The following is a 57,671-nucleotide window of genomic DNA, read 5'->3' on the forward strand; positions in this document are numbered from 1 at the left end:
CCAATGGCTAAAAGCTAATAGCTTAAAAAATTAACCTCAAAATATAAGATTTATGGCTCAGGAAGATGTTTTCAAAAAACTGGTAGCTCATTGTAAAGAATACGGATTCGTGTTTCAATCATCGGAAATTTATGATGGATTGAGTGCCGTATATGACTATGCGCAGCTGGGTGTTGAATTGAAAAACAATATTAAAAAATACTGGTGGGATTCAATGGTGAAACTGCACGAAAATGTAGTGGGTATCGATTCGGCTATTTTTATGCATCCTACTATTTGGAAAGCTTCGGGCCACGTTGATGCTTTTAACGATCCGTTGATTGACAATAAAGATTCGAAAAAACGTTACAGAGCTGATGTTTTAATTGAGGATTTGCTGGCCAAATTCGAAGGCAAAATGGACAAGGAAGTTGAGAAGGCTAAGAAGAAATTTGGTGAAAGTTTCGACGAAGCTCAATTTCGTGCAACCAACCCGCGGGTATTAGCAAACAAAGAAAAAATGGATGCTGTGCATGCCCGTTTTGTTGAGGCTTTGGATAAGAATGACTTGGACGAATTAAAACAGATCATTATTGACAATGAAATTGTTTGCCCGATTTCGGGATCAAAAAACTGGACTGATGTTCGTCAGTTCAACCTAATGTTCTCTACCGATATGGGTTCTACCGCCGACGGAAGCAGTAAAATTTACCTTCGTCCGGAAACTGCACAGGGTATTTTCGTGAACTACCTAAACGTTCAGAAAACCGGTCGTATGAAGATTCCTTTCGGAATTGCCCAAATTGGTAAAGCATTCCGTAACGAGATTGTTGCCCGTCAGTTTATTTTCCGTATGCGTGAATTCGAACAAATGGAGCTTCAGTTCTTTGTTCGTCCGGGTGAGGAAATGAAATGGTTCGATGCATGGAAAACAACCCGAATGAGCTGGCACAAGGCTCTTGGTTTTGGCGAAGAAAAATACCGTTTCCACGATCACGATAAATTGGCTCATTATGCCAATGCAGCTACCGATGTTGAATTTAAATTTCCATTCGGATTTAAAGAGGTAGAGGGAATTCACTCCCGTACCGATTTCGATTTAAGTCAGCATCAGGAATATTCAGGTAAGAAAATTCAGTATTTCGATCCTGAGTTGAACAAAAGCTATGTTCCTTACGTGGTTGAGACTTCGATTGGAGTTGACCGTATGTTCCTTCAGATTATGTCGGAAGCATACATCGAAGAAAAAATTGAGAAAGAAGATGGTAAGGTTGACGAGCGTGTGGTACTTAAATTGCCTCTTGCTTTGGCTCCGGTTAAGCTTTGTGTGATGCCTTTGGTGAAAAAAGACGGCCTTCCGGATAAAGCCCGTGAAATTATCAACGACCTAAAATTCGATTTCAACTGTCAGTACGACGAAAAAGATTCAATTGGTAAGCGTTACCGCCGTCAGGATGCCATTGGTACTCCTTTCTGTGTAACTGTTGACCATCAGTCGTTGGAAGACAATACAGTTACCATTCGTCATCGCGACAGCATGGAACAGGAACGTGTCGAGATCTCTAAACTGTTTGCTATTGTTGAGGATCACGTAAGCATGAAAAAATTGTTCAAACAATTGAAATAGAGAACTGAGATTTGAGCTTTTAGATCTGAGAAATGAGATGATTTGCAAGGTGTAAATTACAAACTCAGGATGAACGGAACGAATCAACTAAATAGAGATTTAAATGGCCATTCTTTTACAGAATGGCCATTTTATTATTTAAAACAAATCATCATATGACCACATCGCCAAAGAAATTCTATTTCTTTAAATATAACTTTATACCCATCCTAACATTCACATATACAAAATCATAAAGTCGATCATTCGGATTAATCTCCTCCTGATAAACAACATTACCTTCCACCCATTCCTCAATACTTACTTTCCTGTACGTCCTGCTTTTGTTAGTTCCGGTAATTTGAAGGGAAGCGAACGGAGCAATAGGACGCCGTCTGTTCTTCGATGGATTAGGCAACCATTCCAATTCAATTGAGCCACCATAAACAAAGGATGGTTCTAACTGATAGGTATCTGTTTTTCTTGCCCGAACATTGGAATCATTGCTTCTCAAAATTATACTTGATTCAGTATTCTTAGAACTAGTTATAACACCTCCAAGCATTGTTCCCTGACACTTTAAACGTCCAAAAATCGTTTTTTCATAACCAAATCCACCCAAGTAGCTGTAAACGTTAATATCATCAACATATGAACAATCAGAATAATTCTCACCATTATCAAATTCATAGTTATGTCCATCCCAACTCCCTTTCAAGCTTACAAATACTTTATTCCACACAAAATACCGCAAGTCAACAGATGCTGACCTAGTCAAAAATTCAAACTTGACATCCAGATTTTTATATTGAACAAATACCCCCAAAGTTACTGATTCCTGATTATATGAATAAATGTCTTCTACTTTATTATTTTGTAAAATCTCCTGAATTTTTACCTGAGAGCTTAATCCCCATTTCAGATCCGTTTCCTGTGCACTTGAAACAAGAGTGTGTACCAACAACAACAATATCATGGCACTAATCCTTTTATATTTATTTAGCATGATAATCAATTTATGGGATAAGGGTTACACGAAGTTGATCACTGAAGGTTTTATTGTTTTTTAGGGTCAAATCAACCTTAAAAGCAAGCGTGATGGTATCGCTTATCAAAGCCTCTGCTTTAGGAGCTAATTCAGTCTGATTGGTAAAATACAAATATGGTTCAGAAGATTTTGTAACACCTGCTTCAACATATTGTGCTATTGTTTGATACAAATCTTCAGTATAATAATGTTCTCCATCATCCATCAAAAAAAACCTGCTTACATCATCATTTTTTGCAATCCCGGCATACAATCCGTCACTAAGCACACTAACCTTTATATCAGTAATTTCACTTACCATTTGCGGATTAAGTCCATAATCCTGAGCATACTTATTGTCGGATTTCAGTTTCATCATTATAACAAATTTGTCAGCTGAAACCGTATCGCCACTATTTCTATAGTGATAATCATTCCTCAAAGACAGCTCAACCCCATCCACCTCATATTCCGGACCATAAGGTTCATTATCACCACCACTGCACGAGACACTTAATCCGTAAAGCAAAGTGATACCTACCAGTAAACTTCTCATTTTCATGTTTTAATAATTTGGTTTAGATTAATACCATGTCAATAACATACAACATAAAATATTATTGAAATATACTAAAAAAAACATATAAAATACGACATGGTCGATTAAACAATTTCTAAATTATTATACAAAACAAATCACAATACTTACGATTACCTTAGAGATTTTTTAACAATAGATTGTTAGACTTTAGATGAGACTGCACTATTGTTTTAAACAACCTTTTAAAATCAATTCTGTTAATAAATAAAATACCTATCCAAGTCCAAATTGCTTTTCTCTTTGTTGAGGAAACAATTGAAAAATATTAAGTGAAGCACGGAGCAAAATATTCCGTGCTTTTTGTATTTTAGGGGCGGAATTAAATAATTAAAATTAAAAAATATGAATTATGAATTGATTCACTCCTAATTCATAACTCCTAATTCATAATTACCATGAGCTTCAAGTCGATTATCAAGTCCCTTATTCCCTATTTATCAGCCATCATCATTTTCTTAATTATTGGATTTGCATTTTTCCAGCCTGTACTGGATGGAAAACAGCTAAGAAAAGGAGATACCATAAATGCTCTTGGCTACAAAAAGGAAATCTCTGATTTTAGAAAATCCACCGGGGAAGATCCTCTGTGGACTAACTCGATGTTTGGAGGAATGCCGGCCTATCAGATTACCGTTGAATACAAATCACAGTTCATGCAATTCTTTAAAGAAGCAATGGAATTGCACACTCCAAGTCCGGTACGATACCTAATGATCTATTTGATTGGATTCTATATTCTGCTTCTATCTCTGCGGGTAAATCCCTGGCTCTCCATCGGAGGTGCCATTGCCTATGCTTTTTCAACCTATTTCATTATAATTATTGGTGCCGGACATCTCTGGAAAGTAAATGCTTTGGCTTTTATTCCACCGGCCCTTGCGGGGATATTGCTCACCTTACGAGGCAAATACATCTTGGGCGGACTCCTCGCCTCCTTCTTTCTGATACTCGAACTGTATTCAAATCACATACAAATGACCTACTATTTTCTGATTACGGTTCTTTGTATTGTTGCCTTTGAATTTTACTATCGCTGGAAACAAAAAGAGCTAAAGCAGTTTTTTACTGCCATTGGTGTTTTAGCCATTGCATCCATTCTGGCTGTTGGCGTAAACAGTTCCAATCTTTTCAATTCATACCAATACGGCAAACAAACCATTCGTGGAAAATCGGAACTGACATTAGGCAATAAAGACAATAAAACCAATGGTTTGGATAAGGATTACGCCACTCAGTGGAGTTATGGTGTTCAGGAAACTTTAACCTTGCTGATTCCAAATGCAAAAGGTGGTGCCGGCTCTCCTCAGGAAGCAACTCAGCTGGTGAGCTACTTAAGTGGTGGACAAATTGAAAATGTAGCCAAATACTACGATATTGAACCAATAAAAGATCACCACTACTGGGGAAATCAGCCTTTTACAGCCGGCCCTGTATATGTTGGTGCAGTTATTCTGTTCTTATTCTTTTTAGGATTGATTATTGTTCCCGGACGTTTTAAATGGGGACTCTTAACTGCCACTATTTTAGCCATTATGCTGTCGTGGGGACATAATTTCCAATTCCTTACCGATCTGTTTTTAGATTACTTTCCTCTGTACAACAAATTTAGAGTGGTTTCGTCCATTCTGGTTGTTGTTGAGTTGTGCGTTCCAATTTTGGCAATTTTAGCCGTTAAAAAAGTATTAGATGAGCCTGAAATCCTGAAGAAAAAAGTAAAATTATTTTCTGTGAAGTCAAACGTATTGGTTTTGCCATTACTCCTAACTGCCGGAATTTCATTGCTTTTGTATTTGCTTCCAAATCTTTTTCTTGATTTTATTACTCAGGCTGAAACAAGTTATTTTGCCCAGATAAAGTCAGGAAACCCTAATGCGGTTACTTACATCAATCAAATTCAATCGGACATTTTTAATGCCAGGGTTTCTATGTTTAGAGCCGATGCACTGCGAACCATTCTTTTTGTTGCTTTAATTGCTGTTCTCCTTTTCGGATATGGTAAAAAATGGTTTCAGGCTAATATTTTAATTGCCGGTATAGTTGTTTTGATTCTGGTCGATTTATGGCCGGTTAACAAACGCTTTTTAAATGCAGACAGCTTTGTTCCTAAAAAAGAACTGAAAATTGCATTCAATCCCACTCAAGCCGATTTTGAGATTCTGCAATCTGAATTTTCGACCCGACCGGAACTGCACGCATTGGCTCAAAAAGCTCAGGAGGAATACAAAAAAGAGAACCGTAAAGCAAACAAACTGGAATTGGCTATTGTCCCTTTCACCGTTCTTAATCAGCACAGCAATTACAGGGTTTTAAACACCTCTGTTCAAACCTGGCAAAACGCAAGTACTTCCTACTACCACAAATCAATTGGAGGTTATCATGGAGCCAAATTACGACGTTACCAAGAGTTGATTGATCATCACATCACAAAAAACAACATGAAGGTGATCAACATGCTAAATACCAAATACATCATCACACCCGATAAAGAGAAAGGAAATCAGGCGCAATTAAATCCTGATGCCTTGGGAGAAGCATGGATTGTTCCCAACTACAAAATTGTTGCCAATGCCGATGAAGAAATCATGGCTTTAAATACCTTCGATCCTGCAAAAGAGGCTTTAGTTGACAAGCGCTTTGCTCCTCAACTGCATGGATTTACAAGTCAAGCAGATTCTTCCGCAAGTATTTCAATGGAAACCTATGCTCCCAACAAAATCACTTATCTGTTCCAGGCTAAAAGCGATCAATTGGTGGTTTTCTCAGATATTTATTACCAGCCGGGCTGGAATGCTTATGTTGATGGGAAACTTGCTCCGCACTTTAGAGCCAACTACATATTACGGGCTATGAAAGTTCCAGGAGGAAAACACCAAATTGTATTTAAATTTGAGCCAAAAGCAATGGCAGTTACCGAAAACATATCTGTTGCCAGCATGGTTTTATTCTTCCTGCTGCTAGCCGGAGGAATTGTATTTGGAATTAAAAATATCCGAAAAGAGACAATTTAAAATGAGCAGCAAGTATACACGAACCCAACAGTTTGTCAACTTCATGCAGAAAATTGTTTTTCTGCATATTGTCCTGTTTTTAATGCGTCGGTTTTATTTTCTATTGGAAAAATTCTTGAAAAAAAATAAGAATATTGCTTTATTTTTCCTTACGGAGGAATTTTATTATGACAATTCGAAATATCTTTTCGAATACATGCGAGAAAAAAAAGACTTTAGCAGCATTCTTTTTACAGCCAATAAAAATCTGTACAAAACAATAAATAATAAATTTCCTGAAGAAGTGGTTTACGCCTGGTCGTTAAAAGCTTTAAAACTATTTTTAAGAACCAAAAACGTTATTATTTCTTATGGCACCAGCGCTGCCGTATTTTTTCCCTACTACCTGCACGAAAAATGTAAAAACATCATCTATTTAGGACATGGAACCCCGGTAAAACAGATTGGCTATCAAACATCAGTATGGAATAAATTCGGAAAATCGTTTCAACTTCAGTCCTATTCCTACTTAACTGCTTGTTCAGATATTGAGTGCTTAATGCTGGCATCGGGTTTTAGAGTCAATTTAAATCGAATTTGGATTAGTGGAATGCCCAGATACGATTATTTACTAGGTGAAAACAATAAAAATCCTGATCTACTTCAGGAACATCCATATCTTAACAAAAAAGTTATTTTATACGCTCCTACCTGGAGAGATGGCGAACCAACTCGCTTTTTCCCTTTTGAAGATTACAGCACCGAGCAATTACAAAGCTTTTTAGATAAAAATGATGCTTATCTTCTTATTCGCGGGCATAAAGAATCGGTTAAACGAAAAAGCATAAAAAAAGATGCAGCTTTATTTTCGCTCGAAAGAGTAAAAAAAGCAGAACAGGATCTATTCCCGGATGTTACGCAGCTTTTGCCTTTTGTTGACATTTTAATTACTGATTATTCCTCAATTTTAGTTGATTTTTTGCTTTTGGACAAGCCAATGTGTTTTATCCCTTACGATTTGGAAGCCTACAGAAGCTATCAGGGTATTTTATTGGATTACGAGCGCAATACACCTGGTAAAAAATTTACTGATATGAAAGAGCTTACCAAGGGCTTGCAGGATTACATTGATGATTCAACAATTGATCAGGAATGGAGACATCGTGTTTGTAATACTTATCATCAATTTAAGGACCAAGAAAACTGTGAGCGAATTTATAAGAATATTGTAAGCCTTAATAAATGAAAATCATTATACGTAGAATAAGCATTGTTATTTATGCCATAATTGGTTGGTGTATCCTACTTCCATTAAGTTTTCTTATCCCGAAAAAGAAAAACTTAATCGCTTTTATTGGCGGTCGAAAACAAGGGCTTTTCCAAGGAAATATTAAGTTTCTGTATCAATACATGGAAAACAGAGATAAGAACTTATACTTTCTAACTTATAGTAAAGACGAATATCAGGAAATTAAAAAACAGTACAACAAAACAATCTACTACCCAAGTATTCAATCTATATTCATACTGTTACGCTGCAAAGTTGCGGTAGTAGATATTTATGAATGGATAAAAGATTTTCGTTATTTCTTACTATTTCGCGCACAAATCGTTCAACTTTGGCATGGAGTAGGTTTTAAAAGAATTCAACTCGACAGCCCTTCTTATATCGATGATCAGAAAAAGTTTTTCCCACGGTTAGAAGCAATACTATATGCATTATATCCTAAATACGACGTATTAATTTCCACATCAAAATTTTATACGGAACAACTCTTTAGCAGAGCCTTTAAATCCGACAAGATTGTTGAAACAGGATATCCAAGAAACGATGTGTTTTTTAGAGAAACAACAAGTGCTGACCTAATTCGGTGTGATAGTAAATCTTACAATAAAATACTCCTGTACAAAAAAGAAAATTACAAGCTTATTTTATACGCTCCAACTTACCGAGAAACTGGAGGTGATCCAATTGCAAGTGGTGCAATCAATCTTTCAGACTTAAATTTGTATGCAAAAAACAATCGGCTGCTATTCGTATTTAAATTTCATACCTATACCAATCTATCTGATCAACAAGAGGATTTGTCTAATATAATATGGTACGATAATGAATTGGATATTTATCCTGCCCTTAAATACATGGATTTACTGCTAACAGATTATTCGTCGATTTACATGGATTATCTTTTACTGAACAAACCAATATTGTATTACCCATACGATTACGAAAAATACATTACACAGGATCGGGCTATTCAATTTGATTATGAGTGGATAACCGCTGGTGAAATCTGTCATTCTCAAAAAGAACTTCTTATAATGATTACTAAGATTCTTCTGGAAGGTAAAGATGAGATGCAATTAAAAAGAGATGAGGTATGTGCTTTAGCTTTTACGTATAAAGATGGAAAAGCATCCGAACGAATATCTAATGAAATTCATAAAATCACCAACTGAGAAAAGCAATATTCTACCATTGATGTATAAATGCTTAAATAAATCGTAATTTCGCAGACATAACGAATAATAAAAGCATAACTAACGTTCGAATTAATTGGTAATTAGCCACAGTAAAGCATAAACAAACTAGCATTATTATAGCGTGGCTTTCATCCGAAAAATTAGGAATCAAATTAAAATAATGAAAAATATTGGTGTTATCTTAGCCGGAGGAAATGGATCTCGATTTGGTGGTGAATTACCAAAACAATTTATTAAAGTTGCCGGCAAAACAATCATTGAACACACACTTGATGTATTTCAGAAATGTGAAAGTATTGATGAAATTGCCATTGTTGTTAATTCAAATTTTCTAAACGAAATAGAAACCATTGTTAACAACAATCAATACAATAAAGTCAAAAAAATACTATTAGGAGGCAAAGAACGAAGTGATTCTAGTCTTGCCGCTATAAAAGCATACCAAGATGAAGAAAATGCTGATGAAATAAAGCTAATTTTTCATGATGCCGTTCGACCATTCATTAACAGAGCTATTATTAATGAAGTAATTCACAGTTTGCAAAAATACAATGCTATTGATGTAGCTATTAAAGCTACTGATACAATTATAGAAGTTTGTGATGAAGATCAGATTGTAAATGTTCCCAATAGAGATCAGTTGCGCCAAGGACAAACACCTCAAGCTTTTCGCTTGAAAACAATAAAGAGAGCCTATGAAAAAGCACTTTTAGATCCATTATTTAAAACAACTGACGATTGTGGTGTTGTATTAAAATATCTGCCAAAAGAGCCCATTTATGTAGTTGAAGGATCTGCAGAAAACATTAAAGTGACCTACGAGTTAGACATGTTTATTGCTGATAAATTATTTCAACTTAAGAATCAGGAATTTAAAATTTCAGAATTCGATATCGAAAATATTTCCAAAATAAAAAACAAGTGTATAGTTATATTTGGAGGTAGCTATGGCATTGGTAAAGACATATATAACATCTGCATAAAAGCTGGAGCCAAAGCCTTCTCTTTCAGCAGATCAGAAAATAATGTAAACGTTAAAAACAGTATTGATATTCGAAAAAGTCTTGAGGAGGTTCACCACAAGACAGGTAGAATTGATTACATCATAAACACTGCGGCTATATTAAATAAGGAAGCTTTAATAAATGTAGATCAGGAAACGATAGAAGAGATTATAGCTGTGAACTATTTAGGAATGGTAAATGTTGCCAAAGAAGGATTTAAATACCTTCGAGAAACCAATGGTCATTTACTACTATTTACTTCCAGTTCTTATACCCGAGGAAGAGCATCTTATAGTTTATATTCTTCGACAAAAGCTGCCGCTGTGAATTTCACACAAGCAATTGCGGAAGAATGGAAAAATTTTGACATTCGAGTTAATTGCATCAATCCGGAAAGAACAAAAACTCCCATGCGAATTAAAAACTTTGGCAACGAACCTTTGGGTAGTCTTCTAGAATCAGAGGATGTAGCAAAAATATCAATACAAACACTTTTATCTGATTTAACGGGTCAGGTAGTTTACATTAAAAAATAAAAACTGCTGCGAAATGAAATTCGGACTATTAGTATATTGGGATAAAGTCAGAAATATAGGAGATTATATACAAAGCTTGGCTGTTCGCCCATTTTTACCACAAGTAGATAGTTTTGTTAATAGAGAAAGCCTGTCTGCATTTTCTGGCGATGAGCATAAACTTATTTTAAATGGTTGGTACATTCACAATCCTTTAAACTGGCCACCAAGTAGTCGTATTAATCCTCTTATTATTTCATTTCATATCTCGCCAAAAAACAAAGACCTACTACTTAACAATAAGTCTGTAGAATATTATAAATTACATGAACCTATAGGTTGCAGAGATCTCGACACACTTAAATTATTGCAAGCCAAAGGAATTGATGCTTATTTTTCGGGTTGTATGACCCTTACACTGGATAAAAATCTGTACGTAGATGAAAATTATCAGGACAAAATCATTTTTAGTGATGTTTTGTATAATATGGCTAGATACAATCCTAATACAAGCGTAAAAACAATTATTCGTAGATTATTTCGGACTCCTAAAGTTATCTTTCAGGCTTGGAAAAAAAAGAGATTGATAAGCAAGCTGTTCCCTGATAAAATTCGAAAAGAAGCAAAATACGTTATTCAGGAACGAAGCTTAAAAAAATATACTCATGAAGAACGATTTGAAGTTGCTACAGACTTTTTAAAACAATTGGCTAATGCTAAATTAGTTGTTACTTCTCGTTTACATACTGCACTTCCTTGTTTAGCTTTTGGAACTCCTGTTATTTTTGTTGATGGACAGCTAGATAGTAAATTCGATTCAAGCAGATTAAGCAGCTACACCGAATCTATGTTGAATACTATAGGTATTGAAGAAATTCAAAAAAAATCGGCCTCCGAACTTCACGAAATCGTTAATCGATATGCTCAGGGCAATCCTGAAAAACATTTGAAATACAGAAATGATCTAATAAATAGTGTGCAAAAATTTATTCTTCAAGAATAACTGAGGTTAATTCAAAACAATCTGCTTTCGCAACAATTTATTAAAGCTTAACAGAAAACAAGGCATAAAAAACGACCTTTAAAAGGTCGTTTTTTTTATTTAAAAAATAATTAAATTTATTCCAGTGTTAATTTATAGATTTTACGATACGAATACCGTGACCTCTATAAGTAATCAGATTATCTGGATTATTATCATGACGATTTGCAACCCTACAAGACAAATCATTGCTTAAATAACCTGCCCCGCGGCCCACACGATTATCGCCTGAGATTGCACCTATTGGATTCGTCTGACTATCAACATCATAAACATCATACCAGTCAGCACACCATTCCCACACATTGCCACTCATGTCATAGATGCCTAGCTCATTAGCAAGCTTTTTCCCTACTGGATGAGCATATTCTTCTGAATTATATTGATTCCAAGCTACATCATCATAAATATTACTGCCACTATATTTATATCCATCGCTCAAATTCCCACCTCTGGCTGCGAATTCCCATTCTGCTTCATAAGGTAGACGTCCTCCTGCCCATTTACAATAAGCATTAGCTCCGTACCAAGTTATTCCAATAGCAGGACACTCAATTGTAGGAACATTTATTGAGCCCTTAAAATCAAACTTGCCATCAACAATTGAAAGAGGACAAAAACTTTCGTCCATATTTATATATGTTACATTTCCATATTCACTATCCACGTAGCTACCGTCACTATTACATTTAATATCATTCAAAAAACCAATAAATTGAGCTTGTGTAACTTCGTATTTACTAACTTGAAAACTGCTTACTGTTACAGTATGAATTGGTAATTCATCAGATTGTCCAATTCCGTTTTCATCACCCATTTGAAATGTACCACCTTCTACCGTGATATATTCGTGAGCTGGAATTGGTTCTTCTGAATCGTTCACCAAAATGATTTTTAATGGTTCATTATTGTCATTAATCTTATAATATTGCAAAGAATCGTGTGAAAAAGAATAAATATAGGTTTTATAACCTGGCTTAGCAATAGTCATGTTGTAAGTTGAAACATCATCTCTTATGCTAATAACATTAGTTATCGCACCAATATTACCATCATACAACACATTGCCTTCATTTTCTATAAGTATAGTTGCAGTGCTTAACTCCCAATTTTGAATTGTAGAATTATAAATAAATGCACTTAAAGAAAAATCAAAGTGTGGAACTACATCAAAACTTATAGTTGAATAACCAAAATCAGAAGGGATACTATTTCCTACACTTACAACCTCAGGTACCAGCTTTAAAACTTCATCTTTTTTTACTTCAAAATTAATAGAAAGTGGAGTTTTAACTAAATATGCTTTTTCAGAACCTGCAAGCGGAGCCACATAAACAACATTATTAGAATCATCCATTACTAAAAATTCAGTTAAAGCATATTCACCTACATTCAAACTAATCGGACTGGCAATATAGTAACCATTCATATTTAATAAACTTATGCTCTCTTTGTCATAAACAACAGTCCCATCTTTTTTTGTCATGCTTATTACAACAGACTTAATTACAACTTCAGATGTTTTTAAAGAAGATAACCCTATAGATTTAACGTTAGTGTCTGATAGATCAATAGAAATCTCTACCGTCCCAGTTTCATTACTATTATCAGAATCAGTTACAGAACATGAAAATATCGGAAAAATAATCATGACTATAAAAAACCATTTTATTAGCGTAAAAGTTTTCATATTATTTTTTTAAGGTGATTTTTTTGTAAAAATATTAAAAACATAATGAAATACTAATTAATTCAAACAAATTAGAATGATTACACATAATAATATGCGATATTTTAAATAATGTTTAAATGGTTGCTTTGATGAATTCAAATCACTTTGCGAAGTGGTTTATCTGGAAAGAACTCCACCTCTCTCGACTACCCAAATAATCGAGATTATTAAAGTGTAGTTTCATTCTTCAATAGATCGTTGGATTTTAGTGGTGAAATAATAGGCTGATTTACAGTAGCTTATTTTCGAATCTTTACACAGAAAGATCCATTAAGAATATAACCCTAACAATCAGATATTTACAAAAACTTAAGGCTCTTGTTTTGAATAAGGCTGAATTTTGTATCAAGGCTCTGTCAGAGTTGAATTTGAAGAAAACAACTCAATACTCAGCTACAGCCACTTAACGAGCTATTGATTCTTAAAAACACTGGAGCAGGATTTACTCAGTACATTTAATGAAAATGACGATTTTGTTGAAGCTATAACCCAAATTATCGGAAAATCATATTTAAATACAGATGATAACAGTTCTCAAAGAATTTTTAATTTCATTCAGGAACATTATCTTCATATCAATCAATCAATAAAGCAAAACTATGAAGAGAGTAATCACCTTTGGAACATTTGACCTTTTTCACATCGGACATTTACGGATTTTAGAACGTGCCAAAGCACAAGGTGATTATCTTATTGTTGGTATTTCAACCGATGCTTTAAACTATTCCAAAAAGCAGAAAAATCCAATCTACTCAGAAAAAGACCGAAAGCGAATTATTGAATCGCTTAAAGTGGTTGATGAAGTATTTTACGAAGAATCATTGGAACTAAAAGGGGATTACATCAAACAATTTAATGCTGATGTTTTAGTGATGGGAAACGACTGGGAAGGCCGTTTTGATGAATTCAAATCACTTTGCGAGGTGGTTTATCTGGAAAGAACGCCATCTATCTCAACTACCGAAATAATTGAGATCATTAAAGAGTAGTTTCATTAACTACTGATATCAAAAATAGAGAACGCTTACCTCCAGCCCAATTTTTCACGAACAAATTCGTTAAAATCATTCGAAATTTTTAGAAAAAATGTGAGCAGTAAATAAATACCTCCTACCAGAGTACTTCTTACAAGAATATCAAATACAAACCAATCCATTTTTGGCAGTAAATAACCTAAATAAAAAGACGTAACAGTAATCCCTAAAACAAATAGATATTTCCTGTTAATTGGTTGAAATCCGTAGGTTTTCCAAAGAAATATGTATTTCATCAGATTAAAGATAAGGCTGGCAGTAAGTGAGGCTGCCGCTGCACCAACAATTCCCCAAACTGGTATCATAATTAAATTAGTAACAACTACCAAAGCACCAAAAATAAGCATAAACAGTGTTTGTATCCGATATTTAGGCGAAGCTTGAATTACCACACCACTAATACCCGACAGCATCTGTATAACATGCGAAATCCCAATGAAAAACATTACATATTTTCCTGCAATGTATTTATCCGGAACTATCTCAAATACATTTTCAACGTTCACCCAGACTCCAATAAACAGCAAACAACCTGTCATAAATTGATGCAAACCGCTTTGCGAATAAACTTTCCCGATGGTTGCAAGATCATCGCGTTTCCAAGCCTCAGCAATTACGGTACTTGCTATCTTCTTTAATGTGCGTGAAGGCATTGAAATTAGCATTCCAAAATTTGCCATTGTTGCATAAATACCATTTGCACCTAAACCGATAAAACTTACGATCATTATTCTGTCGATATTAGCCGTTAACTTATCGCTTAAACCATTCAGAATTCCAAATAAGGAAACATTAACCATAGATTTTCGAAGTTTGGGTGTTACGAACTTCAGATTAGATGCAAAAGAAATCTGACCTCGCTTTAGAAGAAGCAGAAATAGTAAAACAGTTGGTAAACAAAAAGCCACTACATATAAAAATACGAACTGCGAAAACTCCAATATATCTTTCCAGAAAAGGAGAATGATACAAAAGTTGATAAGTTTAAATACAATATCCCGATAAATTGTTCCCGAAACGGCATCGTACATCACTCTATTGTATCCTTCGAATAAATTAAAAAAGAGTGTGAAAAATACCAGAGGAATCAAATAAATCAGGTAATTTAAGTAAAGTGGTGATTCGTTTGAATATAAACTGACAGCAACAGGATGCAAAAGAAAATAAGCAATCAAAGAAAGAATGAAGCCAATCATCCCAACCCAAAACAGAATGAACAAATATCCATTATGATTTCGATTTTCATTTCGAAAATAAGGGAACAATCTGGCTGTAACATTATTGAACCCGAAAGAAGAAAACTGCGTTGCAATTGTTGCAATTGCTACCAACCAATTCAACAAACCTATTTGGTCTGCTCCCAAAATCCTCGGAAACAAAATCCCAGTATTTATAAACCCTAAAATGGCTCCAAAATAGGAAACCACAGTTCCTTTAATGGTTTGTTGACGAATGATTCCCACCTTGCTTTTTTGTGTTAGGTTCTGATTTAATCACAAATTTAACAAAATTGATTTCTTGTGAAAGCATTTCAAATTCATATAAGTATGATATATTTTGATTGAAAAATTGTATTTTCGCATGTCATCCGGTCAAATCCGGATGAACATCTGATTAAATATATCGGGTAGAATTCTTTAATTTCATTTCAAATGGCATACAAAGAAAAAGGTACAAAACGAAGACTTCGCTCCTCTTACATCACTTCTGTAATTAGTATTTCACTGGTTTTATTCATGTTAGGATTAATGGGCTTACTAATTTTAAATGCCAATCAGATTTCCAATTACGTAAAAGAAAATATTGGAGTCACAGTGGTTTTAAAAGACAATATCAAAGAAGTTGAAATTCGTCGCTTACAAAAAATATTGGATGCCAGTGATTATGTGAAAGCTACAAAATATGTGGATAAAGAAACTGCTGCCAAAGAATTCGAGAAAGAGTTAGGCGAAGATTTTATCTCATTTTTAGGCTACAACCCACTTCGTGCCTCGATAGATGTAAAATTATATGCAGGATATGCAAATACAGATAGTATTGCGGTAATTGAAAAGCATTTATTAAAGCAATCGCAGGTTCAGGAAGTTGATTATCAAAAATCATTGGTGCATTTGGTAAACGAAAATGTGAAAAGAATCAGCTTAATCATATTAGCGTTTAGTGCTCTGCTTTTCACAATATCATTTACTCTAATCAACAACACCATACGCTTATCTATTTACTCTCAGCGCTTTATAATTAACACGATGCAATTGGTTGGTGCTACAAGAGGGTTTATACGCCGGCCATTTATGGCTAAAACCTTACTGCATGGCGTAATAGGAGCACTAATCGCCAACGCAATGCTTTCGGGTGTCATTTACTTGTCACAAAAAGAATTAAGTCAGGTAATCAATTTTAGTCATGTTGAAATGATTGGTGTCTTGTTCTTACTGATCTTATTAATCGGACTTTTCATTACCTGGATATCAACCTTATTTGCTGTAAACAAATACTTAAGGCTTGAGTCACGTTCGTTGTATTAAGAACCGTTAACGTGTTAAAAAATCATAACACGAGACACTTCAGGAACTTTAGGCACATTTACCTCTAGGCACTTTAATTAGTTTATTGTAAATTTGGCATCTAATTGTCAAAACCGACAAAATTTGAGAACATGAACAAACAAGATAAAAAACTGGATTTTGCTCTTTCAAAAGAAAACTACAAACTTATCGTTATTGGGTTTGTTATTATTATAGTAGGATTCTTACTCATGATGGGCGGAGGATCGGATGATCCAAACGTATTCGATGAAAGTATCTTTAGTTTTCGAAGAATTACTTTAGCTCCAATGGTAGTGTTATTTGGTTTCGCTTTCGAAATCTACGCCATCATGAAAAAGCCAAAAGAACAATAAATATCCCCTTTTATGTATTTTTTCGGTTAGTTAACTGAAAATTTTTCTTTTTAATAATATGAACTGGATTGAAGCCTTACTTTTAGGCTTACTGCAAGGATTAACTGAATTTTTGCCGGTAAGCAGCAGTGGTCATTTAGAAATTGGCAAAGCCTTGCTAGGCATTCATGCCGAAAATAATTTAGTATTTACAGTGGTTGTGCACGGTGCAACAGTTTTAAGTACCATAATTGTATTTCGAAAAGATATTTTGGAACTTTTAAAAGGTCTTTTTAGTTTTCAGTGGAATGAATCGACACAGTATATTGCTAAAATTGCTGTCTCTATGATTCCAATCGGAATTGTAGGCGTGTTTTTTAAAGATCAGGTGGAAGAAATTTTCAATACTGATAAAATCCTGCTGATAGTAGGCTTTATGCTTTTAGTAACGGCTGCGTTTCTTGCATTTACATACTATGCAAAACAAAAAGAAAAAGATATTTCATTCAAAGATGCCTTTATTATAGGTATTGCTCAAACAGTTGCTGTACTTCCCGGAATTTCGAGGTCGGGAGCAACCATTGCAACCGGACTGCTTTTAAAAAATAAAAAAGCTGAAGTAGCCAAATTCTCGTTTTTAATGGTTTTAGTTCCTATTATCGGTGAAAACATATTAAGTGTTTTTAAAGGAACATATACTTCACAAGGATCAGTAGAATTAATGCCGTTGCTAGTCGGTTTTATTGCCGCTTTCCTTTCCGGATTACTGGCTTGCAGCTGGATGATTAAATTGGTGAAAAGAGGGAAATTAATCTATTTTGCAATTTATTGCCTGATTATCGGACTAATTGCTATTTTTGCAGCCTAATTACAAAATAAGGCATTCCCGTTAAATCCGATTCTAAATGATTCAATTTGAAACCGATAATGATTTTCAAGAAGGCGCTTTACTTCTTTTTAATAAGCCTTACGAATGGACTTCGTTTGATTTAGTAAACAAGATAAAGCATAAAATCAAGCACAAGTTTCATTACAAAAAAGTAAAAGTCGGACATGCAGGAACACTTGATCCTTTAGCCACAGGATTGTTGATTGTTTGCGTTGGGAAATACACAAAAAAAATAGACAGCTATCAATCGCAGGTTAAAGAATACATTGCCACACTAAAATTAGGAGAAACCACTCCTTCTTTTGATTTGGAGACGGAAATTGATCAGATTTACCCTACCGAACACATCACTAAAGATCTGATTGATGACAGCTTAAAAAGTTTTATTGGCGAAATACAACAAAGACCACCTGACTATTCAGCAGTAAAAGTAAACGGGAAAAGAGCTTACGAATATGCCCGAAAAGGACAGGAAATTGAGATAAAAAAGAAAACGCTGGCAATTGATGAAATAGAAGTTCTTGAATTTGAAAAGGACATCTTAAAAATAAGAGTTGTTTGCAGTAAAGGAACTTACATAAGAGCTCTTGCCCGCGATATTGGCCAAAAACTCAATAGCGGTGCACATTTAACCGCTCTTGAAAGAACTAGAATCGGCGATTTTCATATCAACGATGCCCTTGAAATTGAAGATTTTATAAAATTCTTAGAAAATTTATAACTATCTTGCGGTCTTTTCGTAAAAGGGAAAGCTTTGCTATCGCCTATCAACAAAAATCCAATATAAAAGTCATTCAGCATTATGAAGTTATCGAAGTTTAAGTACAAATTACCAACCGAACTTATTGCTTTACATCCAGCCTACAATAGAGATGAATCTCGCTTATTGGTGCTTCACAAAGATACAGGTAAAATCGAGCATAAAATCTTCAAAGATCTTATTGATTATTTTGATAATGAAGACGTTATGGTTTTCAACAACACAAAAGTTTTTCCTGCTCGTTTGTATGGCAACAAAGAAAAAACAGGCGCTGAAATCGAAGTGTTTTTGCTAAGAGAATTAAATCGCGAGCAGAGATTATGGGATGTTTTAGTTGATCCTGCCCGTAAAATCAGAATCGGTAACAAATTGTATTTTGGCGATGATGATTTATTGGTTGCTGAGGTAATCGACAATACAACTTCAAGGGGAAGAACTCTTCGTTTCCTATACGATGGCCCTTACGAAGATTTTAAAAAGGCACTTTACGGATTAGGAGAAACTCCTCTTCCTAAATTTATAGACCGTGCAGTAGAACCTGAAGATGCAGAACGTTACCAAACGATTTTTGCAAAACATGAAGGAGCTGTTGCCGCACCTACTGCAGGTATGCACTTTAGCCGTGAGCTAATGAAGCGTCTGGAAATTAAAGGAGTTGATTTTGCAGAGGTTACTTTGCATGTTGGTTTGGGTAACTTCAGAACTGTAGATGTTGAAGATTTAACCAAACACAAAATGGATTCGGAACAAATCGAAATTAACGATTTGGCCGTAAAAAAGGTAAACAGTGGTAAGAAAAAGAAGAAAAACATCTGTGCTGTTGGTACAACTGTTGTTCGTACTTTAGAAACCTCAGTATCAACCCAGGGAACATTAAAACCATTCGAAGGGTGGACCAATAAATTTATTTTTCCTCCTTACGATTTCAGTGTTCCTAACAGCATGGTTACCAATTTCCATTTGCCGCTTTCAACTTTACTGATGATGGTTTGTGCATTTGGAGGATACGATAAAGTAATGGCTGCTTATCAGGAAGCAATCAAAGAAAAATATCGTTTTGGAACTTATGGTGACGCAATGTTGATTATCTAAGATCAAAATATATATCCAAAAGTAAAGCTGTTGAATTCAATTTCAACAGCTTTTTTTATCTCTAAACGACACATTAAAACGCGTCTTAAAACTTTTTCCCTTGGTTCCTGATCCTTATTCCTCTGAGTTCACCATCCAGCTCGAAAATACATCCAGATAATTCCAGTAAGAAAGGATTAGTTCTTCAGGCACATCCAGCTCGGGCAAAAGCTTTTGGTAGCACTGCATCCAAACCTGACGTGCTTCTCTTGTTATTTTAAAATTTGCATGCCTTTTAACCAACATGGGGGCTCCCCTGTTCTGATTAAAATACTCCGGTCCGCCTAAAACCTGAATAAAAAAATCGGATGAACGAAGTTTTGCCGCTTCAAACTCATCTTTATCCTGAGGAAACAAAGGACTAAACTTACTTTCTCTCAACATTTCATAATGATCGTCGACTAATTTTCGAATCCCGTCTTCACCCAGATATTTAAAAAAATCTTTATTTGGTCTGGTTACCTCGGGCCGTTCTCCAAAGGGATAATCTTTAATTTTCAATTCCATTGCAAGTCATTATTTAAGCAAATACTATATAAAATTATAAATATTCATTGGTTTTATTGCCTTCCATAATGGAAAAAAGACAAACCCATCTTATTTATTTTTTCCTTCGCGCACAATTCTGTAATTTTAATTATCAATAGAAAGATCCTTTACCTCTCTAAATTTACCTTATCAAGATGAAAATCAAATTTCACTTTAAACAACTATTTGCTAAGCATCTGCAAATAACAATTCAGCTCTCATGAAAAAAATAATTAACTTTTTTATTGCATTGGTTTTTCTAAGTACACCGGCCTTCTCTCAAGATTGCACCGTCTACATACCAAGCAATATTGGCACTGAGCTCCATTATGAGATGAAAAATGCCAAAGGAAAAACTGAAGGCGTGTACACTCAAAAAATGATATCAGTAAAGGAACGCGGCGGAGAAACAACATTCGAATTGCTGCAAACCTATATGGATCCTAAAGATTCAAACAAAATAATTACACAAGACACAATTAGTTTCCGATGTAAAGACAATGTTTTTTACATCGATATGGAAAAATACCTGAATCAGAAACAGATGGAAGGCTTTAAAGATATGGAGGTTAAAATTACTACGGATGATCTGATTTATCCTCCTAAACTTTATCCTGGCTTGGAATTAAACGATGGCTCGATATCGCTTGAAATTGGAGCAGGAATGATGAATATGAACATGACCACCAATATTGTGAATCGAAAAGTTGAGGTTCTTGAAGACGTAACAACTCCTGCCGGTACATTTACATGCTACAAAGTATCGGAAGATGTGAAAAGTAAAATGGGCATTGTAAATGTGCAACTGCACAACATTACCTGGATAGTAAAAGACATTGGAACCATCCGAAGTGAATCGTACAACAAAAAAGGAAAACTGAACAGCACTACGGAATTGATAAAAATTGTTCAATAAACTGGTAGAAATTAAAAGGAGAAATCCCCAAACAACTTGGCACTTTCTCCTTTCACCTTTATGCTTTTAGCTTATTTAATTCATAATGTTTCTTGGTTTTCCTTGTAACCACAAACGGATGTTTTCCATCACAATATCAATCCGCTTGCCGAACGATTCGTTGGTGGCGAATGCCAAATGAGGCAACATGATTAAGTTAGGAGCTGTAAACAGAATGTGTTCTTTATCCAAAGGCGGCTCTTTTTCGTAAACATCCACAGCAGCTCCTGCAATTTCACCATTTTCCAATGCTTCACAAAGAGCATCACTGTTAACAACCGGTCCGCGGGCTGTATTAATTAAAATGGCTGAAGGCTTCATTTGCTTGAATTCTTCTTTGCCAATAAATCCTTTGGTTTCATTTGTCAGCGGAACATGAAGTGAAACAACATCCGATTCTTTTAATAAAGTAGGCATATCAACAAATTCAACGCCTTCTACGGTCTTTTCACTTCGGTTGTATGCAATTAGTCTGCAGTTAAAAACTTTTGCAATCTCGGCCACCCTAAGGCCAATTGCGCCGGCTCCAACAATACCAATAGTCTTGCCGTTCAGTTCCGTTCCTAAAAAGCCGGCCCGGTCTCCACCAAAGCGGGTAATCGAATCGCCGGAAACAATCTTTCTGTACACCGATAAAATCATTCCAATGACTAATTCAGCAACCGATTCGGTTGAAAAACCTGCTGCATTGCTCACCAGAATATTTCTCTCCCGGCATATTTCCATATCTATATGATCGACACCGGTAAAAGCAACCGAAATCATTGAAAGATTAGGACAGGCATCCAAAAAAGCTTTTGTGATTGGGATATTACTGACAACAACAGCATCGGCACCTTCGGCACGCTTTATTAACTCCTGCTCATTCTCATTCCGATCGGTAAAAAAGATCAATTCGTGTCCAAGCGCTGCAAACTCCTGTTTTAACTGTTCATATTTACAAGCCGTAATTCCAATTGGTTCCAGTATAGAAAATTTCATCCGTTTATAATTTGTTTTTAAGTTGCTTCAAACCGAATATGATTTGAGTTAAGCAAAGTAAAAAAAACATACATCACTATCAATGCAATAGCATCTATTCTACAACATCAATACAAAAGTCTGTTTTGACGGGTAATAAGTTCGATTAAACGATTTTAATTTACAATCTCAGGTATTTTTTTCAACTTGTATTCACAATGGATCGCTAGATTTTAGATGTGAGATATTAGATTGATTTACAATATGCTTAATTTTTACACCTCTGCGTTGAGATATCTGCCAGCTAAATCACTCTGATTATCAGCCATAAAAAAAAATAACGAACACCTTATTCACAACAACTGATTTTCTCTTTCATCATGATCAATCAATCAGAACTTTATAACAAGATCCAAGACCAATTCATTATCACCTGGGAGAATTGTCCGGAGTATTTTCCTGGCACAGGAAAACGATTTTCCTATTTAGAAAAAAGGATATGGGAATTAAAATTCGATCGCTTTATGAAGTTTGTACAAAGCGAAGCTAATTTTCAACAGCCCAACAAATTGGAAATACTGCGAAAAACACAACTATTTTTCAAAGAAGCTTTATCGTACTCCCCCGATCAACTTGAACTCATATTTTCCGATGAAATGCTCCATGCCACGAAAGATTTCATTCAAAAAGCATGGCTTTTCGATCCGGATTTGGGGAATACTGAAATTTTTCAGGCATTACGAAATGTGTGGATCATGCTTGGCCTGCAATCATTTTTCGGAAAAGAAATCAAAATTACACCTTCGCTTTTGGCCTACAGCCTTTTGTATCCATATACCGACAATCTGATTGATGATGCAAGCATTAATAAGGAAGAAAAAATCAATTTTTGCCAACGATTTGCTTTGCGGTTGGAAGGAGAATCTGTAAAATCGGAATCCGGCACTGAACAGCAAATTTACGATTTAGTAGAAATGATCGAATCTGAGTTCGATCGGGAAAATTACCCTGAAGTATACCATAGTCTGCTTGCCATTCACAATGCCCAAATCCAAAGTCTTGCATTAGTGAGCCATAAACCTATGCTTTCTGAAGAAGAAACCTTCAAAATTTGTATCAACAAAGGTGCCAGCTCGGTAATTGCTGATGGTTATTTGGTGCTGGGCAATTTAGACGCAAAACAATTGCATTTTTTATATGAATACGGCGCTTTTCTTCAGATTTTAGACGATTTACAGGATGCCCGACAAGATTATCTGGATGGAGTTATGACTTGTTTTTCAAGAAAGTTACCTTACGGAAATTTGGACAAACTACTTTGTAAAACTTATTTTCTAGGCAAAACATTTCAGCAAAGCGTAACCAATTTATATCCTGACGAAATATCTTTTCAAGGTTTGATTAAAAAGAGTTTTGCTTTGTTGTTTTTAGTCTCAATTTTCGAAAATCAGGAAGATTTCAGTGATGATTTTATTCTGAAAATAGAAAAATATGCTCCTTTCCGTTTTTCCTTTCTTCGCAAACAAAAAACAGATTTGGAACCTTTTCGGGATTTAATGCTGCAAAAAATTGATGAATATCGACTAAGCGAGAGCAACGCTTAATCAAAAAAGACTTTCCATTTCGTAAAGCCCGTTTAGTCTTTAGCAGTTCCTAATTATGATATCTCTTCGTCTGGATTCTCCGATTTAACCTCTTCCAGAATAACATCCTCTGCCGTAAGTAAGGGAGAAGCTTCCAAATCTTCTATTTCGAGCATATTCACCAATACATCCAGCGACTTGCCGATCTGTTCCAGTTCTTCATCGGATATTTTCTTTAATTTCACGGCTAACCTTTGCTGCAGCAAATCGGGAGCTTCCTGTAAAAGATTATCACCCTTAGAGGTTAATGCAATCAAAGTCGTTCTTCGATCTCCAATTTTAGGCAATCGCGCCAGCATTCCCTTCTTTTCCAAACGACTTATTATACCTGTAATGGTGCTGGAATTAAGATTCAACTGATCTCTGATTGATTTCTGAGTCGCCTGATAGTTAGGAGAATTTTTAAGACATTCCAAGCATAGTATCTGCGGAATACTTACTCCGTGATCCTTTTGGATTTTCTTTGATTCTAAATTAATAGATCGAATAATCCTCCTGATTTTAACAATAATATTCTTATAGTCCATTCATTGTAAATCTAATCGACAAAACTCATTTTCAGGGCAAAAATAACTAATTTGTCTTTAATGCAAGCTTATTGAAGCGGGTATCTCCAATAATAATCAACGAACTGTAAACTCTTCAGATAATTGCTTAATCCATAGGGGAAGCTTATAGCACACAGGCTTTTTTGTTCGCAACGGTCTTCACTCTTTTTTCAATATATCTTGAGTTTAGAATCCTCAGTATTCCCATATAATCCATGTCAAACTCAATCAAATCACCCACTTTGTATTTATTTTTGTTATCATCCAGATCAATTACAATCATATCGGAACTTGCGCCTGAAATTTTTAAGCTTTTATCAACCAATTCGAGATGACTCACCTCAACATCAAGCAATCCTAAATCAACTATTGCCCTGTACGAAGTTTCTCCAATATTCGTTTTATCAATTTCATAACTGTCCCCTTCTAAATTTGTCCCAAATTCACCCATGGGAACAGTCGGTTTTTCAATCAATTCTATTATTTCTGAGTACAGGCGAAATACATCAGAATGCATTTTTTTGAATTTTGTATTGTTGTACACATCAGTTCCCAAAAATAAGGTTTCTCCAACCCTAAAATGATTGATTCCTTTTGGCAGTAAATTTTGAAAAATAAGTGGTATCGTAACCGACGAACCTCCTGAAACATAAGGAATTTGTTTGTTGAATTTTGCTTCAATCAATTGTTCGTATAAGCTCAGCTGAATTAACTTATCGTGATTTGGTAAAACACCGTACAAACAAGACAGATTTGCACCAATTCCGATCACCTGAATGTTATCCAGCCTAAAAACACTTTCATAAAAGGCAATAAAATCTTCGCCCAAAACGCCTTCGCGAAGTTCTCCCAACTCAATCATTATGATGATTTTGTGAGTTTTTTTCTGCTTTTTAGCTTCTTCTGACAAAAGCTTAATAGTCTCAAACTCTGTATTTACACTAATATCGGCATACTTCACCACACTCGAAATTGAGCGTTTTGCCGGAGGCTTAATGTAAATGGTTTCAATGTTGGGATTGATCGACTTGATCACTTTTAAGTTGGAAACCCGGGAATCACATATCTGAGTAAAATCGAATTTTAATAATTCGGTTAAAAATTCCTTATTTCCACACAACATTTTCGACACAATTGACCATTCAATTCCATTTTTTCTAAAAAGAGAATCGAGATAATCAAAGTTTGATTTTAATTTCTTAATATCTAAAGTTACAAAAGCCATAATTTCTAAGTTTTATTTGATTACCCTACGGGTTATACTTTCTGATAAATGTGCCAATATTTCATAGTTAAGTTCATCACTAATTTCACTAAAAGCGCTTACCTTTATTTCTGATTTGCCCTGCTTGCCAATCAATACCACTTTATCTCCTACTTCTACCTTTTTAAGATGAGTCACATCTACGATCATCATGTTCATGTTTACAACCCCAATTACACTGCATTGATGTCCACGAATTAGAACACGCCCTTTATTACTCAATGAACGACTGTAACCAAAAGAATATCCAACAGGAACCAAGGCTGTTGTAATTTTGGATTGAGCAAGATATGAAATCCCATAGCCCACAAATTCTCCGCTTTTAACTTCCTTAAGAGCCATTATCTGACTTTGCCAGCCAAGTATCCTATTTAATGGATCCACCCTATACTCCTGGTTATTAATATACTGCACAAACACTTCGGTACTCGACCAAAAACCATAAAGCATAATCCCCACTCTTACCAAATCCATTCTTGTTTCAGGATAAACAATACTTGCGGCCGAATTGGCGACATGTTTGTACTTTGGTGTCAAATTATTCGCTTCCAATTCACTTGCCATTTCCTGATATCTCTGCAACTGATTCTGTATCCTAAAATGATTAGAGACACTTTCGGCTCCAGCCAAATGGGTACAGAATCCTGTTAGCTCGATATACTCAATGTTTTCTTTCACAATAGCAATGGCAGCATTTAATTCTTCCCTGTTTAATCCTGAACGATTCATTCCGGTTTCAGTTTCGAGATGAATTTTGGCTTTTACACCCAACTCTTTGGCATACTTAACTGCCAATTGTAAACGCTCCATATTAAAAACAAAGAATTCTATTCCTTTTTCGATTGCATCTTTAATATCCTTTTCGCTCAACCAACCCATAACCATTATAGAGGCTGTTTTGGAAAGGCAATTGTAAACGCGAAGGGCTTCACTGTAATAAAATACAGAAAAATGATCGATGCCATATTTATTAAATACTGGAACAATTTGTTCGATCCCATGACCGTAGGCATTGGCTTTCACTACAGCTGATATTTTTACTTTATCACCAAGTTTCGATCGTAAAAATGAAATATTATTTTGGATTGATTTTTCACTTAGTGATATTATTGTATCGTCAATCATTACTGTAAAGTACTTTTATAAATAGAATAGAATAGATTTACTCCCGTCTCAATGATATCATCAGGAAAATTAAAATCGGGATTATGAAGTTGAGGCTGCTCAGTTCCAGCACCCAACCCAAAATAACAGGCATTGAACTTTTCGGTATAGTAACCAAAGTCTTCGGACCATTTATAGGGCGTTTTAATATGCTCCACATTCAAACCATTCTGTCTTGCCGCTTGTTCTACGATATCAACACAGCAATTATTATTCATTGTTGCAGGAAACACTTCGGTATAGCTAATTTCACAAGCTAGTTTTTCCGAGCTCGCAATTTCCTTCACTATTTTCTCACACAAAGAAGTTAGCAATCTTAAATCTTCATTTTCGAAAGCACGCAATGTAATTCTCATTTCGGCATACCCCGGAGAAGTTCCGAAAGATATCTCGCCCAATTGAATGTGGATGATAGTTAGTAGAATAAAATCGCTAAACAGCTTTTTATCTGCCTTTAGAACATGAAGTTTCTTAATTATTTGTGAGATGGCATCGGCAGGGCTAATGCCATCCTGAGGTTCGGCCGCATGAGATGTTTTTCCGGTAAGCTGAACAGTCATGCCTTTTGATCCGGAAGCAAAACTTCCCTTTTTAAGAACTATTTTATGTTTCTTAAGTCCAGGAATATTGTGCAGCGCAAACAGATAATCGGGCTCATTGTTTTTGAAATTCACATTTTCCAATACATCACATGCCCCCTGCTCCACTTCTTCGGCTGGCTGAAAAAGTAAAACTACTCTGCCTTTTTTCGGTCGATCATTCGATATTTTCTGAGCCAAACCGGCAACTATGGCCATGTGCCCATCGTGTCCACAAACATGAGATACTCCCTCATTTACTGAAGTATATTCATGTTCTAAAATTTCCTGAATAGGAAGTGCATCCAATTCGCATCTAAACATCACGGTTTTTCCCTGTTCTGCTCCTTGGAAAACAAATAATACACCTTTATCTCCAAGTCTGATTACCTCATCGGGCTTGTACTCATTTACAAAGTTTACAATCCTGTCTGTGGTCTGATATTCACGATTTGAAACTTCGGGATATTTATGTAATTCTCTTCGAAGTGCAATTATTTTCTCGTTCATATACTCAGATATTATAGAATGCTGTTCAATTAAAAATATCAATTGCATGAATAGGCATGCCTCTACTTTTTCAGTCGCATTTCAACATACTTGCTGCTAAATCCTACTTTTTCGTATAAAAATCGGGCTGGATTCTCTGGCTCAACATGCAAAGCAATATCACCATTACTAATTTTAATCACCTCTTTCATTAAGCCTTTACCTAAACCTTTTCCTCTTTGAGATTCATGTACAGCTATGTATACTAAAATATTCTCAGGAATATAACCTTCCATTCCGGTTCGGTTAATCACAACAGCACCAACTATTTCATCATTTTCCTTAGCAACTAAAACAAAACCGCCACCTGCCGGTTCATCCTTAACTGCATAAATAATTGCCTTTTCGATATCTTCCTTAGCATCTCCGTATTCATCTAAATGAGTATACAAAAAGCTCACAATAGCTTCTCTTTCTATACTATCAGGTTTTGAAATTGAAGTGTACGTTTTATAATTTACCATAAAAACTGTGTTTATATTAATTGTTAGGATTGAATCCGTTTACAACAATTTAAGTATGCTGTCTTCAAACCATAAAGCTTAAAACATTTTTAAGTCTTAAATTGTTTCTACACCACAAAAGTAGTTTAATAAATACAAAAAGCCAATAAAAGCACCCACTATCGTCATCCACACAGCAATAAAACACTCGTTGATTGATTTTTAGAAGATCCTTACAAAAAGGTGTTTTCTTCATTTTTGTAAATTAGTTGGATGTTATACATATTTGTTGTGTAGAACCTATTTAGATATTTTAAACAATTCTGCTAACCTGAAATTTAATGAGAATTTACCTTTAAAGCCCATTAAATACTTCCACAACCAAATATCAAATGAGCAAAAAACAACCTGTATGAAAATCAATAATTTCAGTAAAAAAGATATTTGATTGGAATAAATAATTCCAGTGGTTAGCTTTGTATGAAATTGATCCAATGGATCAAGAATTCAGAGAAAAAAGCAGTAAAGATATGTCAGAAAATTACAAGTTTTTCCAGAATAAAAAATGCGAGTATTTCCCTTGTCACAAAGTAGAAAACGAAGAAGAATTTAATTGTTTGTTTTGCTATTGCCCATTATACATGCTAAAAGATAAGTGTGGAGGTAATTTTAAATATACAAACGGGTTTAAAAATTGCTCTGATTGTACCCTACCACATACCAAAAACTCACATGAATATATGATGAGCAAAATGAGCGTCGTTTCTAAAATAGGAAGTGAACGGGAGTAACTGCATTCTATTTCCTGCTGCGGCAGCAATTTGTTTTCCGAATTTATCACCTGATTAAACTGTTAATAACAGCTTGAAATACAGGTTTAAAGTTGCTTGGTGTGGTTTTGTGTAACTTAAGATTACTGCAATTATTAAATTGCATAAAAAATTCCAGTTCTTTACAAAGTGCAAGGGCGAAAGCTTCAGTTTTCACCAACCCAGACTCCAATACAAGGTGCTGAATATGAAAGAGTGATTCTTTTCGATCCGCTTTACAATCCATTCGTGCAATCAAACTTCCATCCCACAAAATGGGAAGAGAAAAATAACCATACCGGCGTTTTGGCTCGGGCACATAACACTCAATCTGATAATTAAAATCAAAAATTGTTTGCATGCGCTTGCGTTGAATCAACAAGTTATCAAATGGTGACAGTATTTTTAGTTTGCTGCGGGACAAAGGTCTTTTCAACAATTCAAGCGAATCCTGCAAAGCGTAGTAGTTATTTTCACCAACAGCAACCTGAACCAATTCACCATTCGAATGCATTTCCTGCAAAGTGGAAGAAATAAGTGCCTTGGTGTTTTTCAGTAAATAGACCATTTCAGAGGCTTGTCCCAGTCCGTTGGCCTGCAGGTAGCTTGTGATTAGAAAACGTGCGTACTCATCCTGCAAAGGCGCTGAAGTGTCAATCCCCTCAGGCAGTACTCTTTCAGTAAGATCATAAACTTTGTGGAAATTTTGCCGGTAAGGAATCATCAAATCGCCCTGCATAAACAGATATTCCAAAGCACGTTTGGAGGGTTTACTTGCCCAATCCATTTTCTTTTTACCGGTATACTCAAAATCCTTCGCCATTAAGGGACCTTCGCTGGTAATGCGATGCAGCACCAATTTCATCATCTTCTCATCGCGATCGTACCAATGCTTCTGCCTGCCGCTTGCAATCTCCTGTTTACGAACCAAACTAAAACGGTAATCGCACATGGGCAAATAAGCGGCTGCATGAGACCAATATTCAAAAACTTTTTTGTCAGCAATCAGTTTCTCAAGGTGGGAAGTTTCATAACCGGGATTCCGATTCCACAATGTATGATGATGAGCCCGCTGAATCACCGAAATGGTGTCAATTTGAATATAACCAAGATGCTCAATAGCCGACAGGGTAGCTTCAAGCGTTGTACCTTTCTGCTTTACCGGAGGCAGCTTTTGTGATAGTAACACCAGTTTTCTGGCTTCTTGAATGGAAAGTGTTTCTGTTATTTTGGTCATGTATATCTTCCTTATTACTGCTGCGGCTCAAAACCCAGTCCGAACTATTCTATCATTTGACACCAGCAATATAGCAAACAGAATGCTAAGCAAAAATTATCGAAACCATTTTTATAAGATATAGAACAGCGAAACTAATTTAGATCATTAACCCGCAACAAGCTGCTGCAATGCAAAAGGAACATGTCCAACATAGCATAAATCCCCTTTTTACAAATCCTTTTGCGCCCTCTACACACCTTAAAATTCATGATATTTCACTATCTTTAGTAGTATTCTCTCTTACTCTTAAAACTCCTGTAAAACAGGACAACCTCTTGAAATAGTAACGCTGTTTTAATATTCTTAAAAATTACGAATTATGAAATTTGCCTGCATAGGAACATATCCCCCACGGGAATGTGGAATTGGCAGCTTCACAAGTGACCTGTATCATTCTATGGTGGGCGATATTACTCAGAATGAGAACGAAGGATTTATTATTGCCATGAAGAATTCGGATGAAGAATACTCATATCCGAAAGAAGTAAAACTAACTATTCAGCAGGAAAACAGAAATGAGTATATCGCTGCGGCAAAAAACATAAACAACAGCGGAGCTGATGTTTGTATTCTTCAACATGAATTTGGCATTTTTGGCGGGCAAAGCGGTATATACATCCTTTCCCTGCTGTACAGACTTAAAATACATTTGGTGGTTACCCTTCATACCATTAGTAATACTCCGTCGTACACCCAAAAAGCCATTCTAAAGGAAATATGCAAAATGGCTAATGTGGTGGTGGTTATGAATCTAAAAGCGATTGATTTTCTCACGGATATATATGATGTTCCCAGAGAAAAAATTGCATTTATTGAACATGGAGTGCCGGACTTCCATTTTGATCAGAAAAAAGTAAAAAAAGAGTTCAATCTCGAAGAGAAAAAAATCCTTTTAACATTTGGTTTTTTGAGTCGAAATAAGGGCATTGAGGTAGCCATAAAAGCATTGCCAAAACTCGTTAAAAAGCATCCAAATATTATCTATCTGGTATTGGGAAAAATTCATCCAGGTGTTATGCGCTCTTCGGGCGATGAGTATTTGGTATATCTAAGGCAACTTATTAAAGATCTTATGCTTGAAGATCACGTAATAATACCAAACGAGTATATTCCTCAGGAAGATTTATTTAAATATTTATATGCTTCTGATATTTATATAACACCCTATAACAACGAAGCTCAAATTACAAGCGGCACCTTGTCTTATGCAGTGGGTGCAGGTTCGGCCGTTATCTCGACCCCATACTGGCACGCCACCGAATTATTAGCCAACGGAGTAGGCCGCCTGTTTGATTTTCACAACTCGAACCAACTGACAGATATTTTGATTGAGCTGCTGGATGAGCCCGAGACCTTACATGCTTTGCGGAAAAATGCTTATGAGTTCGGGAGAAATCTAACGTGGCCTAAAACAGGAATTAAATACAATAATCTGGTGTCTGATAGATTACAAGACAAAATAGAAACAAAAGGGCAGTCATTTGATATTTTGAATATGCCCCCATTTTCGCTTAAACACATACACCGATTAACTGATGATACCGGAATTATACAACATGCTAAATTTAGTATCCCAAATTTAAAAGATGGTTACTGTTTAGATGATAACGCCAGAGCATTGTTAATGGCTTTGCTGGCCAACAAGGAAAAAAATAATTACAAGGCTCTCGAATTGTGCCCGATCTATTTGAGTTATATACAATATATGCAAAACGATGATGGAACATTTCGGAATTTCCTTGGCTTCGATCGTAATTTTCTTGATGAAGTTGGATCGGAAGATTCTTTTGGAAGAACCATTTGGGCTCTAGGTTATTTGCTTGGCAATGCCCCCGATTATTCATATTATCAATCCGGTGAATCCATTTTAAAAAAAGCAGTTCCTGTTTTCGATAAACTAAAATCAATTAGAAGTATTGCCAACACAATAATGGGAATCAGCTATTATTTGAAAAGAAATCCTGGCGATGATTCAATGACTGAGCTGTTAAGCCGTCTTTCAAATAAGCTGGTTGAAAGTTATGAAGCAAACAGTTCGGATGACTGGAGATGGTTTGAACCATTCTTAACCTATGACAATGCCATGTTGCCGCTTGCGTTGCTTCATGCTTCAGAAATACATAATGACGATAAAATTCGCAAAACGGCTTTCACTTCAATGGAATTTTTAATCAGTAAAACATTTACCAATGGATATTTATCGATAATTGGAAATGACGGCTGGTACGAAAAAAATGGGAAACGAGCTGTTTTTGCTCAGCAGCCACTTGATGCTATGGCAATGATATTACTATTTCAGCAAGCTTTTAAATTGACCAAAAACATAGAATATCTGAAAAAATTATTCAAAGCATACATGTGGTTTCACGGTGAGAATGATTTACGGATAAGTTTGTATGATGTTGAAACGAACGGTTGCTGCGATGGATTGGAAAGTTATGGTGTTAACCGCAATCAAGGTGCAGAAAGCACACTGGCTTATTTAATTTCACACCTAACTGTTCTGCAGGCGCATAAAGATTTCAAAAAGGCAAACTTCATAAAAAAAAGATCACATGGAAAAATTCAGCAGAATTTAATTAATTGAGGTGTTGCCGATAAAGTAATGTGTGCAGGCACCGCTGTTTTAGATCAACCAGTTACCCATTGTTTACACAAACCCAATAAGCACATGAAAACAGCTGTATTTATTGCATGGAGAACACCGCCAACAAAATACGGCCCGTGGGAACAGGTGGCTTCAAATATTGCCGAAGGACTTGTTGAAAAGGGAATTGATGTTAGCCTGTTTGCAACAGGAAACTCCAAAAACAAAAGGCAAATTGGAATTCGTATCGGCAACCGCTTGTTCCGGAATTAAAACAGTCCGGCAAATCAGTTTTTTTGGTGAATACAATTGATGAAGCAGTGCTTGCTGTTGATTCAATTAAATGGGTAAGCCGGGCTTATTGTAAAGAATGGGCAGAATCGAAATTTACTCAGGAAAAAATGATAGAAGCTTATTTAGATGTTTATCGGAAAATTTTAGAGTAGTAGTCGCATTTTAATAAAATCACTAAGCAATAAGGCAATACACAAATGGAAAAGACAGTGGAAATCAACAGACTTATTAGTCGGAAAACAATAAAAATAGTGCGCGATACTTCTCGGGTAATTACCCGTGCACAAATACCAGGTGACTTATCGCGCATCGATCATATAATCGACAGGGTTTTAAAGCTTAACGAAGAGGATGCCGAGAAAATAATGCATACTATTTGTGATAAATTCAAGGACAGACACAAAAATATAGAGAGGAAAATAACGGAACACTTTGATAATGTTTCGGAATTTTTACCACACGGCATCACAATCAGTAAAACGAAAAAAAAGCTCATTGGAGCCTGTTTTACAATGGAGTACTCCATTGAATCGGCAGCTCTTTTCAATCCTTCCATGATTCCTCATCCGGATCAAAGTAATTTATCCAAAGGCAGTCTGCGTTTTATAATGAGTTTGCGGGCAACAGGCGAAGGGCACATTTCATCAATCGTTTTTCGCAGTGGTGTCATTAATAAAGATGATTCAATTCTTTTCGATCCGATCAGCGAGTTTGTTGAGACATCAAAAATGCGCCACAACCCGTTTTATGACAGCCATCTGTTTCGACTAAAATTAGAAGATTTAAATGCATGGGACGAAACAAGCAGCCGGGTAATGGAACAAATACCCGACCGGTTTACTTTTCAGGAGTTAAAAGTAAGTATTGGTGTACTTCACATGGATCCGGACTTTAGCTGTAACCATAAAGTAATTAACACTTTATTTTGGTTGGCTAATTCGAACTACAACATACAGTTTGATAAGAGTTGCGGGATTTCGGAGCGCGTGATATTTCCCTATTCGGAAAACGAAAACAGAGGTATTGAAGATGCCCGGTTTGTTCAATTTTATCATGACACGGACGAATACATATACTATGCAACCTACACGGCTTACAATGGGGTAAGTATCCTTCCGCAGCTAATAGAGACAAAAGATTTTCTCAATTTTAATGTTATTACTTTAAATGGCAAAGCTGTGCAAAACAAAGGAATGGCATTATTTCCCCGCAAAATAAAAGGAAAATATGTAATGCTGTCGCGCCAGGACGGAGAAAACAATCACATCATGTTTTCGGATCATCTGCATTTTTGGCAGGAATCAAAAATTATACAAAAACCTACAAAACCATGGGAGATTATACAAATAGGAAATTGCGGATCGCCCATTGAAATTGATGAAGGCTGGCTTGTGCTTACTCATGGCGTGGGACCCATGCGTCAATATTCCATAGGTGCTATCCTGCTCGATTTGGATGATCCTACAAAAGTAATTGCACAACTTGAAGAACCATTACTCACACCCAACGAAGAAGAACGTGAAGGTTATGTACCGAATGTTATCTATTCGTGTGGAGGCATACTTCGCAATCATCAATTAGTTATTCCTTATGCCATGTCTGATATATCATCGGGTATTGCAACTATCGATTTAAGCGACCTGCTCTCCTGCATGAAATTTCAGAAGCAAGAGGATAAACCCTAAATCCCCTAAAGTGAACTTCAAAAAAAAAAGTTGCCTCTAATCTCCAAAAAGAAGACTTCTTCCTAAAAACTCCTCACAATAAGCCCCTTTGGGGTAATTGACGTTCGGTTTGAAGTATTTACCACGTGGTTTTACTCAAGTTTGGTCGTCGAGAGCAGTTTGCCAATGGAAAACATTACCTATTGGTGATCGAGAGGACATTGCCGCATGGTTTTGTTCAAATTTGATCGTCGGGAGCAGTTTGCCGCGTGGTTTTACCCAAATCTGCTCGTCGGGAGCATTTTGCCACGTGGTTTCAGCCAGTTTTAATCACTGAGAGTATTTTTGCCAACAGAAATTCCTGTTTCCAACTTGCTAGATGACAGTTTGCCAACAAATTTTATGAAACCGATACAATCGCGCACAAGCGGGAGTATCTTTATCATCGATCCTCAAATTCCAATTTGACAAACCTATAATATTCAACTAAACAGACATTTTAATCTTTGAAATAATAAACACAAAAGCGCTTTGAGACCCAAAAATAAAAATCCTCCTAAGCATGTACTTAGGAGGATTTTCTTGGTAGCCCCAACAGAACCCAATTTCAAACTCGCTAACAACTCTTTATCAGCATTTTGAGCTATTCCCCTCAGGTGAATATACCCTTATTTGTCCCCCTTATAAATATTCATTGAATATTGGGTTTTACGGCAATCTCTCTAATTAATCTAAATAAATTGCTATCAAGTTTTACCTTTTTAGACAGTCTGACGGGCTTGCTATGTGTTTTGCGGGTCATAGTAGCATTTCACTTTCAAACCCGCACTTAGCCAAAACTTTGATTTACATTAATTCAAATTATAAATTGACAAATCAAAGATTTGGCGATGTTGCAACAAAGAACTGCGGTTGATTTACCCGCTGAACCCGCATTACATATAGCTTTTGTTAGCTGTTGGTTTTCTATCATTTAGTCATCTCTTCATCATGTGCTTTTTGTCTAGTTATCCGTCCGCCACATAAATCAACAAATGTTTGCAAATCAAAAGTCACAGTATTGATGAAATTATTATTATTCAAATTGTCTAAACGATTTTCAATGTTATTCATTTGCAATAGTTTTAGAGTTTCTTTGAGAGTTTCCTTAAATAAAAACCCACCCTTATCCATACGATTTAGATCACCGTCATAATGGACTAAGCAATTTCTAAGACTTCCAAGCTCAGGGATTACAGGTGTTAAGTAGGATGGGAAATCTAAATTATATTTGTCTTTTAAAATGAATAAAGAGTAGCGAATATTCATAAATGAAGTAGAATTATTATATGCTTCATTTTTATCTTTACAGGATGTATTCCATTTCTTTATTACCGAACTCAGATATTGTTTCCAAAAATCTTTTTTACTCATATCATATTCTGTCAAACCATCTTTGAAACCGATGTAATCTTGTATAAATGATTCAAACAGATTTACTATATAAATAATCTGCATTTTATATGAAGCTCGGACAGCTTGATTATTTAGTGAATGCATTTGAGATTTATATTTAGGAACAGCCGATTTTATCATTGATTCATTTCCTCTCTCTATCAATTGAGTCATCCATCCGACATCATTCCCCAATCTTTTACTATATTCTCTGCAAATATCTATCATCTTGTTAATTTAATTTGTGCAAGTATCACAACTTGCAGCTAACGGACAAGTATATGCAAATGTGGGCGATTGCGGGCTTCAAACTTATCAGACCGTGAAAATTTAAAGCGGGCTACAACCCTTGAATTTACTGCAATCTCGCCCATTTTGTATATACAGTGTTACATAACGTAATTAATTTGAATATATGGTTCTCATGTCATATTCATTCCCCTCCATCATTACCTTAAATCCATCTTTACTTCCTGAATAAAGTACTTTCCCATCAATTAAGATAGGGTTTGTAATATCTAAAGGTCCATTTGTTTGATATTTCCAAATCAAGTCACCACTTGTTTTATTTAAACAGTAAATGTTTCCACCAGCTCCACCAAAATAAATTCTATTATCTACAATCTTAGCTTCGCTCATAATCCAATAATCAGTTTTGTATTCCCAAATTATTTCATCAGTCTTTAGAGATAAAGCTATAAATGTTTTATTATTTGCTCCAAAATACAAAATACTATTTTCAATTGTTGGGTTTGAAAGAACGGAGCCAGTTGTCTGATATTTCCAATCTATACTTCCAATATCAGGATTTATACAAAAAATGTGATTAGCTAAATGTCCTAAATATATTTTATTATCATAGAGTACTGGGGATGCAGGAGATGTTTTTTTTGCATCCCACTCCCAAAGTAATTCACCATTGTTTTTGTTGAGGCAATACATCATATTGTTATCACTGCTGAAAATCACTTTGTTTTGGTATTCAAGTGCTTTATTTATTGGAGATTTTATAGAATTAAATTGCCAATTTATTATCCCTGTTTCCTTATTGATAGATATTAAATATTTAGATTTATACGGAGCATAGATACTATTTTCTCCAATACTAAAATTGATAATAGAACTTTCTGTATTAATAGACCAAACCTCTTTGTGTGTTTTCTTTTCGTATGAATAAATAATACCATTTTCAGAGAAAAAATAAACATACGCAGAATCAGAAATTGGTGTACACCCGATGCGAGAATCAAGTTCAACTTTCCATTGAAGTTCTCCATTATCTTTTTGTACAGAATAAAAGGAGTTACCTCCTCCAAAATATACCGATTTTAAATCAGATGATGCTCCTGTAGCAACTTCATCGGTTTTGTATTTCCAAATTTCTTTGCCTGTTTCAAAATCTAATGCATATAGGTATGCTCCTTCGTTAGACTTAGAAACTTGAGAATCATTATTGCTATCAGTGTTTTTTTGACCATTACATGAATATAACAGTATAGTCAAAATAATAAAGTAGATAGGTTTCATCTTTTGTTGTTTTTCATGTTATGTAACGGTAAATTGTATGAGTAGTGGCAGATTGCGGGCTTCTTTCCTGTCAAACCGCTACACAGTTTAAGCGGGCTACAAACCTTGATATTTACCACATCACCTGCCATTACTTATACAAAGTGTTGTATGCTGGTGTTTATTGTTCAAAGTCAATCTGTTTCAAGTTTTTACAAATCTAATCTTTTATCTTAATCAATCTGCACTGACCTTGATTCGAAGCACGAATTTATTTTGTTTTTTGAGGGAGGGGAATCCCAAACCGCCCTTAAAGGCGGTACTTAGGGCTGGCTTTGTAAGCTCTTTTGCAAGTTTTGGTCTGAGCGTGGCTTTTGTGACTTGCCAATGTGCTTACAAATAGGGTGGGCTTTCCCGTAATTATCTTACTACTTTTCCTAATGCTTCTAATAGCTGTGGATTATCTTCTAATCCAATCCGTGCCACTGCGTAGAACTCGCTCATCCAATCATCCATCTTTGCAAAGGCTGCATCTTTGGCTTTTGTTGCATCTTGTGATTCTCCAACTTCTTTTAAGTATTCTGCTCTGGCTGCTTCCAGTTCAGTAATCAATGTGTTTGCGGCTGTTAAAGAGTCAGCGGTAATTGCTAATCTTGCCAATTTGGTCTGAATGGCTGTATCGGTGGTTGCTACGCTATAGAATTTCTTTGCAGCTTCTAACCATTTTATGTAAGTCCTTGGCATTTCTCCTGAAATTGCCAATTTATCGGCTGTCAAACTATCGTTACGGAATATAACCTTTGCTTTTTTGCGTTGAAGTTTAAAAACTTTCTCCAATTCTGCTTTTTTGTCGGAGAATGCTGCCGAAGCAGCAGAGGATTCGTCATCTTCGGTTTTGTTGAAATCGTAAGCTGAACGTGTTTCAGTCAAAAGGGTTTTACCTTCTGTGATTTTTGCGGAGTCGTAGCCTAACTCTGCCATAACTGTTGCAATTTCTGACTGTGTTTCTGCATTTTCTAACGCTACTCGATAAAGCTCTAATGTATCAGCTTCGGAATTTTTCGGTCTAGTTGCCATAAAATTTAATTTTTAAGGTCTGCCATTACAGCAAACGGGTTATTAATAATTACAATTTGGTTGCTTCGACTTACATCTGCTCTGCTACCAGCTACATATGCGTTGCTTCGCGTTGCAATTGTATTGCTTCGGCTTACAGTTCTATTGCTTCCTCTTGTAGTTGGGCTGCTTCGACTTACATTGTCCTTGCTTCCGATTACATTCCTTTTGCTTCTTAACAAAGCAGGTTGAAACTGCTTTTCTTTCTCCTAAATTTTAGAACTGAATTCTAAATATAACGATAGATACTCAACTAAATTACCTTTATGAAAAGTGTTGAATATATACGCATTAGTTTGATTGTAATTTAGAATTATTTGTCAATCATTTTTTCACTACTATCAGAGTAACGATGGCCTGCTATATCAATTTTTGCAATAGCCTCTTGAATTCCATTTAAGTCTTCTGAGGTTAATTGCACACCTACTGAAGCAGTATTCTCTTCCAAACGACTAATTTTAGTTGTGCCAGGAATGGGAACAATCCAAGATTTTTGTAAATAAATCCATGCTAAGGCAACCTGCGCAGGAGTGGCATCTTTTTGCTGAGCAATCTGTTTTACCAAATTCACTAAAGCCATATTGGCCAGTCGGTTTTCCTCTTTGAAACGGGGAATACCATTACGGAAGTCATCTTTCGAAAATTCAGTATTCACATCAATTTTACCGGTCAAAAAGCCTTTCCCTAAAGGGCTAAACGGCACAAAACCAATCCCTAATTCTTGCAAAGTATCAAAAGTTTTTGTTTCAGGTTCACGCCACCACATGGAATATTCGCTTTGTAAGGCAGATACTGGTTGTATGGCATGAGCCTTGCGAATATTGCTAACTGCTGCTTCCGACATTCCAAAATATTTCACCTTACCCTCCTGGATTAAATCCTTCACTGTTCCAGCCACATCCTCAATCGGAACATTGGGGTCAATGCGATGTTGATAGAGCAAATCTATAGTTTCTACATTCAGACGTTTCAAAGAACCTTCAACCCTTTGACGAATATATTCAGGCTTGCTGTTTAACCCGGCAGGTTTACCATCAACATAATTAAACCCAAATTTCGTGGCGATAACTACATCGTTGCGAAACGGAGCTAATGCTTCTCCTACAACTTTTTCATTCAGAAATGGGCCATATATTTCAGCCGTATCGAAGAAAGTGATGCCTAGTTCATAGGCTTTTCTTACTAACTTAATGGCTTCTTTTTTTTCTGTTGGCACTCCGTATCCATAACTTAACCCCATACAGCCTAATCCCATTTGAGATACTTCCAATCCTTGGTTTCCTATTTTACGTTTATCCATTTTTGTATGAGTTTTTTATTTTGTAGCGTTTAAATATTCCGTTTCTGAAACTGCACTTTTCCATTCAGCCCCTCCTAAATTTGTATTCAAACTAATGGCAATATGTGCAAATTCACTTTCGGGAGCTGCACCATGCCAATGCTCAATATTGGGTGGTATCTCCACAAAATCACCAGCTCGTAATAATCGAGCGGTTTCACCTTTTGCCTGATAATATCCTTTTCCTTTCGTGATAAAGAGTAGTTGTCCTCCCGGATGCGAATGCCAATTGGTTCTGGCTTTGGGTTCAAAGGTTACATTGCCATAAGCTGCATGCAATGATGTATCGGATGCTCCCATCATTTTTAACCATACCGTTCCTGTGAAATTGTTGCTTTTCAATATTTCACCTTTGGGGAAAACGGATTCACTAATTGCGTTTGTCGCTTTATCTTGTTTATAGTTGCAAGCTGTAATCATCAAAGTCAAGCCTATAAGAATGATTTCTAATATTTTTTTCATTGTATCTAGTTTTTATTCACTGTTTTACAAACTATTCCTTTTTAGTTTGCAATATTTCATTTAAGACGGCTTGTGCAGCCTTTGCTTCTTTTTTACCAATATCGGATTTTATAATGTTGACAAATTCGTTCAGTTGTTCTGGTGTGTACCCTAAATTCATGCAAATTGCAAGGTGAGAACGAAGCATTGGCTCAACACCTCCAATACTACTAAGTACAGACACAGTAACCAATTCTCGTTCAGCAAAAGTTAATACATCACGATCAAATATATCGGCAAATAAATGTTCCTTCAAAAAAAACTCAATTATCGGAGCAAAAGCAGCATAACCGCTTTGCGTATTACCTAAAGGTCTTCCTATTAATTCTTCAAGATTAGCTTTGCCACGGTCGTATTTACTTTTTTCATTGCTGACAGGAGATGCTTCCGCACCAATTTTATCGGTAATGCCTTTTGATTTTCGTTCTTCAAGAACTTCCAAAAAAGTTTGCAATCCTCGGATACTACGAGGGAAACCGCAATAGGCGTATAAATGGACAATTACTTCTTTAATCTCATTAACAGTTAATCCAGCATCTAACCCTTTATGCAAAGCAAATTTTAACTGTAAGAGTTCCCCTTTTCCTGTATATGCAGCAATTGGGATGACACTTTTCTGCTTTGTTGTTAGAAATTCTTCAGATTTATTTATATTTTGACCATACACATTACCGAATAAGCAAAATATTGCTGTTATAGCCACCATAGAGCTGATTGTGTTTTTTACTTTCATGACAAATATTTTATGATTAATATTTCATTTTGCTCCTCAAAAACCACCTTGTGATTGGACTTGCGACCGGAACTTCATTGCCTTTTCAATTAAATCTAATCTTGCTTTAGAAGGGTCTGTAGTAGCTATTGGCAGGCCGTTAGAACCAATAAGGAGAATTTCTTCACTTTTAGTATTGTATTGAGGCCAAGAAGCCAAACCTTCACCATTAGGATTTCCAGTCTTGGCAAAATTTGACCAATAAGTATTCATTATCTTAGCCAATTGTTCTTCTTCAAGTGTAGTTTTGGGATTACCCCAACGTGCATTTAGTTTATTAAATACATATTCAATTTCTGAACCGTGCCCAGCACCATATTTCATCCTCTCGTTCATAGAGGCAGGAACGTATGCGAATTGATACATATAAGCAGGTTCTCCGTTTACAATAAAAGTTCTTGCAGCAAAACGCCCCGGTTCAGCCCATACCCAATCAGTGTTGAACTTTGTAATCACATGATTAAATTCATTAGTTCCATCGGGGTCATAAATCATTTTTGCTTCATCTTGTAATTTTCCAAACTGTAAAAACAATGCTTCCTTTGAATCACTTAAACTAATAAACGTACCACCAATTTCACCACTACAACTTCCTATCATTAGAGGGATTTTTGCTTGTCGTCCAGAATTGTATGCACTTTCGGCAGTTTCAACCACAAACTGTCCATCGAGAATAGGGCCAGGATAAATTCTTTGGCCATTTTGTCCATAATTTTCCTGACCACCATCTACTATTTCTTCCACGCTTAAGGCACGCAATTTAGCAAGTGCAACTTCGTCAGTTCCTTCAATACCATGCTTCCGTGCAAAATTAACACCGATGGTTTCTGCTGAAACCGGATAAAGCGCATCCACATTATCTCTGTTTATTGGCCTGCCTGTTAAAACACCATCACGCCCACCTCCTGATTGACTTATTGCTTTATGAAAAAGTCCATGAGCATCAGGTATTGTCATTAGTGAATGTACTGCAACCCCTCCGGCAGATTGACCAAAAATGGTAACATTATCAGGATTACCTCCAAAAGCAGCTATATTCTTCTGTACCCATTCTAGTGCAGCAATCATATCCATAAAGGCATAACTTCCCTTCGGTTCTTCGGGATGTTCTTTGCTTAATGCAGGAAATGCAAAGTGTCCTAAACGACCAAGTCGGTAATTAAAGGTCATTAAAATTACGCCCTGTTTGGCAAATTCTTCACCCGAAGTAGCCTCACCTGCACCGCTTCCTCCTGTAAAACCGCCCCCATGAATCCAAACCATAACGGGAAGATTTGCATCCGCCTTAGTTCCGGCAGGCATCCATAAATTCAGATATAAACAATCTTCGGAAGAGCCTTCCTGAATAGTTCCGGGAGCAGCTCCCCATCCACCTTGTGCGCAATTAAAACCATACTCCTTGGTATCACGTATTCCTTCCCATACCTTTACAGGCTGTGGTGGTCGCCAGCGAAATTCTCCAATTGGCGGAGCTGCATAGGGAATACCTTTGAAGATAGAAACTTCTCCTTCTGTTAAACCACGTATAATTCCAGAGCTTGTTTTTACGATTGGTTCTTCCCCTGAAGAACCAGAAACAGTTGGTTGTTGTGCATACAAACTAAAACTTAGTATGACGGCAAAAATTGGGAGTAATTTTTTCATAATCCGGATTATTTACATTACTGTTTTAAAGGAGCTTCTACTTTTGATAATTGCAACACAGACTCAGGCAGTCGTTCTCCAACTATTTCAATGTTTTCTATTTCCTGATTGAATTGGTTCCATTCGTCATTTGAGAATTTGGTTGCATCTGCACCTATATTTTCCCGCATGTGTGCCATTTGTGTTGTACCGGGTATAGGCACTATCCAAGGTTTTTGAGATAGTAACCAAGCAAGAGAAATTTGACCAGGTGTTGCTTGTTTTATTTCTCCCCACTTTTTCAATAAATCGACTAGTACTAAATTCTTAGGTAAATTTTCAGTTGAAAACCTGGACTCTGCACCACGAATATCGCCCTGCGCAAAATGAGTATTAGCATCAATAGCACCTGTAAGGAAACCTACACCAAGCGGACTCCAAGGAACAAAACCAATTCCCAACTCTTCACACAATGGAATAATATCCTTATCTGACCCATGATATAATAAAGAATGTTCATTTTGAATAGCTGTAACCGGGTGCTCTTTATGTGCCCTTCTAACAGTTTGAATGCCTGGTTCCGAAAGGCCATAATGCAACACTTTTCCTTCTCTAATAAGGTCTTTAATTGCACCAACAACATCTTCAATAGGTACTTGTGGGTCAACACGATGTTGATACAATAAATCAATTCGGTCAGTTTGAAGTCGTTTTAACATGCCATCCACAACTATCTTGATATGTTCTGGCTTACTATTTAATCCCGGTAAGCGTTGTCCTGTTTCCTGGTCGATATTCCAACCAAACTTTGTTGCAACTACAATATTATTACGAAAAGGCTTAATTCCTTCCCCTAAGATTCTTTCTACTTCAAAAGGCCCATAAGCTTCAGCCGAATCAAAAAAAGTTACCCCATCATCGTAAGCATTACGGATGATATTAAGCATCTCTGAACGTGTTGGAATGGTTGTTTGATATGTCCGGCTCATATTCTGAACCCCCAAACCAACACTAGAAACCTCTAGTGTTCCTCCGAGCTTGCGATGGCTCAATCCTGATGTATTTGGATTGGATTTAACTTTCTTGTTTACTGAATTATTTCCGAAAACATTATTAGCACCTATTGCTGTAGCCAGCAATGTACCACCAGCCATCGCAGCCCCTGATTTAAAGAACTTCCTACGATTAATTCCCTGATTTGATTTATTATTCGTTGAGTTTTTCATGGCAAAACAAGTTTAAATGCAATGTATTAATGACCTCCGGGAGTTAGCAATTTTGTGAATGACAGAGAACCTAACATCCAGTTTTCACCTTGCTTTATATACACCTCTGTAACTTCAAATGGATTGGTAACCTCGTTGCCTCCAACCTCGGCTAATAAATCAATCCGGTTTAACAGGATGGCGGTATTGTCAATAATATTTACAGATACTTCGTGAATATCAGCTTTCTTGTACCAGATACCACCTTCTTTAATAATATTAAGTTCCTGTTCTGTTCCCCAAGCTCCACCCATGTGAACAAACACAGCTTTTTCGTGAAACAGCTTACTTAGTTTGTCGACATCTTTATCCGACATCCATTGCCATTTATCTTTTGAAAGCTGAATGATTTCCTTATCACTTTCTGTATTCTGAGCAATTGAAAACTGCATTGAAATAAGAATTAAGAAGAATACGGTACTTAGTTTTTTCATATCAGTTGGTTTTAGTGAATGATTATTTTACAAATTCTTTCCAAAAAACTCATTGAGTTTATCCATTGCCTGATTTACATACTCTGAAATATAATAGGTTTGTATGTGCGTGGCATTTGGGATAAGGTATAATTCTTTTTCAGTAGTTCCGGTTGCTTTCTTAAAAGCATCTTCTGTCATGTAATAAGTATCAGCTTTACTTCCGGCCATCATTAATAATGGTTGATTAATTAACGCCATGTTCGTAGTTGCATCAAAGGCCATTAAATCAATTAAACTGCTCATGGTGTACCTAAATGTTGAATTGGGATGAGCATAGGTAACATCGTAGTAGTAATGTCCTTCACGATACAAATCAAAAGGCATTTTATCCGCTATTTCATCGGTGATTTTTGTGTCAGCGGTATATAGTACCTGACCTGTTGCAACTTCTTGCGCCCTAGCTTTTGATGCAAGCTCCAATCGTTCCTGAATAGATTCCAACTGTGAATCCCTGAATCCGTTTTTTCTGACAATCCCTGAATTAAACATACTTAGTGTTGCCACTGCTTTAAAGCGTTTATCTGTTTGCACAGCAGCTAAAGTATAGCCACCACCACCACAAATTCCTAATGCACCAAGCCTTTCATAATCGACACCCTCATATTGTGTTATATAATCTGCCATTCCACGTATATCTTCAATGCGATTGGCAGGTTTATCAACATTTCGAGGTTCTCCACCGCTTGCTCCCTGATAGGATGCATCGGCAGCAATGGTGATATAGCCTAATTCGGCTAAACGTTGTGCATACAAACCTGCAACTTGTTCTTTAACCCCACCATTTGGATGCGCTACCACAATGGCTGGGTAACTATTAGATGGGTCATAATTTGCAGGAGTATAAACATTGGCTGCAATATCAATTCCATTCAATTTATAACTTATCGGGTGAATATTTACTTTTCCTTTTGCATTCTCTGTTATTGCATTCTTATAAACAAGTCCAAACGGATTGTCTATTTTATTTTTAGCCGAAGCAATTATACTTGTTGTCATAAGAATAGCTGTCAAAATTTGTTTTACTATTTTCATTTCTCTAATTTTTAAGGATTAGAACGGGACTAAAGGTCAGCCTTACTCTCCCCAAGCCATTTAACCATTGCAGGGTCACGGTGGTCGAAGAAACTTGTTGCTTTCATATCCAGTGTTGCAATTGCACCCATATCATCGGTTGACAGTTCAAAATCGAGGCTATTAAAATTCTGCTCAATTCTTTCTTTATTAACTGATTTTGGGATAACAACTACTCCACGTTGTGTTAGCCAACGAAGCACAACCTGAGCTACTGACTTGTTATACTTTGCACCAATTCCGGCTAACAACTCATTGGTGAAAAGATTATTTTTCCCTTCTGCAAATGGCCCCCATGATTGATGTTGCACACCATTTTCAATTAAGAATTTCTGTGCTTCAATTTGTTGGTTAAAAGGATGTGTTTCAATTTGATTTACAGCCGGAGCAATTTCATTATGAACTATCATGTCCATAACTCTGTCGGGATGAAAATTACTAACACCAATAGCTTTAATTCTTCCTTCTTTATATAATTCCTCCATAGCTCTCCACGAACCGTGAACATCACCGTAAGGCTGGTGTATCAAATACAAATCAAGATAATCGAGTTGCAGTTTTTTCAATGATTTTTCAAAGGCAGCTTTAGTTTTCTCATACCCTGTATCCTGTACCCAAAGTTTAGTGGTAATAAATAGTTCTTCTCTGGTAACACCACTTCTTTTGATGGCATTGCCAACAGCAGTCTCGTTAAGGTAAATTGCCGCCGTATCTATTAATCTATATCCTGTTTGTATAGCTGTTAATACACTGTTTTCACACTCTTTTAAATCTGCCATTTGGAATACTCCAAAACCAAGTATTGGCATTTCAATGCCGGTATTTAATTTTACTGTTTTCATATTTTTCTTGTTAATTATTCTGAATTTCTATTTAATAATCTGTACTTGAACTGATTGTTCTCCAATCGTCCAATTCTTTAATCTGATGTTCCAATTCGGAACGAGTTAACTGTATGGCATCTGTTCCTAACAACAAGCGGAATGGCGTTACTTCACTTTCGGCTATTTTGATAATAACTTGCGCAGCTTTCTTCGGGTTGCCCGGCTGAGTTCCGTGTGTGTGGTCATTTTCTTTTCTTCGTTTACCGGCAGTTTCTTTATAGTCTGAAATTTCTGTTGTAGTTCCCATTAGAGAACGACCTGCAAAATCGGTACGAAAAGCACCCGGCTCGACTACGATGACTCTAATGCCTAATGGTGCAACTTCCTTACTAAGTGCATCAGACATACCTTCTACTGCAAATTTGGTAGCAGAATAATAACCTGACCCTGGATTAGAATAACGTCCTGCTATAGAAGACACATTGAAAATAGTCCCTGATTTTTGTTTGCGCATACCGGGCAATACTGCCTTTATCATATCTACAGTGCCAAAAAAGTTGGTATTGAAGAGTTCTTCAACTCGATTTTCATCACCTTCTTCAACCGCTGCACGATATCCATGACCTGCATTGTTAACCAATACATCAATAGTCCCAAATTTTGCTTCTGCCTGTTCTATCACACGCTTAATTTGTTCCTTTTTGGTAACATCCAGTGCTAATGGCAAAGATGTTTTCGGATAATCTTCAACAATATCTTGAATATCTTTAGGGTTGCGTGCAGTTATCACAGCATTGAATCCTTTTTTTAACACTTCTTGTGCGAAAGCTCGTCCAAGTCCACTTGAACACCCGGTAATTAACCAGTTTTTATTTGATGTACTCATTTCTATTTGAATTTTATTTATTTAATCCTTTTTCTTGCAACCAAGCAGACAATACATCTGCTACTTGTTTGTTATTTAAATCGGACATTGGAAAATGTGTATTGCCTTTTATGCCGATTTCGGGTAAATGAACCACAGTTACGTCACCACCATATTTGTTAACAACATCACGCCAAAGTTTTGCCATTTCAAGTCTTACTCTCCATCCATCTGTTCCCGGATTTGAATCTGGTTTTTCAGGTATATAATCGCCATAATAAATGATGATTGGAATTTTAGTTAACTCCATGAAATCTTCCATTGAAACTTCCACAGGATGAAGCGGACCAGCTGAACTTTCCATTGGCGCTGGGATTTCACTCATTGGAAATACAAAACCACTTCCGGGTTCGTAAGAAACGACAGCTTTGATATTCTGGTTTTTAATAGCTGTAAGCCAACCCATTCCTCCAGAATGCGAATGCGTAACAAGAATTCCTTCACCAATTTTATCAAATAAAGCAGAAACAGCATCAACATTTAAATTTATATCAATCGGCCCAACATTGGGAACCATTTGTCTGAAATACTGATTTAGTGTTTCCTTATCTTGGGAAAATTGTACACCCGGGAAAAAATCAGGCCACTCACCAACACGAAAAGTGTTAAACCAAAATTGCTCATCAGGCGTAGGTGTAATTGTTCCTTCTTCCATACTTCGTGCGGCATTACCACGACGTGGTTGGTCTAATAAGTAAACACTATACTTTTTCCTTAAAAACAGATTTTGAAAACCTTCTCTTCCATCTGGAGTAGTTTCCCATGTTTTTGAAAATTGTCCTATACCATGCCACATCACCAATGGATATTTGTGCGCTTCATTAGGTATCTGATAAAATACATAAGCATGGTCACCATGAAAAGTCTGGCCTTCTGGTGTTCTTTTGATTGCATCAAAGGTTCCTGGATTTGATTTCATAGTGCCACCGACAGCGAAACTGCCTTGCTCTTTTATTAAAATAAGGTTATCCGTATTAGAGCAACTAATAAAAATCAACATTGATATGGAAACCAACATCAATTTTACAATTCTTATTTTGTTTGTTTTTCTATTCATAATTAAATTCATTTATCCGACTTAATTTCTTACAATACAAAATTATGGCTATTTCATAAGATGGTTTGTATATAGATTACTGCATTCGTAACCAATATTACAGATATGGGTAATGAAGTGTTTATTGCTATTATTTATTGCGTAAATTTGTTTTATAATTTACATGAAATCAATTTGCTATGATAAATTTTGAGACAGTAAGTGATTATAATGATTTCAATAATCATGAGACATTTCACCCTTTGGTTAGTGTATTAGATTTCTCAAAGGCTGAAATTAGGACAGGAAAAAAAATGTACTTTGGGCTTTATTGTATTTTCCTTAAAGATGTGAAGTGTGGGGATTTGATATATGGTCGCAACACCTATGATTATCAAAAAGGGACTTTGGTTTTTATTGCTCCCGGACAAGTTGTTGATGTAGCCAATAAAACGGAACCCTATCAACCCATGGGACATGGACTGGTATTTCATCCTGATTTATTACATGGTACAACACTTGGGAAAAGTATTAAGTCATATCACTTCTTTAGTTATAATACCAATGAAGCATTGCATCTATCTGAAAAAGAAAGGGGATTAGTACTCGATTTATTTGCAAAAATTCAGAATGAATTACAAGCGGGTGTAGATAAACACAGTAAAAAAGTAATTGCAACAAATATTGAATTATTTTTAAGTTATTGCGAACGTTTTTATGACAGGCAATTTATTACTCGTGAAGATGTTAACAAAGGAACCTTAGAGAAGTTTGAAAATCTATTAGATGAATATTTCCAAAGCGACCAAGCACAAAATATTGGATTACCTAATGTTTCATTTTGTGCTGAACAACTCAATTTATCTGCCAATTATTTTGGTGACTTAATAAAAAAGGAAACCGGAAAATCGGCACAAGAATACATACAGAACAAAGTAATTGAAGTTGCTAAAGAAAGAGTATTTGATACAAATAAATCAATAAGTGAAGTAGCCTATGAATTAGGCTTTAAATATCCGCAACATTTTAATCGCTTATTTAAACAGCGAGTTGGATATACTCCCAATGAATATCGGAATATGAATTAAGCTGGCACTGGGTGTGTCAGCAAAAAAAACAACTCTTTTGCAAACTTTGGATGCTGGGTTGGCTTGCAGCGGTTTGCAAATGTGTTGTTTTGTGGGCGGGGTTTCTTTCTTCTTTTGCGGGGGGGGAGAAAAAACAAAATAAATTCCCATCAAATTGCACCGCCCTATCCACGGAGTGCTAATCCTGTCAGTCCGTTTTTTGTAATTTATTCAATCAAATTTCAATGTGTCGTGTCGGTTCTTTACACTTGCATACAACGATTGTGAATGTGTAGGTACATTTATATTTCTTTTATCGATCTTAAAACATACACTTACACAGCTAATTTACATGTGTAAGTGTATAAATGAGATTTGTGTCATCAATGTAATGAAACCTAAACTTGTGCTAAAGTATTAAATCTTAACTAAGAATCATACTGTCAAACCTGTCATCTTTTCAATACAAATAAATCATACCTTAAATATGTCGTTATCCCGCTTCTATCTCGCTCGTTTATCCTACTTAAACGATCTTTCTGACAGCAAAACAAATCAATTTGGTAGAAATTCCCATTTCTCTAGGGAAATAAGCTCTTGCAGAAAGTAAAGCCTACAAATAGAGCTATAATAAAGGGGTTTTAAGGGGTATTTATCCCGATCTTATCTAGTTCCTATCCCGATCACTTATCCCGCTTCTATCTCGATCGTTTATCCTACTTAAACGATCTTTCTGATAGCAAAACAAATTAATTTGGTGTAAAATTCTATTTCTCTAGTACAATAAGCCCTTACAGAGAATGAAACCTACAAATAGAGCTATGATAAAGCGGTTTTAAGGGGTGTTTATCTAGGTCTTATCTAGTTTTTATCCAGATCGCTTAACCGTTTCGCAGGATATAAAAAAAGCCAAGTAATATTTTAATGGTTCATCTCAATTTCCAGAAGTTCAAAATATCAGTTGGCTCAATTACAAATATAAATAATCAGGCAATTACACATCTTCGGATTGCTCCTAGCAAGTTGGTATGATGCTTACTATTCCAACAAAAGAAAACGGAATGGAAAATAAATTTATGACTAGATAACGGAATGAAAATTAAGCGGGATTTATGCAATTCTAAAGAACTTTCAGGATGAATCTATAAATTGTAGGGATTTGGCATATTTAAGCCGTCAACTAGGTGTAACATGCCTAAATTGTTCTCTAAAGAAGTAATATTTTTCCGAGGAATTTGCTTGTTAAGAATGGAACTGAAACAGTATCAAAACAAAAACACTTATAACTGTGTGATGATAAGCGTTTTAGTAGCCCCAACAGGACTCGAACCTGTATCTAGTGTTTAGGAAACACTTGTTCTATCCCTTGAACTATGGGGCCAAAAGACATGCAAAAATATTCAAATCTTGCTAATCAACAAAACAATTGCAGAAAGCTTTTAAATAAATAAAAAATAGGTACAGATTATTCCTCTTCCTGGAACAGCTCATGAAGCACCGATAAGGATTTTAAATTGCTAAAACCATCGATTTGAAGGGCGTAAAAGTTCAAAATTGCGCGCAAAAGCACATTCACATCTTCTTTGCTCATTTTTAAATCTTTAACAAGATCAATTGAAGTAGAGAATAAAGAATAAAGCTTTCGACTTAAGCATTTTTCAAGACAATGTGCATGTATCCTGTCTTCCTCCACAAAAGAGCCATTATCCATATCAAAAAAAGCTTTTCGATCCGACCAATTGAGCTGAGGGTAAAAACCAAGGAAACGTGTCAGCTTACTTAAAAAATACAAATGAAATCGTCCAATAGATTCTTCGGTAAGATCAAGGTAACGTATACTATTGTACAGAAATACAAATAGTTCCTGATTCTGTTCTTCCTCCCGAAGCACTTTGGAACACACTTCGGTAAGAAACAGAACCATTGTGCTTTTGTAAACATCAAAAACCAAATTGTTTAGATTCTCGCAAAGCCGTACTTCTTTTATCGACTGAATATTCTTTCCTTCGCGATGATAAACTTCCATTTCCAAAAGAAAAAACGGACGAAACAAATTACTTTTCATACTTGATTTTTTGGATCTTCCACCTTTCACCATGTATGACTGACGACCAAACTTTTCGGTATACACCTGAACAATCAAGCTGGTTTCACCATACTTAATCTGATTCAGAACAATTCCTTTGGTCTTATGAATCATCAGAATTTAATTTAATGAATGAATAGTAATTTAATCACCTTCGATTTAGATCCATCGGAATTGGAACAGAAAATAAGATATACACCTGTATGAACGCGCGATCCATTGAAGTTTTTCCCATCCCAAATGAACTGTCCTCCGCCCGATTTTCCTTCCATCACCAAATTACCGCTAATATCGGTAATTTTTACCGTCGATTCTGCAATTAAACCGCTTACCACAACATCTCCGTGATAGGTTTCCCGAACAGGATTCGGATAAACATAGAGATTGTTGTACGATTCTGTTCCTGCAGTCACCGCACCTTTATAAGAAACCATTCCCTTATCAGTCACAAAAAAGACTTCTCCTGTTCCTGGGTTTACCGATATTCTCTGAATTGTATTCGAAGGCAAAGGGCTGTTTTCATTTGTAAAATGTACCAATTGTTCATCTCCGTTCTCTGAAATCAGGAAAACGCCGGAATTCGCTGTTCCCAACCATTTTTGATCGGCTCCGTTCAAAGCAATTGCATTCACACTTTCCGTTCCTAACAAAAACTGAGTGGAACCATCAATGGTAATTATAGGCTGATAAGCAAAAAAGTTCCCCGTCCTGAAAATATTCCCCGGATTCATATAAACAGCCACTCCACTTGAAGTTCCCAACCAAACATCCCCTTTCTCATCTTCAATTAAATCATAAACCTTCGAACCTATGCTTGAGTTATTTTCATCCCTAACAAAGAAAGAAGCCAGCGCATCATCATCCGTATTGGAAAGTGTCCCATTCTCATAAAATGCGAAAAGAGCTTGTTCAGGCGAATTTAAAACCCATTTATCGCCATTCTTAAGACACACAATCTTTTGCATATCTGCCCGATTGGCTAAGGTTGAATAACTTAATGAAGTCCATTCTCCGACAGGTGAAAGAATTTTTACCGGCGCAGATGAATTGGCATCTAAAATCCAAAGATTGCCATCCGAATCTGAATCCATTCCACTAATTCCTTTCGTGCCAAGAGGCGAATTTTCAAAATTCCAATTGACTTGATATTCATTGTCTTTAAATACAAATATTCCGTCGCCCCAGCTGGCTGCATAAATTAGCGATCGATCTCTTTTATTGTTTGTGAGTCTCAATAAATCAGACTTATTGCTGAACGAAGGGGTATTTTCTTTTGAATAATTAGTCCATTCCTGATTTTCGAACAAAAACAATTCGGCTTTCTCTCCAGAACCATCATAAGAAGCTGTTACACCTCCGTCCACTGCCCACGTTTGTTCTGCTGCCGAAAAAATATTGGATATATTGCGGCTCAGCGGGCCATCCGGTTTAATTTGATTCGCACGACTCCCAATTATCTCCTGTAATGATTTCTGATAATCAGCAGCAAACGTTCGTCCATCAACAACCAAAGCATCGTGCATTTCAGTAATACCCGAGTATTCCAAAACTTCGTTTTCAATCCCGTTCGAATTAAAAATCCGGATTTTGCCGGCTTGAATTACCCATAGGCTATTGTTAATATTTCGAATGGAATAAATACGATCAAGACTTCCGAAAAAGTTAGACCAACTGCCATTGCGGTACCGATACAACTCACTTGCTGTTTCGGACACAAAACGACTTACAATAACATCTCCATCAATAAATTGCAGATGTTCACATTTTCTTTGATATTCAGAAATCCCCTGCTCTTGCTCCCAATTATTAAAATCGGCCAAATTACCCGAAGATAAATCTGCTTTAAAAATGCCTTGATCGGTTGCCGCCCATATTGCAGATGAATTTATTTTGATGTCATTAACAACTAACTTTTCACCTCCTGCTCCAATAAAATAGGTGTCGGCGACTTCCATTTTATCCAAATTAATGACCACTATTCCAAAATCAGTTCCCAAATAGACAAAATTACCGTTTGCAGTCATCGAATTGATGGACTTGTTCTCCACCAAGTTGAAATTTTTGATAGCCGAAATATTATGAATGTTTCCATCTGAAATTACATCCAAATTTCCGCTTTCATATCCAATCAAAAGACTTTGAGAACTTTCTACCAACGCAATTGCTGAAATTTCCGATTCCGACAAGCCTTTTGTTTTACTGTAAGCTGCTATTTCATTATCGCTTAAGGAATAAGAAAACAAACCGGACTCAGTCAGGCAATACAAATTTTCACCACCAGTAAGCAGGCTTTTCGCTTTTTGATATGGCAAATGTTCCCTCCATTCACCAATCTTTATCTGGCTTTGAGCACTCAAAGCAAATATGACTAGTAAAAAAGAGAAAACATATCGGATTCGCAGCTTCATACAATACTTTTATTAGCAAGAAAGTATACTTTAAATTTTTAATTAAAAGAGCAGACTTTATCTCTTATGGCTCAACAGATAATCTACCAGTTTACGTACAGCCAAACCTCTGTGGCTGATTTTGTTTTTCTCTGTCATATCCATCTCGGCAAATGAAATATCATATCCTATTGGTTCAAAAATTGGATCGTAACCAAAACCATCAATTCCGCGCTCTTTTTCAAGGATATTTCCTTCAACTATACCTTCAAACTGAATCTCATTACCATCAATTAATAAAGAAATTACCGTTCTAAATCTTGATTTTCGATTTTCGACCCCTTTTAGGTTCTCAAGAACCTTCTTCATGTTGGATTTGGCATCCCGTTCTTCACCAGCGTATCGGGCAGAATAAACACCTGGTTCATTATTTAATGATTCTATTTCCAATCCCGTATCATCGGCAAAGCAATTCACATTAAATTTATTGAAGATATAACGGGCTTTTTGACTTGCATTTTCTTCGAGAGTTTCATGATCTTCCGGAATCTCATCGTTACAATTAATATCTGCCAAACTTAACAGTTCTATTTCTTCTCCTAAAAGATTTTGCAGTTCTTTTAGTTTGTTTAGGTTATTGGTTGCAAAAACAAGCTTCATATTTACTTTTTTATCAATTTAAGGATATAAAAAAACAACGGTCATACAACCGTTGCTCAAATATATAAATTTCAAATTCATGCTTTAATAAAAACTGCCGTATTTAGCCAGATCAGTTCTCGGATTCACACACATTACAGGAATATGAGCCGAATTGGCGATCACAAACTGCTCATGTGCTCCCAACATATAGTCCTGAAACGATATGTTCTTGGTAGTCATGATTAAAATGATATCTGCATCAATTTTTTTCGCAAAATCGACTGTCTCCATTGCAAAATCATTGCCACCATCAGCTGTATCAATTTCATAATCAATACCTCTGTTTTCCAAATACTTTTTCGCAAAAACAAGATTTGCCTTTGTTCTCTGAAGCATTTGACCTTCAGGAATCTTAGGCGTAATAATTCGCATTTTCGCTTTAAAGAATTTGCCTAAAAATTCAGCCCAGCTTAATTTCTCCTTATTTTCCTTTTTAAAGTCGACAGGCAATACTACCGATGAATATTTCTTTTGAACAGGAGGAGCCTGCACCACAACAAAAGGTACGCGTGACCCGACAATAACCTTCAGCGCCCAACTACCGGTAAGCTTTTGCATTCCTTTAATACCATGAGTACCCATAAGCACCAACATGGAATTCATTTCTTTAGCAATATCATTAATCGATGTAAAAATACTACCCTCGCGAACAATCACCTCAGGGCGAACTCCCCTCTCTTTTTCGATTTGCATAGCTGCTTCGGCCATTTTTGCATTGGCTTCATCAATCTGAGAACCTTTTTTGACAATGTGAAGTAAAGTAACCGTTGCATCAACATTTTCAGCAAATATCAAAGCGTGTTCCAATGCGTACTCTGCGACAGTCGAAAAATCCCAGGCCACAAGTATTGATCTCTTAGTGTTTTCCATAGTTTAAAGTAAAAGAGGACAGTCGTAAATAGTTTTAACATAACCGTGTTACAATTTAGCTATTTTCTACTAAACTAGCAAATTTTAACGGAGTCTGATATTATTCGTATTAATTTAAGCTTAAGACGATTATTTAAAAATTCTTGGCTATTTTTATTACCATTGTTTACCATGTATTTTAATTTGCAGCTAATGATTCAGGCCTCTCTTAATATAATGTTTTCACATTCAGCTGATTACACATCAGGATTACTGATAACTTTAAGAGAAAATGCGTTGAATTTTATTTCTGAGAACATGATTGTATTAGCTGTTTTACAGCTGTTTCTTCTTGCTTTGATGTATTTATGGTACAGAAGGAAACTTAAAAAACAGAAAGAAGAGATTGAAAATGAATTTTACGATAAAAATCAAGAGATAATTCTGCAAAAAGACAAAGCGGAAAAACTTCTTTCCAACCTATTGCCTCAACAAACAGCAGAAGAATTACAATCAACCGGAAAAGTAAGCTCCAGAAGATTCCGGATGGTTACTGTTTTGTTCTCGGATATTCATGGATTCACAAAAATTGTTGAACAAATGAATCCGGAAGATCTGATTGATGAGTTAGACAAGTTTTTTATGCACTTCGATACAATCGTAGAGAAATTTAATATCGAAAAAATAAAAACAGTTGGTGATGCCTACATGTGTGCCGGCGGTATTCCCAATAAAAACAGAACAAACCCAATTGAGGTAATTTTGGCTGCTATGGAGATTCAGCAATACATGAAAAGTATGAAAATAAACTCTAAAGCAGGTAAAAAAGCCATCTGGGGATTGCGGATTGGAGTTCATACAGGTCCTGTAATTGCAGGGGTTGTTGGCACTAAAAAAGTAAGTTACGATATTTGGGGCGACACTGTAAATACGGCCAGCAGAATGGAGTCGTCAGGATCGGTTAGCGAAATAAATATTTCGGGTATGACCTATATGCTCATTAAAGATTTCTTTATCTGTGAATACAGAGGTAGGATGCCTGTGAAGTATAAAGGAAATATTGATATGTACTTTGTTAAAGGATTTAAGCCCAACATGTCAAGCGATTTAAAAGGATTGGTTCCTAACCAGCATTTCCAGACTCAGTTTCAGATGCTTCGCTATGATGATCTGGAAGAAGCTATTCTTACCAAACTGGAAAATGAGCTGCCCAAAAACCTTTACTATCACAATTTAAAACATACCATTGATGTTATTACCGAAGTTGAAATAATTGGCCGGAAAGAGGGCCTTTCCGATGCTGAAATGCTAATTATAAAGACTGCCGCATTGTTTCATGACACCGGTTTTATTCTTTCCTATAATGAACATGAAGAGTGCAGTGTAAAAATGGCACGGCACATACTTCCAAAATATTTCTATTCTGAGCAGCAAATCAATGAAATTTCCAATCTGATCATGCACACCAAATTTCCGCCACAGCCAAAAACAAATCTAGAAATGATTATTTGCGACGCTGATTTAGATTATCTGGGCCGCACTGACTTTATTCCTGTTTCGGGCAATCTGTACCGGGAACTAAAAGAGCATGGTAAAATTAAAAGTATTGATGATTGGAACCGTCTTCAGATAAAATTTATTGAAAATCATCAATATTTTACCGAAACAGCCCGCAACATGAGAGATGTAAATAAAATACGACAACTCGATAAACTTCGGGAATTGATTTAATTAATTTTCTTCTTTTCAGACATATTG

50 protein-coding genes and 1 tRNA gene are annotated in these 57,671 nt (G+C 36.0%); 21 read left to right on the plus strand and 30 right to left on the minus strand.

Going from position 1 to position 57,671, the window contains the following annotated elements:
* Positions 1-52 precede the first annotated feature (52 nt).
* A complete protein-coding gene (locus BZG01_RS10220; RefSeq protein ID WP_101309737.1) occupies positions 53-1,606 on the plus strand; it encodes a glycine--tRNA ligase in 1,554 nt (517 codons plus the stop codon).
* Positions 1,607-1,784: 178 nt separating this feature from the next.
* Here the strand turns inward: BZG01_RS10220 and BZG01_RS10225 are convergent, their stop codons facing one another.
* Positions 1,785-2,591 (minus strand): hypothetical protein, encoded by an 807-nt coding sequence (locus tag BZG01_RS10225; protein ID WP_143470876.1) that lies wholly within the window; start codon positions 2,589-2,591, stop codon positions 1,785-1,787.
* A gap of 10 nt (positions 2,592-2,601) precedes the next feature.
* Entirely contained in the window at positions 2,602-3,168 is a 567-nt protein-coding gene (locus tag BZG01_RS10230) for a hypothetical protein (RefSeq protein ID WP_143470877.1), read from the minus strand.
* Between the two features lie 440 nt (positions 3,169-3,608).
* Between BZG01_RS10230 and BZG01_RS10235 the strand changes: the two genes are divergently transcribed.
* From BZG01_RS10235 to BZG01_RS10255, 5 genes are all read left to right on the plus strand, one after another.
* The gene (locus tag BZG01_RS10235) at positions 3,609-6,221 is read left to right on the plus strand and encodes a YfhO family protein (RefSeq protein ID WP_101309740.1); all 2,613 of its coding nucleotides are present in this window, start codon (positions 3,609-3,611) and stop codon (positions 6,219-6,221) included.
* Positions 6,222-6,303: 82 nt separating this feature from the next.
* Positions 6,304-7,446 carry a CDP-glycerol glycerophosphotransferase family protein gene (locus BZG01_RS10240; protein WP_231610325.1) on the plus strand — a complete coding sequence of 381 codons (1,143 nt, stop codon included), beginning with the start codon at positions 6,304-6,306 and terminating at the stop codon, positions 7,444-7,446.
* On the plus strand, positions 7,443-8,660 hold the full coding sequence (locus BZG01_RS10245; RefSeq protein WP_101309742.1) for a CDP-glycerol glycerophosphotransferase family protein: 1,218 nt from the start codon (positions 7,443-7,445) through the stop codon (positions 8,658-8,660). Before BZG01_RS10240 ends, BZG01_RS10245 begins: the two co-directional genes overlap by 4 nt.
* Positions 8,661-8,844: 184 nt before the next feature.
* A complete protein-coding gene (locus BZG01_RS10250) occupies positions 8,845-10,224 on the plus strand; it encodes a bifunctional cytidylyltransferase/SDR family oxidoreductase (protein WP_101309743.1) in 1,380 nt (459 codons plus the stop codon).
* Positions 10,225-10,237: 13 nt separating this feature from the next.
* Positions 10,238-11,206, plus strand: coding sequence for a polysaccharide pyruvyl transferase family protein (locus BZG01_RS10255; RefSeq protein ID WP_101309744.1), 969 nt, complete (start codon positions 10,238-10,240; stop codon positions 11,204-11,206).
* 127 nt (positions 11,207-11,333) lie between these two features.
* Here the strand turns inward: BZG01_RS10255 and BZG01_RS10260 are convergent, their stop codons facing one another.
* Positions 11,334-12,935, minus strand: a complete 1,602-nt coding sequence (locus BZG01_RS10260) for a formylglycine-generating enzyme family protein (RefSeq protein ID WP_218973074.1) — start codon at positions 12,933-12,935, stop codon at positions 11,334-11,336.
* A 641-nt stretch (positions 12,936-13,576) separates the two neighbouring features.
* On the opposite strand from BZG01_RS10260, the gene BZG01_RS10275 reads away from it, so the two are divergent.
* Positions 13,577-13,966 carry an FAD synthase family protein gene (locus tag BZG01_RS10275; protein WP_101309747.1) on the plus strand — a complete coding sequence of 130 codons (390 nt, stop codon included), beginning with the start codon at positions 13,577-13,579 and terminating at the stop codon, positions 13,964-13,966.
* A gap of 35 nt (positions 13,967-14,001) precedes the next feature.
* On the opposite strand, the gene BZG01_RS10280 is transcribed toward BZG01_RS10275, so the two are convergent.
* Positions 14,002-15,474 carry an oligosaccharide flippase family protein gene (locus BZG01_RS10280; protein ID WP_101309748.1) on the minus strand — a complete coding sequence of 491 codons (1,473 nt, stop codon included), beginning with the start codon at positions 15,472-15,474 and terminating at the stop codon, positions 14,002-14,004.
* 189 nt (positions 15,475-15,663) lie between these two features.
* On the opposite strand from BZG01_RS10280, the gene BZG01_RS10285 reads away from it, so the two are divergent.
* The 5 genes from BZG01_RS10285 to queA all read left to right on the plus strand — a co-directional run bounded on the left by BZG01_RS10285 (position 15,664) and on the right by queA (position 19,630).
* Entirely contained in the window at positions 15,664-16,536 is an 873-nt protein-coding gene (locus BZG01_RS10285; protein ID WP_101309749.1) for a cell division protein FtsX, read from the plus strand.
* A gap of 131 nt (positions 16,537-16,667) precedes the next feature.
* Positions 16,668-16,910 carry a DUF3098 domain-containing protein gene (locus BZG01_RS10290; RefSeq protein WP_101309750.1) on the plus strand — a complete coding sequence of 81 codons (243 nt, stop codon included), beginning with the start codon at positions 16,668-16,670 and terminating at the stop codon, positions 16,908-16,910.
* 58 nt (positions 16,911-16,968) lie between these two features.
* Positions 16,969-17,757, plus strand: a complete 789-nt coding sequence (locus BZG01_RS10295; RefSeq protein ID WP_101309751.1) for an undecaprenyl-diphosphate phosphatase — start codon at positions 16,969-16,971, stop codon at positions 17,755-17,757.
* A gap of 37 nt (positions 17,758-17,794) precedes the next feature.
* Positions 17,795-18,499: a tRNA pseudouridine(55) synthase TruB gene (gene truB / locus BZG01_RS10300; RefSeq protein WP_101309752.1), complete on the plus strand. Its 705-nt coding sequence runs from the start codon at positions 17,795-17,797 to the stop codon at positions 18,497-18,499.
* An 81-nt stretch (positions 18,500-18,580) separates the two neighbouring features.
* Positions 18,581-19,630, plus strand: a complete 1,050-nt coding sequence (gene queA, locus BZG01_RS10305) for a tRNA preQ1(34) S-adenosylmethionine ribosyltransferase-isomerase QueA (protein WP_101309753.1) — start codon at positions 18,581-18,583, stop codon at positions 19,628-19,630.
* Positions 19,631-19,744: 114 nt separating this feature from the next.
* Here queA and BZG01_RS10310 read toward each other — a convergent pair whose 3' ends face one another.
* Complete coding sequence (locus BZG01_RS10310) at positions 19,745-20,176, minus strand: globin domain-containing protein (RefSeq protein ID WP_101309754.1); 432 nt, start codon at positions 20,174-20,176, stop codon at positions 19,745-19,747.
* A 241-nt stretch (positions 20,177-20,417) separates the two neighbouring features.
* On the opposite strand from BZG01_RS10310, the gene BZG01_RS10315 reads away from it, so the two are divergent.
* Entirely contained in the window at positions 20,418-21,113 is a 696-nt protein-coding gene (locus BZG01_RS10315) for a TapB family protein (protein ID WP_101309755.1), read from the plus strand.
* A gap of 75 nt (positions 21,114-21,188) precedes the next feature.
* On the opposite strand, the gene BZG01_RS10320 is transcribed toward BZG01_RS10315, so the two are convergent.
* Positions 21,189-22,133 carry an NAD(P)-dependent oxidoreductase gene (locus BZG01_RS10320; RefSeq protein ID WP_101309756.1) on the minus strand — a complete coding sequence of 315 codons (945 nt, stop codon included), beginning with the start codon at positions 22,131-22,133 and terminating at the stop codon, positions 21,189-21,191.
* Between the two features lie 503 nt (positions 22,134-22,636).
* Here BZG01_RS10320 and BZG01_RS10325 point away from each other — a divergent pair.
* Positions 22,637-23,716: a class 1 isoprenoid biosynthesis enzyme gene (locus tag BZG01_RS10325; RefSeq protein WP_143470879.1), complete on the plus strand. Its 1,080-nt coding sequence runs from the start codon at positions 22,637-22,639 to the stop codon at positions 23,714-23,716.
* A 53-nt stretch (positions 23,717-23,769) separates the two neighbouring features.
* Here the strand turns inward: BZG01_RS10325 and BZG01_RS10330 are convergent, their stop codons facing one another.
* The 5 genes from BZG01_RS10330 to BZG01_RS10350 form a co-directional block, all read right to left on the minus strand.
* The gene (locus tag BZG01_RS10330) at positions 23,770-24,282 is read right to left on the minus strand and encodes a MarR family winged helix-turn-helix transcriptional regulator (protein ID WP_101309758.1); all 513 of its coding nucleotides are present in this window, start codon (positions 24,280-24,282) and stop codon (positions 23,770-23,772) included.
* A 145-nt stretch (positions 24,283-24,427) separates the two neighbouring features.
* Positions 24,428-25,528, minus strand: coding sequence for an alanine racemase (locus BZG01_RS10335; RefSeq protein WP_101309759.1), 1,101 nt, complete (start codon positions 25,526-25,528; stop codon positions 24,428-24,430).
* 12 nt (positions 25,529-25,540) lie between these two features.
* Positions 25,541-26,692, minus strand: coding sequence for an alanine racemase (gene alr, locus BZG01_RS10340; RefSeq protein ID WP_101309760.1), 1,152 nt, complete (start codon positions 26,690-26,692; stop codon positions 25,541-25,543).
* Entirely contained in the window at positions 26,692-27,819 is a 1,128-nt protein-coding gene (locus BZG01_RS10345; protein WP_180327280.1) for an amidohydrolase, read from the minus strand. The genes alr and BZG01_RS10345 overlap by 1 nt, the downstream gene beginning before the upstream one ends.
* Before the next feature lie 62 nt (positions 27,820-27,881).
* Positions 27,882-28,322: a GNAT family N-acetyltransferase gene (locus BZG01_RS10350; protein ID WP_101309762.1), complete on the minus strand. Its 441-nt coding sequence runs from the start codon at positions 28,320-28,322 to the stop codon at positions 27,882-27,884.
* Positions 28,323-28,831: 509 nt separating this feature from the next.
* Here BZG01_RS10350 and BZG01_RS22050 point away from each other — a divergent pair.
* Complete coding sequence (locus BZG01_RS22050) at positions 28,832-29,092, plus strand: cysteine-rich small domain-containing protein (RefSeq protein ID WP_101309804.1); 261 nt, start codon at positions 28,832-28,834, stop codon at positions 29,090-29,092.
* A gap of 46 nt (positions 29,093-29,138) precedes the next feature.
* Here BZG01_RS22050 and BZG01_RS10365 read toward each other — a convergent pair whose 3' ends face one another.
* A complete protein-coding gene (locus BZG01_RS10365; protein ID WP_101309764.1) occupies positions 29,139-30,347 on the minus strand; it encodes a winged helix-turn-helix domain-containing protein in 1,209 nt (402 codons plus the stop codon).
* Positions 30,348-30,708: 361 nt separating this feature from the next.
* Between BZG01_RS10365 and BZG01_RS10370 the strand changes: the two genes are divergently transcribed.
* From BZG01_RS10370 to BZG01_RS10380, 4 genes are all read left to right on the plus strand, one after another.
* The gene (locus BZG01_RS10370) at positions 30,709-32,976 is read left to right on the plus strand and encodes a glycosyltransferase family 4 protein (protein ID WP_101309765.1); all 2,268 of its coding nucleotides are present in this window, start codon (positions 30,709-30,711) and stop codon (positions 32,974-32,976) included.
* 84 nt (positions 32,977-33,060) lie between these two features.
* On the plus strand, positions 33,061-33,249 hold the full coding sequence (locus tag BZG01_RS10375; protein WP_218973076.1) for a hypothetical protein: 189 nt from the start codon (positions 33,061-33,063) through the stop codon (positions 33,247-33,249).
* Between the two features lie 26 nt (positions 33,250-33,275).
* A complete protein-coding gene (locus BZG01_RS21390; RefSeq protein ID WP_143470880.1) occupies positions 33,276-33,422 on the plus strand; it encodes a glycosyltransferase family 4 protein in 147 nt (48 codons plus the stop codon).
* A gap of 45 nt (positions 33,423-33,467) precedes the next feature.
* Positions 33,468-34,955 carry a glycoside hydrolase family 130 protein gene (locus tag BZG01_RS10380; RefSeq protein ID WP_101309766.1) on the plus strand — a complete coding sequence of 496 codons (1,488 nt, stop codon included), beginning with the start codon at positions 33,468-33,470 and terminating at the stop codon, positions 34,953-34,955.
* 948 nt (positions 34,956-35,903) lie between these two features.
* On the opposite strand, the gene BZG01_RS10385 is transcribed toward BZG01_RS10380, so the two are convergent.
* The 13 genes from BZG01_RS10385 to BZG01_RS10445 form a co-directional block, all read right to left on the minus strand.
* Positions 35,904-36,596: a hypothetical protein gene (locus BZG01_RS10385; protein ID WP_101309767.1), complete on the minus strand. Its 693-nt coding sequence runs from the start codon at positions 36,594-36,596 to the stop codon at positions 35,904-35,906.
* 174 nt (positions 36,597-36,770) lie between these two features.
* Positions 36,771-37,895, minus strand: coding sequence for an outer membrane protein assembly factor BamB family protein (locus BZG01_RS10390; RefSeq protein WP_101309768.1), 1,125 nt, complete (start codon positions 37,893-37,895; stop codon positions 36,771-36,773).
* Positions 37,896-38,294: 399 nt separating this feature from the next.
* Positions 38,295-38,951 carry a PQLLE family protein gene (locus tag BZG01_RS10395; protein ID WP_101309769.1) on the minus strand — a complete coding sequence of 219 codons (657 nt, stop codon included), beginning with the start codon at positions 38,949-38,951 and terminating at the stop codon, positions 38,295-38,297.
* Between the two features lie 352 nt (positions 38,952-39,303).
* Positions 39,304-40,290, minus strand: coding sequence for an aldo/keto reductase (locus tag BZG01_RS10400; RefSeq protein WP_101309770.1), 987 nt, complete (start codon positions 40,288-40,290; stop codon positions 39,304-39,306).
* Positions 40,291-40,305: 15 nt separating this feature from the next.
* Positions 40,306-40,791, minus strand: coding sequence for a cupin domain-containing protein (locus BZG01_RS10405; protein ID WP_218973077.1), 486 nt, complete (start codon positions 40,789-40,791; stop codon positions 40,306-40,308).
* 31 nt (positions 40,792-40,822) lie between these two features.
* The gene (locus BZG01_RS10410) at positions 40,823-41,563 is read right to left on the minus strand and encodes a carboxymuconolactone decarboxylase family protein (protein WP_101309771.1); all 741 of its coding nucleotides are present in this window, start codon (positions 41,561-41,563) and stop codon (positions 40,823-40,825) included.
* Positions 41,564-41,599: 36 nt separating this feature from the next.
* Positions 41,600-43,246, minus strand: a complete 1,647-nt coding sequence (locus tag BZG01_RS10415) for a carboxylesterase/lipase family protein (RefSeq protein ID WP_101309772.1) — start codon at positions 43,244-43,246, stop codon at positions 41,600-41,602.
* A gap of 17 nt (positions 43,247-43,263) precedes the next feature.
* Positions 43,264-44,451 (minus strand): aldo/keto reductase, encoded by a 1,188-nt coding sequence (locus BZG01_RS10420; RefSeq protein WP_101309773.1) that lies wholly within the window; start codon positions 44,449-44,451, stop codon positions 43,264-43,266.
* Between the two features lie 26 nt (positions 44,452-44,477).
* The gene (locus BZG01_RS10425) at positions 44,478-44,924 is read right to left on the minus strand and encodes a nuclear transport factor 2 family protein (RefSeq protein ID WP_101309774.1); all 447 of its coding nucleotides are present in this window, start codon (positions 44,922-44,924) and stop codon (positions 44,478-44,480) included.
* A 27-nt stretch (positions 44,925-44,951) separates the two neighbouring features.
* On the minus strand, positions 44,952-45,998 hold the full coding sequence (locus BZG01_RS10430; protein ID WP_101309775.1) for an alpha/beta hydrolase: 1,047 nt from the start codon (positions 45,996-45,998) through the stop codon (positions 44,952-44,954).
* A 29-nt stretch (positions 45,999-46,027) separates the two neighbouring features.
* On the minus strand, positions 46,028-46,879 hold the full coding sequence (locus BZG01_RS10435; protein ID WP_101309776.1) for an aldo/keto reductase: 852 nt from the start codon (positions 46,877-46,879) through the stop codon (positions 46,028-46,030).
* A 31-nt stretch (positions 46,880-46,910) separates the two neighbouring features.
* Positions 46,911-47,747, minus strand: coding sequence for an oxidoreductase (locus BZG01_RS10440; protein WP_101309777.1), 837 nt, complete (start codon positions 47,745-47,747; stop codon positions 46,911-46,913).
* Between the two features lie 13 nt (positions 47,748-47,760).
* Positions 47,761-48,843, minus strand: a complete 1,083-nt coding sequence (locus BZG01_RS10445) for an alpha/beta hydrolase (RefSeq protein WP_101309806.1) — start codon at positions 48,841-48,843, stop codon at positions 47,761-47,763.
* Positions 48,844-49,022: 179 nt separating this feature from the next.
* On the opposite strand from BZG01_RS10445, the gene BZG01_RS10450 reads away from it, so the two are divergent.
* Positions 49,023-49,910, plus strand: coding sequence for a helix-turn-helix domain-containing protein (locus tag BZG01_RS10450; RefSeq protein ID WP_101309778.1), 888 nt, complete (start codon positions 49,023-49,025; stop codon positions 49,908-49,910).
* A 1,288-nt stretch (positions 49,911-51,198) separates the two neighbouring features.
* Here the strand turns inward: BZG01_RS10450 and BZG01_RS10455 are convergent.
* From BZG01_RS10455 to BZG01_RS10475, 5 genes are all read right to left on the minus strand, one after another.
* Positions 51,199-51,270 (minus strand) — tRNA-Arg (locus BZG01_RS10455).
* A gap of 84 nt (positions 51,271-51,354) precedes the next feature.
* Positions 51,355-52,089 (minus strand): DNA repair protein RecO, encoded by a 735-nt coding sequence (recO, locus tag BZG01_RS10460; RefSeq protein ID WP_101309779.1) that lies wholly within the window; start codon positions 52,087-52,089, stop codon positions 51,355-51,357.
* 11 nt (positions 52,090-52,100) lie between these two features.
* Positions 52,101-54,383 carry a type IX secretion system anionic LPS delivery protein PorZ gene (porZ, locus tag BZG01_RS10465; RefSeq protein ID WP_101309780.1) on the minus strand — a complete coding sequence of 761 codons (2,283 nt, stop codon included), beginning with the start codon at positions 54,381-54,383 and terminating at the stop codon, positions 52,101-52,103.
* Positions 54,384-54,440: 57 nt separating this feature from the next.
* Positions 54,441-55,022 (minus strand): non-canonical purine NTP diphosphatase, encoded by a 582-nt coding sequence (locus BZG01_RS10470; RefSeq protein ID WP_101309781.1) that lies wholly within the window; start codon positions 55,020-55,022, stop codon positions 54,441-54,443.
* Between the two features lie 84 nt (positions 55,023-55,106).
* Positions 55,107-55,934: a universal stress protein gene (locus BZG01_RS10475; RefSeq protein WP_101309782.1), complete on the minus strand. Its 828-nt coding sequence runs from the start codon at positions 55,932-55,934 to the stop codon at positions 55,107-55,109.
* A 192-nt stretch (positions 55,935-56,126) separates the two neighbouring features.
* Here BZG01_RS10475 and BZG01_RS10480 point away from each other — a divergent pair, with 192 nt between their 5' ends.
* Entirely contained in the window at positions 56,127-57,644 is a 1,518-nt protein-coding gene (locus BZG01_RS10480; RefSeq protein WP_180327281.1) for an adenylate/guanylate cyclase domain-containing protein, read from the plus strand.
* The last annotated feature ends 27 nt before the right edge of the window (positions 57,645-57,671 follow it).

The sequence above is a fragment of the Labilibaculum manganireducens genome, assembly GCF_002843385.1.
GTDB lineage: Bacteria > Bacteroidota > Bacteroidia > Bacteroidales > Marinifilaceae > Labilibaculum > Labilibaculum manganireducens.

Coding starts and splice junctions, on each gene's coding strand:
- BZG01_RS10220 (WP_101309737.1), top strand. CDS start 53: ATGGCTCAGGAAGATGTTTTCAAAAAACTGGTAGCTCATTGTAAAGAA.
- BZG01_RS10225 (WP_143470876.1), bottom strand. CDS start 2,591: ATGCTAAATAAATATAAAAGGATTAGTGCCATGATATTGTTGTTGTTG.
- BZG01_RS10230 (WP_143470877.1), bottom strand. CDS start 3,168: ATGAGAAGTTTACTGGTAGGTATCACTTTGCTTTACGGATTAAGTGTC.
- BZG01_RS10235 (WP_101309740.1), top strand. CDS start 3,609: ATGAGCTTCAAGTCGATTATCAAGTCCCTTATTCCCTATTTATCAGCC.
- BZG01_RS10240 (WP_231610325.1), top strand. CDS start 6,304: ATGCGTCGGTTTTATTTTCTATTGGAAAAATTCTTGAAAAAAAATAAG.
- BZG01_RS10245 (WP_101309742.1), top strand. CDS start 7,443: ATGAAAATCATTATACGTAGAATAAGCATTGTTATTTATGCCATAATT.
- BZG01_RS10250 (WP_101309743.1), top strand. CDS start 8,845: ATGAAAAATATTGGTGTTATCTTAGCCGGAGGAAATGGATCTCGATTT.
- BZG01_RS10255 (WP_101309744.1), top strand. CDS start 10,238: ATGAAATTCGGACTATTAGTATATTGGGATAAAGTCAGAAATATAGGA.
- BZG01_RS10260 (WP_218973074.1), bottom strand. CDS start 12,935: ATGAAAACTTTTACGCTAATAAAATGGTTTTTTATAGTCATGATTATT.
- BZG01_RS10275 (WP_101309747.1), top strand. CDS start 13,577: ATGAAGAGAGTAATCACCTTTGGAACATTTGACCTTTTTCACATCGGA.
- BZG01_RS10285 (WP_101309749.1), top strand. CDS start 15,664: ATGGCATACAAAGAAAAAGGTACAAAACGAAGACTTCGCTCCTCTTAC.
- BZG01_RS10290 (WP_101309750.1), top strand. CDS start 16,668: ATGAACAAACAAGATAAAAAACTGGATTTTGCTCTTTCAAAAGAAAAC.
- BZG01_RS10295 (WP_101309751.1), top strand. CDS start 16,969: ATGAACTGGATTGAAGCCTTACTTTTAGGCTTACTGCAAGGATTAACT.
- truB (WP_101309752.1), top strand. CDS start 17,795: ATGATTCAATTTGAAACCGATAATGATTTTCAAGAAGGCGCTTTACTT.
- queA (WP_101309753.1), top strand. CDS start 18,581: ATGAAGTTATCGAAGTTTAAGTACAAATTACCAACCGAACTTATTGCT.
- BZG01_RS10310 (WP_101309754.1), bottom strand. CDS start 20,176: ATGGAATTGAAAATTAAAGATTATCCCTTTGGAGAACGGCCCGAGGTA.
- BZG01_RS10315 (WP_101309755.1), top strand. CDS start 20,418: ATGAAAAAAATAATTAACTTTTTTATTGCATTGGTTTTTCTAAGTACA.
- BZG01_RS10320 (WP_101309756.1), bottom strand. CDS start 22,133: ATGAAATTTTCTATACTGGAACCAATTGGAATTACGGCTTGTAAATAT.
- BZG01_RS10325 (WP_143470879.1), top strand. CDS start 22,637: ATGAAGTTTGTACAAAGCGAAGCTAATTTTCAACAGCCCAACAAATTG.
- BZG01_RS10330 (WP_101309758.1), bottom strand. CDS start 24,282: ATGGACTATAAGAATATTATTGTTAAAATCAGGAGGATTATTCGATCT.
- BZG01_RS10335 (WP_101309759.1), bottom strand. CDS start 25,528: ATGGCTTTTGTAACTTTAGATATTAAGAAATTAAAATCAAACTTTGAT.
- alr (WP_101309760.1), bottom strand. CDS start 26,692: ATGATTGACGATACAATAATATCACTAAGTGAAAAATCAATCCAAAAT.
- BZG01_RS10345 (WP_180327280.1), bottom strand. CDS start 27,819: ATGAACGAGAAAATAATTGCACTTCGAAGAGAATTACATAAATATCCC.
- BZG01_RS10350 (WP_101309762.1), bottom strand. CDS start 28,322: ATGGTAAATTATAAAACGTACACTTCAATTTCAAAACCTGATAGTATA.
- BZG01_RS22050 (WP_101309804.1), top strand. CDS start 28,832: ATGTCAGAAAATTACAAGTTTTTCCAGAATAAAAAATGCGAGTATTTC.
- BZG01_RS10365 (WP_101309764.1), bottom strand. CDS start 30,347: ATGACCAAAATAACAGAAACACTTTCCATTCAAGAAGCCAGAAAACTG.
- BZG01_RS10370 (WP_101309765.1), top strand. CDS start 30,709: ATGAAATTTGCCTGCATAGGAACATATCCCCCACGGGAATGTGGAATT.
- BZG01_RS10375 (WP_218973076.1), top strand. CDS start 33,061: ATGAAAACAGCTGTATTTATTGCATGGAGAACACCGCCAACAAAATAC.
- BZG01_RS10380 (WP_101309766.1), top strand. CDS start 33,468: ATGGAAAAGACAGTGGAAATCAACAGACTTATTAGTCGGAAAACAATA.
- BZG01_RS10385 (WP_101309767.1), bottom strand. CDS start 36,596: ATGATAGATATTTGCAGAGAATATAGTAAAAGATTGGGGAATGATGTC.
- BZG01_RS10390 (WP_101309768.1), bottom strand. CDS start 37,895: ATGAAACCTATCTACTTTATTATTTTGACTATACTGTTATATTCATGT.
- BZG01_RS10395 (WP_101309769.1), bottom strand. CDS start 38,951: ATGGCAACTAGACCGAAAAATTCCGAAGCTGATACATTAGAGCTTTAT.
- BZG01_RS10400 (WP_101309770.1), bottom strand. CDS start 40,290: ATGGATAAACGTAAAATAGGAAACCAAGGATTGGAAGTATCTCAAATG.
- BZG01_RS10405 (WP_218973077.1), bottom strand. CDS start 40,791: ATGAAAAAAATATTAGAAATCATTCTTATAGGCTTGACTTTGATGATT.
- BZG01_RS10410 (WP_101309771.1), bottom strand. CDS start 41,563: ATGAAAGTAAAAAACACAATCAGCTCTATGGTGGCTATAACAGCAATA.
- BZG01_RS10415 (WP_101309772.1), bottom strand. CDS start 43,246: ATGAAAAAATTACTCCCAATTTTTGCCGTCATACTAAGTTTTAGTTTG.
- BZG01_RS10420 (WP_101309773.1), bottom strand. CDS start 44,451: ATGAAAAACTCAACGAATAATAAATCAAATCAGGGAATTAATCGTAGG.
- BZG01_RS10425 (WP_101309774.1), bottom strand. CDS start 44,924: ATGAAAAAACTAAGTACCGTATTCTTCTTAATTCTTATTTCAATGCAG.
- BZG01_RS10430 (WP_101309775.1), bottom strand. CDS start 45,998: ATGAAAATAGTAAAACAAATTTTGACAGCTATTCTTATGACAACAAGT.
- BZG01_RS10435 (WP_101309776.1), bottom strand. CDS start 46,879: ATGAAAACAGTAAAATTAAATACCGGCATTGAAATGCCAATACTTGGT.
- BZG01_RS10440 (WP_101309777.1), bottom strand. CDS start 47,747: ATGAGTACATCAAATAAAAACTGGTTAATTACCGGGTGTTCAAGTGGA.
- BZG01_RS10445 (WP_101309806.1), bottom strand. CDS start 48,843: ATGAATAGAAAAACAAACAAAATAAGAATTGTAAAATTGATGTTGGTT.
- BZG01_RS10450 (WP_101309778.1), top strand. CDS start 49,023: ATGATAAATTTTGAGACAGTAAGTGATTATAATGATTTCAATAATCAT.
- recO (WP_101309779.1), bottom strand. CDS start 52,089: ATGATTCATAAGACCAAAGGAATTGTTCTGAATCAGATTAAGTATGGT.
- porZ (WP_101309780.1), bottom strand. CDS start 54,383: ATGAAGCTGCGAATCCGATATGTTTTCTCTTTTTTACTAGTCATATTT.
- BZG01_RS10470 (WP_101309781.1), bottom strand. CDS start 55,022: ATGAAGCTTGTTTTTGCAACCAATAACCTAAACAAACTAAAAGAACTG.
- BZG01_RS10475 (WP_101309782.1), bottom strand. CDS start 55,934: ATGGAAAACACTAAGAGATCAATACTTGTGGCCTGGGATTTTTCGACT.
- BZG01_RS10480 (WP_180327281.1), top strand. CDS start 56,127: ATGATTCAGGCCTCTCTTAATATAATGTTTTCACATTCAGCTGATTAC.